43 protein-coding genes and 2 pseudogenes are annotated in these 56,704 nt (G+C 66.2%); 25 read left to right on the top strand and 20 right to left on the bottom strand.

The window, feature by feature from the left end; translation table 11 throughout:
* The 5 genes and pseudogenes from AR3_RS30595 to AR3_RS30590 all read right to left on the bottom strand — a co-directional run.
* Positions 1–505 (bottom strand): annotated as a pseudogene (locus AR3_RS30595) (tyrosine-type recombinase/integrase); the annotation flags it as partial.
* Positions 502–855, bottom strand: a complete 354-nt coding sequence (locus AR3_RS29695) for a helix-turn-helix domain-containing protein (protein WP_083951531.1) — start codon at positions 853–855, stop codon at positions 502–504. The gene AR3_RS29695 and the pseudogene AR3_RS30595, both read right to left, overlap by 4 nt.
* Positions 856–978: 123 nt before the next feature.
* A complete protein-coding gene (locus tag AR3_RS14850; RefSeq protein WP_067914586.1) occupies positions 979–1,530 on the bottom strand; it encodes a recombinase family protein in 552 nt (183 codons plus the stop codon).
* Between the two features lie 403 nt (positions 1,531–1,933).
* Entirely contained in the window at positions 1,934–2,842 is a 909-nt protein-coding gene (locus AR3_RS14845) for a TRM11 family SAM-dependent methyltransferase (RefSeq protein WP_083951530.1), read from the bottom strand.
* On the bottom strand, positions 2,839–3,690 hold the full coding sequence (locus AR3_RS30590) for a hypothetical protein (RefSeq protein ID WP_169803839.1): 852 nt from the start codon (positions 3,688–3,690) through the stop codon (positions 2,839–2,841). The genes AR3_RS14845 and AR3_RS30590 overlap by 4 nt, the downstream gene beginning before the upstream one ends.
* A 498-nt stretch (positions 3,691–4,188) precedes the next feature.
* Between AR3_RS30590 and AR3_RS14840 the strand changes: the two genes are divergently transcribed.
* From AR3_RS14840 to AR3_RS29690, 9 genes are all read left to right on the top strand, one after another.
* Complete coding sequence (locus AR3_RS14840; RefSeq protein ID WP_067914584.1) at positions 4,189–4,980, top strand: hypothetical protein; 792 nt, start codon at positions 4,189–4,191, stop codon at positions 4,978–4,980.
* Positions 4,981–5,241: 261 nt separating this feature from the next.
* Positions 5,242–5,556 carry a pilin gene (locus AR3_RS14835; RefSeq protein WP_245637889.1) on the top strand — a complete coding sequence of 105 codons (315 nt, stop codon included), beginning with the start codon at positions 5,242–5,244 and terminating at the stop codon, positions 5,554–5,556.
* A 219-nt stretch (positions 5,557–5,775) separates the two neighbouring features.
* A complete protein-coding gene (locus AR3_RS14830) occupies positions 5,776–7,272 on the top strand; it encodes a TrbL/VirB6 family protein (protein ID WP_067914582.1) in 1,497 nt (498 codons plus the stop codon).
* Positions 7,269–8,231 carry a PrgI family protein gene (locus tag AR3_RS14825; RefSeq protein WP_067914580.1) on the top strand — a complete coding sequence of 321 codons (963 nt, stop codon included), beginning with the start codon at positions 7,269–7,271 and terminating at the stop codon, positions 8,229–8,231. Before AR3_RS14830 ends, AR3_RS14825 begins: the two co-directional genes overlap by 4 nt.
* A 139-nt stretch (positions 8,232–8,370) precedes the next feature.
* On the top strand, positions 8,371–10,110 hold the full coding sequence (locus tag AR3_RS14820; RefSeq protein ID WP_067914578.1) for a VirB4 family type IV secretion system protein: 1,740 nt from the start codon (positions 8,371–8,373) through the stop codon (positions 10,108–10,110).
* 473 nt (positions 10,111–10,583) lie between these two features.
* Positions 10,584–12,551 carry a DUF8128 domain-containing protein gene (locus tag AR3_RS14815; RefSeq protein WP_245637888.1) on the top strand — a complete coding sequence of 656 codons (1,968 nt, stop codon included), beginning with the start codon at positions 10,584–10,586 and terminating at the stop codon, positions 12,549–12,551.
* Positions 12,548–13,453: a replication-relaxation family protein gene (locus AR3_RS14810; RefSeq protein WP_083951528.1), complete on the top strand. Its 906-nt coding sequence runs from the start codon at positions 12,548–12,550 to the stop codon at positions 13,451–13,453. The genes AR3_RS14815 and AR3_RS14810 overlap by 4 nt, the downstream gene beginning before the upstream one ends.
* Positions 13,454–13,457: 4 nt before the next feature.
* A complete protein-coding gene (locus AR3_RS14805) occupies positions 13,458–14,405 on the top strand; it encodes a C40 family peptidase (RefSeq protein WP_067914574.1) in 948 nt (315 codons plus the stop codon).
* 94 nt (positions 14,406–14,499) lie between these two features.
* Positions 14,500–16,476 carry a pentapeptide repeat-containing protein gene (locus AR3_RS29690; protein ID WP_083951532.1) on the top strand — a complete coding sequence of 659 codons (1,977 nt, stop codon included), beginning with the start codon at positions 14,500–14,502 and terminating at the stop codon, positions 16,474–16,476.
* Between the two features lie 161 nt (positions 16,477–16,637).
* Here the strand turns inward: AR3_RS29690 and AR3_RS14800 are convergent, their stop codons facing one another.
* The 5 genes from AR3_RS14800 to AR3_RS14780 form a co-directional block, all read right to left on the bottom strand.
* Positions 16,638–18,356, bottom strand: a complete 1,719-nt coding sequence (locus AR3_RS14800) for a vWA domain-containing protein (RefSeq protein ID WP_067914572.1) — start codon at positions 18,354–18,356, stop codon at positions 16,638–16,640.
* A 33-nt stretch (positions 18,357–18,389) separates the two neighbouring features.
* Positions 18,390–19,421 (bottom strand): AAA family ATPase, encoded by a 1,032-nt coding sequence (locus AR3_RS14795; RefSeq protein WP_227023390.1) that lies wholly within the window; start codon positions 19,419–19,421, stop codon positions 18,390–18,392.
* Between the two features lie 286 nt (positions 19,422–19,707).
* Positions 19,708–20,628 carry a MarR family transcriptional regulator gene (locus AR3_RS14790; RefSeq protein WP_083951526.1) on the bottom strand — a complete coding sequence of 307 codons (921 nt, stop codon included), beginning with the start codon at positions 20,626–20,628 and terminating at the stop codon, positions 19,708–19,710.
* 1,186 nt (positions 20,629–21,814) lie between these two features.
* Complete coding sequence (locus AR3_RS14785; RefSeq protein ID WP_067914568.1) at positions 21,815–22,018, bottom strand: DUF397 domain-containing protein; 204 nt, start codon at positions 22,016–22,018, stop codon at positions 21,815–21,817.
* Entirely contained in the window at positions 22,015–22,821 is an 807-nt protein-coding gene (locus AR3_RS14780) for a helix-turn-helix domain-containing protein (protein WP_067914566.1), read from the bottom strand. Before AR3_RS14780 ends, AR3_RS14785 begins: the two co-directional genes overlap by 4 nt.
* A gap of 151 nt (positions 22,822–22,972) precedes the next feature.
* Between AR3_RS14780 and AR3_RS29685 the strand changes: the two genes are divergently transcribed.
* Together AR3_RS29685 and AR3_RS14770 are read left to right on the top strand one after the other, a co-directional pair.
* Positions 22,973–23,392, top strand: coding sequence for an ATP-binding protein (locus tag AR3_RS29685; protein WP_083951524.1), 420 nt, complete (start codon positions 22,973–22,975; stop codon positions 23,390–23,392).
* A 634-nt stretch (positions 23,393–24,026) separates the two neighbouring features.
* The gene (locus AR3_RS14770) at positions 24,027–24,350 is read left to right on the top strand and encodes a hypothetical protein (protein WP_067914563.1); all 324 of its coding nucleotides are present in this window, start codon (positions 24,027–24,029) and stop codon (positions 24,348–24,350) included.
* Between the two features lie 356 nt (positions 24,351–24,706).
* On the opposite strand, the gene AR3_RS14765 is transcribed toward AR3_RS14770, so the two are convergent.
* Positions 24,707–26,089, bottom strand: coding sequence for an NsdA family TPR-like regulatory protein (locus AR3_RS14765; RefSeq protein WP_106259264.1), 1,383 nt, complete (start codon positions 26,087–26,089; stop codon positions 24,707–24,709).
* A 285-nt stretch (positions 26,090–26,374) separates the two neighbouring features.
* Between AR3_RS14765 and AR3_RS14760 the strand changes: the two genes are divergently transcribed.
* The 7 genes from AR3_RS14760 (at position 26,375) to AR3_RS14730 (ending at position 33,598) form a co-directional block, all read left to right on the top strand.
* Positions 26,375–27,448: an NAD-dependent epimerase/dehydratase family protein gene (locus tag AR3_RS14760; protein WP_067914561.1), complete on the top strand. Its 1,074-nt coding sequence runs from the start codon at positions 26,375–26,377 to the stop codon at positions 27,446–27,448.
* Positions 27,445–28,416 carry a thymidylate synthase gene (locus AR3_RS14755; RefSeq protein WP_067914559.1) on the top strand — a complete coding sequence of 324 codons (972 nt, stop codon included), beginning with the start codon at positions 27,445–27,447 and terminating at the stop codon, positions 28,414–28,416. Before AR3_RS14760 ends, AR3_RS14755 begins: the two co-directional genes overlap by 4 nt.
* The gene (locus AR3_RS14750; RefSeq protein ID WP_083951522.1) at positions 28,413–30,251 is read left to right on the top strand and encodes a carbamoyltransferase family protein; all 1,839 of its coding nucleotides are present in this window, start codon (positions 28,413–28,415) and stop codon (positions 30,249–30,251) included. The genes AR3_RS14755 and AR3_RS14750 overlap by 4 nt, the downstream gene beginning before the upstream one ends.
* Positions 30,251–31,303, top strand: a complete 1,053-nt coding sequence (locus tag AR3_RS14745; RefSeq protein ID WP_067914597.1) for a glycosyltransferase family protein — start codon at positions 30,251–30,253, stop codon at positions 31,301–31,303. The genes AR3_RS14750 and AR3_RS14745 overlap by 1 nt, the downstream gene beginning before the upstream one ends.
* A gap of 96 nt (positions 31,304–31,399) precedes the next feature.
* Positions 31,400–31,924, top strand: coding sequence for a P-loop NTPase family protein (locus tag AR3_RS14740; protein WP_217998552.1), 525 nt, complete (start codon positions 31,400–31,402; stop codon positions 31,922–31,924).
* A gap of 37 nt (positions 31,925–31,961) precedes the next feature.
* Positions 31,962–32,843 (top strand): class I SAM-dependent methyltransferase, encoded by an 882-nt coding sequence (locus AR3_RS14735; RefSeq protein ID WP_227023393.1) that lies wholly within the window; start codon positions 31,962–31,964, stop codon positions 32,841–32,843.
* On the top strand, positions 32,840–33,598 hold the full coding sequence (locus tag AR3_RS14730) for a phosphotransferase (RefSeq protein WP_083951520.1): 759 nt from the start codon (positions 32,840–32,842) through the stop codon (positions 33,596–33,598). The genes AR3_RS14735 and AR3_RS14730 overlap by 4 nt, the downstream gene beginning before the upstream one ends.
* 355 nt (positions 33,599–33,953) lie before the next feature.
* Here AR3_RS14730 and AR3_RS29680 read toward each other — a convergent pair whose 3' ends face one another.
* Complete coding sequence (locus AR3_RS29680) at positions 33,954–34,409, bottom strand: ATP-binding protein (RefSeq protein ID WP_106259266.1); 456 nt, start codon at positions 34,407–34,409, stop codon at positions 33,954–33,956.
* A 613-nt stretch (positions 34,410–35,022) separates the two neighbouring features.
* Between AR3_RS29680 and AR3_RS14725 the strand changes: the two genes are divergently transcribed.
* Complete coding sequence (locus tag AR3_RS14725) at positions 35,023–35,598, top strand: GNAT family N-acetyltransferase (RefSeq protein WP_083951518.1); 576 nt, start codon at positions 35,023–35,025, stop codon at positions 35,596–35,598.
* 22 nt (positions 35,599–35,620) lie between these two features.
* Here AR3_RS14725 and AR3_RS14720 read toward each other — a convergent pair whose 3' ends face one another.
* From AR3_RS14720 to AR3_RS14690, 7 genes are all read right to left on the bottom strand, one after another.
* A complete protein-coding gene (locus tag AR3_RS14720) occupies positions 35,621–36,619 on the bottom strand; it encodes a thiopeptide-type bacteriocin biosynthesis protein (protein WP_067914552.1) in 999 nt (332 codons plus the stop codon).
* Positions 36,601–37,770 (bottom strand): lanthionine synthetase C family protein, encoded by a 1,170-nt coding sequence (locus tag AR3_RS14715; RefSeq protein ID WP_067914550.1) that lies wholly within the window; start codon positions 37,768–37,770, stop codon positions 36,601–36,603. The genes AR3_RS14720 and AR3_RS14715 overlap by 19 nt, the downstream gene beginning before the upstream one ends.
* Positions 37,767–40,811, bottom strand: coding sequence for a lantibiotic dehydratase (locus AR3_RS14710; RefSeq protein ID WP_227023391.1), 3,045 nt, complete (start codon positions 40,809–40,811; stop codon positions 37,767–37,769). Before AR3_RS14710 ends, AR3_RS14715 begins: the two co-directional genes overlap by 4 nt.
* Before the next feature lie 172 nt (positions 40,812–40,983).
* On the bottom strand, positions 40,984–41,181 hold the full coding sequence (locus tag AR3_RS14705; protein WP_067914546.1) for an FxLD family lanthipeptide: 198 nt from the start codon (positions 41,179–41,181) through the stop codon (positions 40,984–40,986).
* 66 nt (positions 41,182–41,247) lie between these two features.
* On the bottom strand, positions 41,248–42,492 hold the full coding sequence (fxlM, locus tag AR3_RS14700; protein WP_067914544.1) for a methyltransferase, FxLD system: 1,245 nt from the start codon (positions 42,490–42,492) through the stop codon (positions 41,248–41,250).
* Positions 42,493–42,856: 364 nt separating this feature from the next.
* A complete protein-coding gene (locus AR3_RS32200) occupies positions 42,857–43,606 on the bottom strand; it encodes a DUF6879 family protein (RefSeq protein WP_227023392.1) in 750 nt (249 codons plus the stop codon).
* Positions 43,607–43,680: 74 nt separating this feature from the next.
* Positions 43,681–44,556: a helix-turn-helix domain-containing protein gene (locus tag AR3_RS14690; RefSeq protein ID WP_227023394.1), complete on the bottom strand. Its 876-nt coding sequence runs from the start codon at positions 44,554–44,556 to the stop codon at positions 43,681–43,683.
* A gap of 779 nt (positions 44,557–45,335) precedes the next feature.
* Between AR3_RS14690 and AR3_RS14685 the strand changes: the two genes are divergently transcribed.
* Positions 45,336–46,688, top strand: coding sequence for an IS256 family transposase (locus AR3_RS14685; protein ID WP_067914590.1), 1,353 nt, complete (start codon positions 45,336–45,338; stop codon positions 46,686–46,688).
* A 43-nt stretch (positions 46,689–46,731) separates the two neighbouring features.
* Here AR3_RS14685 and AR3_RS14680 read toward each other — a convergent pair whose 3' ends face one another.
* Complete coding sequence (locus tag AR3_RS14680; protein WP_146150388.1) at positions 46,732–47,493, bottom strand: hypothetical protein; 762 nt, start codon at positions 47,491–47,493, stop codon at positions 46,732–46,734.
* Between the two features lie 266 nt (positions 47,494–47,759).
* Here AR3_RS14680 and AR3_RS14675 point away from each other — a divergent pair, with 266 nt between their 5' ends.
* From AR3_RS14675 to AR3_RS29660, 5 genes and pseudogenes are all read left to right on the top strand, one after another.
* Positions 47,760–51,269 (top strand): DEAD/DEAH box helicase family protein, encoded by a 3,510-nt coding sequence (locus AR3_RS14675; RefSeq protein WP_217998550.1) that lies wholly within the window; start codon positions 47,760–47,762, stop codon positions 51,267–51,269.
* An 84-nt stretch (positions 51,270–51,353) separates the two neighbouring features.
* Positions 51,354–52,703, top strand: a complete 1,350-nt coding sequence (locus AR3_RS29675) for a restriction endonuclease subunit S (RefSeq protein WP_083951515.1) — start codon at positions 51,354–51,356, stop codon at positions 52,701–52,703.
* The gene (locus tag AR3_RS14660) at positions 52,700–54,205 is read left to right on the top strand and encodes a class I SAM-dependent DNA methyltransferase (protein ID WP_067914535.1); all 1,506 of its coding nucleotides are present in this window, start codon (positions 52,700–52,702) and stop codon (positions 54,203–54,205) included. Before AR3_RS29675 ends, AR3_RS14660 begins: the two co-directional genes overlap by 4 nt.
* A gap of 269 nt (positions 54,206–54,474) precedes the next feature.
* A pseudogene (locus AR3_RS30585) lies at positions 54,475–55,271 on the top strand (IS5 family transposase).
* Between the two features lie 332 nt (positions 55,272–55,603).
* Positions 55,604–56,428, top strand: coding sequence for a DUF4062 domain-containing protein (locus tag AR3_RS29660; protein ID WP_245637890.1), 825 nt, complete (start codon positions 55,604–55,606; stop codon positions 56,426–56,428).
* Positions 56,429–56,704 lie beyond the last annotated feature (276 nt).

Here is a 56,704-nt window from a genome sequence, read left to right as displayed (position 1 = left end):
CCCCCAGGTGGGGCTTCAGGTAGAGGTGGATGTGATTGGCGTAGCTGCGACGCGTGCTCTCACGAAGGGCCTTGCGCCCGGCCAGCCACTGGTCCAGGTACTCCCCTACCGTGATCGTTTGCGAAAGGTCCTGGCCGGCCCGAACCTTGCGCCGCACCTCCTCAGCAGCGGGGAGCTGCTTGGTCGCCCGGACAGTGGCCACGATCAGGTCAGCGATCTGCACAGCGATGGCGGCGTCGTCCGCCGCGATGGCGAGCAGTTCCTTGACCTGATTCATCTCCGCCTCGGCGGCGTCCTGACTGGCGTATCCGCCGCGTCGCAGAGGGCCACGCCGACTGCCATCACTATTGGGTGGCAGCTCCAGCTGGTAGCTCCAGGTGCCATGAGTGGTGCTCCATCGGCCGTCGGCGCGGCGCAGCTTCGGGCACCGATTCCCCAGCCTCTTTCCCGTCTCGTTCCGGCACCCGCAGATCTTGAAGGTGCGCCCTTTGGCGGCCATGCTCATCTGTCCTTTCGCCGCGATGCCGACCGCCGCGAGCGTCTCGCGGTTTCCATGCCGAGGAATGTCTGAAGGTCAGTGGTGCGGACCCGGTAGCTGCGCCCCACCCGCCAGACACGGCATGGGAACTGGCCGGTACGAGCCAGCTGGTAGGCCTTGGTGCGCCCGATTCCCAGCGCGCGACTGGCCGTGAGCAGGTCGATGGTCACGGGCAGGTTGCGGACCTCTTCGGCTGACAAACCACGAGTCTTGGTGTGTCGGCAGCGCCGACGCGGCCGCCTTGTCGAACATTGAGGACGCTCGAGGCGTTGACGGCAAGCACGGCCGTGGTCGGTCTTGGTGGAGGGATCGGTCATGCAGCCTCCCTTCGCCGAGTCTGTGAGTGATCGCATGGAGTCGAGAACAGGCAGCTCGGCCGTACCGAATGGCCACTAGAGCCGTCCGGTACGGCCGGCTAGCTCGGAGAACTGCTCAGCCCATCATTGGTCCGCACTTCGAAGCCGCGGGATGGACGTGCCGGTGACGACCTTGACGAGCAGCAGCTGGGCCAGGTCGTCAGGATCGAGCGCACCCTCGATGCCTGGAGCCCACAGCGTCTTGTGATGCTGGCGCAGGAGTTCGACGACGTCCCACACGCTGGTGCTGCCGAAGGTGGCGGCGCTGAGGTCGCCGATCACCACGGCGTCGAAGGTGTCGGTGGTGAGGGCGTCGATGAGCGCGCGGGCGTGGGGCCGCTGTCCCCAGGGCCGGTGGGTATCCGGTGGGATGTCGGCGGTCCAGTGACGGGTGTAGGTGTCGAAGAACTCGGCGACGATCTGTCCGCCGCACTGCTTGATCACCTCCTGGGCGACGGCGCGTTGCTGGGCACGCTGCACGTGGGTGATACGGCCGGTTTCCGCGCGTTGCGGCGTGCAACCGTAGAAGGCGAACCGCACCGTCCCACGTGTCTTGTCGGTGTGAAGCTCGGTTCCGTTCTGGTCCGGGTGGTCGGTCTTCCGGACCGTGCCGCCATCTGGCCTGATGGATGACATGGCTCTTCCGTTCGATCGTTGCTGTCGCATCTCGTGACCACTCCGTGCATGAACGTCCGAACCTGGCTGCACGGAAGAGAGCGGACGCGCTCTCGTGGCTTGCGGCAAGGTGGGGTGTCCCGCAAAGCGCCGTGCACCGGTCCCTCACCGTGACGACATCGGAGGAGGCCAAGGACACGGCAGGCCTCGCCGTCAGGCGATCATGCGAACGGCGACGGTCACGTGCGCATGCACGCTCACCTCACCCGTGAGCGTCAAGGCTCCATCAGGGCCCCACTTCTCCATGACGCCGCCTCTTCGCCAGTGCGCGCGAGCCTGCCACTACAGGAAGCGGCAGCAGCAATCCGTCCGGATTCAGCGGCGATTCCGTCGGCGGACAACGTCTGCAATGGGATCGGTGCACTCACTCGGAGTTTGTGTGGAGGTCGGTGATGCGTTGGAACAGCAGCAGGTCCTCGTGTGCAGTCGCGCAGGCAGGGATGCCTTTGTCTCGGGCGCGGCGGGTCTCGAGCATCTGGAAGAAGGAAGCCCGATTGACGAGGCGGCCGTCCCGCAGTCCGCACAGCAGGGCCACGAGCCGATCGGTCAACACCAGCCCGGAACGTTCCGCGGTCTCGACGACACGTCCGGGAAGATCGATCAGCTCGCCTCTGACGCGGATGGTGCGAACAGTGACGGCGACCACCCCGAAGGGTTGAAGCAGCTCAGCACAGCCGGCCAGGATGCGTCCGAATCCGGTCAGCAGTTCCTCGAGGCCGCAGTGGGCGAGGTTGCCCGGGTCGCTGGAGTAACGGTAGTTGGTCTTCTTGATCTGTCCACCGCCGTTGTCCCGTCTGGTTCTGACTTGCCCGTGCGTGTGAGACCCATAGGGCGGCGACGTCAGCACCAGCGCGACCTTGCCTCGCAGTTCGGCGAACACAGCGGTGATGTTGCGCGCATCTCCGCACACCACCCGTGCCGTCCCCGTCGCGCCTTGGACTTCGGCGTGTTGAAGATTCCGCGACGTCAGGTGCGCAAAGTCGGATTCGTACTCCATGCCTGCGGCGTCGCGGCCCAGGTGGATCGCCTCCACCAGCGTCGTTCCGATCCCGCACATGGGGTCGAGAACCAGGTCGCCAGGGTCGGTGTAGTCGGTGATGACGTGGGCGGCTATGGCGGGCAGCATGCGGGCCGGGTGCTTCATCGACTCGGGCACGTACCGGCCTTGGCGCTGCTGTCGGGAGGGTCGTTGTGCGGTAGCAAGAACCGAGAGTCTTGGACGGGCCGATCGGCACGGTTCCTTCGCTGACCGCTGGGCGGCGGCGTTCCTCATCGGTCTGCCCCTTTGCCGCCGGCACGGGTTGCGGGTGGTTTGGTGAACAGGCACACATCGGCATGCACGCTGACGGCCGGCGGCAAGGCGCGCGATTTGGTGTCACGAAGCTGTGCCACTTGTGTAGGGCTGGCTTGTACGAGCAGTTCGTCGCCTTGGACAGGGACACGCAGGGCGATGACGTGCTGGGAGTATCGAAATCCGAGTGTTCTGGCCTGCCGGATGATCTGGGGTGCCGGGTCGACCAAGCGTCCCTTCTCGTGCCGGGATGTGGTGATCAGGGCGAGGTGGCCGCCGCGGCGCAGGATGCGCCAGGCCGCCAAGAGGAAGCCGTCGATGCGCAGTTCGCTGCCGGTCAAGGCGTCCGACAGGCAGCCCGGGCACCGACCTGCACTGGTCGGACTGCCCAGAGAGTATGGGGGCGGTGCCGCGATCACCAGGGCCACCTCGCCGGCGTAATCTGCCAGACCGCGATGCATCTGATCGGGTCGGCAGGGACGCATCGCGATCCGTGACAGCTGCTGTGGTGAGCAGTCGGCGCGAAGGCGTCCACCGATGTACCGAGCCAGCGGGAGATGGGGTACGCAGGCGATCGCCCGCCGGTCGAGTTCGGCGGCTGCGCGAAGGGTGGCGTCGCTGGAGGTGAAGGCCTCCGCCACGACAGCATCTTGAGGCGTGCATGTGGAGATCAGCTGGCGGGCGAGCTCGGTCCCCACGGCTCGCGTGTGGCGCAGACACAGCTCAGCCCGCTGGTGATCTTGGCCTGCCGTGGTGGTGCCCGCTTCGTAGGCGGTGTCGGGACACAGCCAGACCGTCAGTGGTAGCAGCTGCCGATTCTTGGCGTTCACGCCCGCTCGCCGGTTGTTCGGGTTCGAGGACCCGAAGCTGGATGGCGTATTCATCATGCGGTGACCCGGAGCGGTCGCTCGATCCCTGTCGCACCTCTGAAAGCCCTGCCGGGCAGACTCATTCCGGGCGTCCCTCGTAAAGAGTCCGCCAACCACCTGGACGAATCACCAGAGCAGGGCGCTTGCCCCCTCAACGCCTAAGACAGGCATTTCTCCTCGATGCGTGAGGGCGGTACCGGCGAATTAACAATGCTTTACGAACGTGCATTGACGCTGCAGTCGTGGCTGGTCAGGTCGGGGTTTGGGACTTGTTCTGTGTTTACTCAAGGCCCCGGTCGCCTCTTCCGCGCCCGAGGTTCTGCAGGTCAGAGGTGAAGTTGAGGGCTGCAGGATCAGAGCGAGCCCACCGAAGCGGTCCCGAAAAGATCCCGAGATAGTCCCGAACGAGGGTGGAGGACTGGCGGCGTCCGATCCACTCTCAGCATTGAGGGGTCTGTCATGCACTCCAACCTCACCTCGAATGAGCAGCAGTACGACTCCGCGTGGTGCAATGCACTTGATCTCGCCGACCAACACTTCGATCTCCTGGTGAGCGGCCCGTCGCCACTGGCCCTCGATGGGACGGTGATCGGGCATGGTCTTCCGGCCCGGGACATCGATCTGCGGGAACTACGGGCGCTACTGCTGCATCCGGCCACGGACCTGTCCGCGCGCGACGCCGCCTGGCGGGAACTGGTCCGCCGCTCCCGATCGGATGGGCCGGCGTGGACGATCGGCTGTGTCGGGGTGGCCATGCCCGGGCTCAAGCAGATCGCCGCACGTCTACTGCGCGGCCTGACCGCGGCGCACGCCGAGGACGTCATCTCCTCGCTCCTGACCGCCTTCGTCTCCGGTCTGGCCAGCGTCGACCTGGAGCGTCACTCGGTGGCTCCGCGGTTGTTGTGGGCGGCCAAACGCGCCGCCGTGAAGACCCGCCGCCAGGCGGCCGACTGCGTTCCTCTCCTCGACGAGACGCTGTCGGCGGTCGCTCCGCGTCCGGTAGGCGGGCATGAGGATCTGGTGCTCGCCGACGCCGTCCGTCAAGGCGTCATCACCCGCGAGGAAGCGGAGCTGATCGGGGTCACGCGGTTGGAGAAGGTTCCACTGAGCGCCTTTGCCCGTGAGCGTGGTGAGGTGCCGCGACGCTTGTACGACCGGCGTGCGCGGGCCGAGAAACGGCTCACCGCGGCCATTCAGGACGGCAAAGTCACGTCCAATTCTGGTGGCCTGGATCGGAATCTCTACTGGTAGCCGGGCTTTCAGAGGGCGACGAGGAAGTCCGCGGGCATCGCGACGGTCCGGCTGAGACGGCCACTCGATCCCCGTTGCACACCGCTCCTCCGAGAACCTCGAAGGAGGACACCCGCAAGCCTGGCCATCGCGGCCTGCGGACTTTCCCTGCCCTGGGCGTTTCCTTGCTCGTCAACTCGTGGGAGTTGCTCAATGCAGACAGATTCGTCCCGGCGGCGCCCGGCGCGCCGAGGGGTGAGCTGGGTTCGTCTCACCGGTGCCGTGGCGCTGTGGTCTGCCGGTATCGGCTCCTGGGTGGCGTTGGTGCCGCAGGTGGCCGGCGCGGCCACGAACTTGGTCGCGGTCGCCGACCTCAACCAGGTGATCACCAATCTGCGGAACGTGCTGGTCGGCCTGTTGGTGGGGTTGGCGACGCTGTTCGCGACCATCGGCGGCGTCCGCTACATCTTGGCCGGAGGCGATCCCGGCGAAGTGGAGGCGACCAAAAAGACGCTCAGGCACGCCGCGCTGGGCTACGGCATCGCGGTTCTGGCCCCCGTGCTGGTGCAGATTCTGAGAAAGATCGTGGGGGCATGAATGGCCGGCCCTCGTCCCCGGTGTCGGGTCCTCCTGGTGATGGTCCTGGCCGGCATGATCGGTGCCGCGCTGCTCGTCACCGGTGTCACTCCAGGCCTCTCGCGGGCTGCCGCAGCCAGCGCGGGAGTGCACATGGCGGCCACACCCGCGTCGCCCGAGCCGTCACCGACCGCACCGGCCGGCAGTCTGAACTCCCCACCAGCGCAGACGCCTGGGACCGTGGAGCCGAAGGTGCAGGCCCCTGGCTCCTCGCACGACAACATCGGCACACCGCGCAAGAAGTGCGGCTTCGCCGACCTTGCGTGCATGGCCGGCGACGCGGTCACCGGATGGTTTCGGGACCTGGTGGAGTCGGCGTCCAAGCCGACCTTCGCGTTCCTGTCGACCACCGTGCTGGGCACGCCCGAAATCGACTCGCCGGAGATGAAGCGAGCCCGGGAGCTGTGGGGCACCTCTCAGTGGATCGCCAACACCTGCTTCCTCTTGATGGTCACCATCACCGGGATCCTGCTCATGGCGGGCCAGTCCCTGCCAGGCGAGTTGTCTCCCAAGGAGCTGCTGCCACGGCTGCTGCTGGCGTTTCTGGCCTCGAACCTCAGCCTGATTCTCATCGGGCACGGAATCTTGCTGGCCAACGGACTTGCCAAGGCGTTCCTGACCGCCGGAGGAAACAAGATCGACCCGGCGCAGGCCGGTACGGTTCTCGGCAACGGTGTCGAGGCGTCCATCAACACCGTCGGCACCTTCTTCGTCCTCGTCGCCTTGGTGGCAGTGGCCTTGGCGCTGATCGTGGCGTTCATCTACGTCGCCCGGCTGGCCATCACCATGGTGCTGATCGCCGCCGCGCCACTGGCCCTGATGTTCCACGCCCTGCCCATGACGGACGGAATCGCACGGCTGTGGTGGCGCGGGATCACCGGGATGCTCGCCATCCAGGTCTGCCAATCACTGGTCCTGGTCTCCGCGCTCCAGGTGCTGTTCGCCGATACCAAGGACGACGGCCCCTTCCACGGCGTTCCGACCACCGAGCAAGACCTGATCGACGTACTTCTGGTGATCTGCCTGCTGTGGGTCATGATCCGCATTCCGTCCTGGGTGGCCCGCACCATCTGGCGCTCGGCTCAGCCGCGCATGCTCGGGCAGCTGGTCAGATCGTTTCTGGTGTACCGGACGGTCAGCGCGGCGATCAGCACCGTCGGACGGGCGGTGCGTGGTGGCCGAGCCACCCACACGGGCAAGCACCGGGGCGGGCCGGGCGGTGGTCCGCGTTCCCGTCCTGGGCCGGGCGGGTGGCAGCCGGGAGGCGGCCCTGGCAGCAGCCCTGGAGGCACCGCTGGCAATCCCAGGCCACGTCATCCTGGCGGGGGCCCGACGCCGGCCAACAGGCACAGCGGTGACCAACCGGAGCGGCGCCACCGCAGCCATTACGGACGGCATCACACAGGTCCACAGCACGGGCATCGAGGCGAGCGTCCACGTCCAGAGCACCGACGCGACCACAGGGCTCCCGGTGCAAGACCGCACCCCGCACAGCCGCAGGCGACGTACGGAACACCGGCCAAGCGAGTCCCGCATGCCCAGCCAAGCGCTCGGGCTGCTGCAGACGGTGGTCGGCGGCAGAGGGCGTTTCCACCAGCACAGCGCGGCACCAGACCCGCACGGCATGTGGTGTTGCGGCTTGACCGGCCGCGGCGCCGGAGAGGAGGCAGGCGATGACCACGCCGGACGACGAGCTGCTGGTCGCCAAGATCCCTGCTGATGTGGAGATGCCCGACAAGCTCATCGCGGGGTTGACGGCCCGACAGGCGCTCATCCTGGGCGGCACAGGACTACTGGCCGCATGGGTGTATCTCCTCGCCCAGGATCACCTTCCCCTACCTGTGATCGCAGCTGTGGTGTTCCCCATGGTCGCCGTCGGTTGCGCGCTCGCGCTCGGACGCCGCGACGGGCTGAGCCTGGACCGGCTCGTTCTCGCTGGCCTCCATCACATGCGTCATCGCAAGGCGCTGGTCGCCGCACCCGAGGGAGTGGCACCGCTCCCAGCGTGGTGCAAGCTGCGCGGACGAATGCCAGGCCCGCTGAAGCTTCCAGTCCGCGCGATCCGTGAGGACGGCGTCATTGAGCTTGCCGACGGCGGGACCGCCATCCTCGTACGCGCCGGAACGGTGTCGTTCACGCTACGCACCCCGGCGGAACAGGCGTCGCTGGTGGCGATGTTCGGGCGGTGGCTGAACTCGCTGGACGCACCCGTACAGATCCTGGTGCAGGCACGGTCGGCCGACCTGGGCGGACTCATCGATCGGCTCGAAGACACCGCTCCTCAGCTGGCGCATCCAGCTCTTGAGCAGGCCGCACTCGAACACGCTGGCTACCTGCGGGAACTGAACACCTCGCGTGACCTGCTGATCCGGCATGTGCTCTTGGTGCTCCGCGAGCAGCCCGAGGCCAGGCCGGTGCGGCGCAGCCGCGCCCGCGACGTCACCGCCAATCTGCTGGCCCGCCGCGCGGAGAACGCCGTGCGGTCGCTGTCGGCCATCGGCATCAACGCCGAGGTACTGCACGCGCGGGCCTGCATCGAGATCCTGTCCAATGCCCTTTCACCGGGAGAAGCCAGGCCACCTGGACTCGCCGGCCCTCACGACACCATCACCGCCGCGGAAGCGGACGACCGCTGATCGTCGCAGAACCTCGCTGCCTTCACACCACTACGCCACGTGGGCCAGGAGTCCCGCCAAGCATGGAAGCGGTGTCTCGATGAAGATTCCTTCGTCCCTGTCCCGGTTCGGCCGTCCCGCTGTCCAGCACCGACCACGGTTGGCCGACTTTCTCGGGCCGTCAGCACTTCGGGTCGGTTCTCGGCGCGTTCAGCTCCCCGAAGGCATGTGCGCGTCCTTCGCGATAACCGGCTACCCGCGAGAGGTCGGTGCGGGATGGCTGGAACCCCTGCTGACCTACCCCGGTCATCTGGACCTTTCCCTGCACATCGAACCGATCCCGCCGATGGTCGCCGTGCAGCGGCTACGCCGTCAGCTCGCCCGGCTGGAGTCCTCGTCGCGTTCCGACGCCCAGGCCGGGCGGCTGACCGACTTCGCCGCCGAAGCCGCCGCCGACGACGCAGCCGAACTGTCCGCCGCGCTGGCGCGCGGCCACGGAAAGCTGTTTCGCGTCGGCCTCTACCTGACCGTCCACGCCCCCGACCAGGACACCCTCGACGGCGAAGTCCAGCAGGTCCGCGCCCTGGCGGCATCGCTGCTGCTGGACGCGCAACCCACCACGTTCCGGGCCCTGCAAGGCTGGGTCACCACCCTGCCGCTGGGCACCGATCCCCTCAGACTGCGGCGGACCTTCGACACCAGCGCGCTGGCAGCCAGCTTCCCCTTCGTCTCCCCAGACCTGGCCGCCCCCGTCGGCGATACCGCCGTGCTCTACGGGCTGAACCTTTCGAGTTCCGGCGTCGTGGTCTGGGATCGCTTCGCCCAGGACAACCACAACTCCGTCACCATCGCCCGCTCCGGCGCCGGCAAGTCCTACTTCACCAAACTCGAACTTCTCCGGCTGCTCTACCAAGGCGTCGAAGTCGCCGTCGTGGACCCGGAGGACGAGTACCGGCGTCTGTGCGAGGCGGTCGGCGGCACCCGCCTGCCACTGGGCGCCGAGGGCGAGTGCTTCAACCCCTTCGACCTTCCCGCAGCGCACGGCCAAGACGCTTTGACCCGCCGGGCGCTGTTCTGCCAGACCCTGGTCTCCACGATGATCGGGGAGCCCCTGGCTTCCGACGCTCGCGCGGCCCTGGACCGTGCAGTGGTGGCCGCCTACGCGGCCAAGGGCATCACCGCCGACCCCCGGACCTGGAAACGCCCCGCTCCGCTGCTTGCCGACCTCGTCGCACAGCTCCACGAAGACAGCGGCTCCGAAGCGGTTGAGCTGGCCGGACGGCTGGAGCCCTACGTCAGCGGTTCCTATCGGAGTCTGTTCGCCGGTCCGACGACGACCAAGCCGGACGGACACCTCATCGTCTTCTCTCTCCGGGACTTGCCCGACGAGGTGAAGTCGGTCGGGGTGCTGCTGGCTCTGGACGCCATCTGGCGGCGCGTCGCCAACCCCAACGACCGCCGCAAGCGCTTGGTCGTGGTGGACGAGGCGTGGCTGCTGATGAAGGAAGCCGAAGGTGCCAAGTTCCTCTACCGACTCGCCAAGTCCGCTCGTAAGCACTGGGCCGGGCTAGCGGTCGTCACCCAGGACGCCGCCGACCTGCTCTCCAGCGAACTGGGACAGGCTGTGGTGTCCAATGCCGCCACTCAAGTCCTGCTCCGGCAATCCCCGCAGGCCATCCAAGCCGTTGCCGACGCCTTCAACCTTTCCGACGGCGAAAAGGCATTCCTGTTGTCCGCCGACCGAGGCGAGGGCCTGCTGTGCGGCGGAACCGCCGGCGACCGAGCCGCCTTCTACAGCGAAGCGTCTCCCGCCGAGCACAATCTCGTCACCACCAACCCCGCCGAACTGGCCGAACTCGAAGCATCCGGCCTCGAGAACGACGAGGCAGACCCACTGTGACCAGGCCAGCCCACGTCCTACCCGACCTGCTGGACAACCCGCAGCAGTTCATTGACCTCATCGCGGACCACGGCCCCACCCTCGCGGCCATCACATTCGCCAGCAGCACCGGGTTCTACGGCGCGCGGTCCTTGGTCTGGCGTTGGCGGAGCAACAGGCTCAGGCAAGGCGCCCGCGTCATTCAGATCTCCCTGCCACCCGTGGTAGAGCCGTCCAGCGCTTCAGGATGGTGGGCTCACCAGGCAGGACTGCTCCGCCCCGCGTGGAAACGCCTGCTGCTCGGTCAACCCCATGTCGGCTTCGAGTACGTCGCCGACGCCGCTGGCGTCCGGATCCAGGTCTGGGTGCCCGGCACGGTGCCGCCGGGCATGGTCGAGAAGACGGTCCGGGCAGCGTGGCCGGGTGCCACCGTCAAGACCGAACCGGCCACACCGCCCATCCCCGTATCCGCGGCCTCGGTCGGCGGCTGCCTCGTGCCAGCCCGACCGGAGCACTTCCCGCTGGCCAGCGATCATGACGCCGACCCGCTGCGGGCACTGCTCTCGGCGGTCTCGGGCCTCGGCCAAGGCGAGTACGCCGCCGTGCAGATCCTGGCCCGCCCGGTCACCGGCCGCCGACTCGCGCGCGCCCACCGAGCCGCAGCCGCCCTGCGCGGAGGACGCTCCCGCGCGCCCCAAGCGTGGCTCTTCGATCTGATCAGCCCGGGCATGTCGGGCTACTCCCGCGCCGACGAGCTGACACGCATGCATCCCGAACGCGCCGACCAGGTCCGCGCGATCCTGACCAAGGCCGCCCAGCCGCGCTTCGAAGCGCAGATACGCTACGCTGTCGCCACCGACTCCCGCCCCGAAGCCGCCGCGCGCGGCTGGCTACGCGGACACGCCCACACCCTCGCCTCCACCTTCGCGCTCTACAGCTCCGCACACCAGCACCTCAAACGCCGCAGACTCCACCGCCCCGCCGCCCACCTCACCTCCCGCCGACTGGGCCGCGGCTTCCTCCTGTCGGCGGACGAGCTGGCGGCACTCGCTCATCTCCCCCTCGACCCCGACGCGCCTGGAGTAACCCGCGCCGGAGCCCGCCCGGTGGCACCCTCACCCGCCATCCCCTCCTCGGGCAACGTCCGGATACTCGGCGATGCCGACACCGGCCACCCGCGTCCCGTAGCCCTCTCCGTCGAGGCGGCGCGCCAGCACGTCCACGTCCTCGGCGAAACCGGCGTCGGCAAGTCCACCCTGCTCGCCTCGATGATCCTCTCCGACGCCGAAGCAGGCAGAGGCGCCCTGGTGATCGACCCAAAAGGCGACCTGATCGTCGACGTCCTCGACCGTCTCCCGTCCAAGGCCGTCAACCGCACGGTCCTGTTCGACCCCTCCGACGCGGCACCGCCTCCATCAGTGAACGTCCTCGCCGGCCCCGACCCCGCGTTCGCCGTCGACTCGATCATCACGATCTTCCGCCGCTGCTTCTCCTCCGCCTGGGGACCCCGGCTGGACGATCTGATGCGCTCGGCCTGCCTCACCCTCACCCGCGTCAACGGCCCCAAAGCGACCCTGGCGCAAGTCCCCCGCCTGCTCACCGACACCCCGTACCGCGCCCGGATCACCGCCCAGCTCAACGACGAACTGCTGTCCGGCTTCTGGGCCGACTACGACCAACTCTCCCCAGCCAGCCGCGCAGCCGTCGTCGGGCCCGTCCTCAACAAGCTCCGCGCCGTCCTGCTCCGCCCCTTCGTCCGAGACGCCCTCTCCTCCAGCGAATCCACCGTCGACATCGGCCGGCACCTCGACTCCGGCGGCATCATCCTGGCCCGCCTCCCCAAAGGCGTCCTCGGCGAAGACGCCGCACGCCTCCTCGGCTCCCTGCTCCTGGCCCACACCTGGCAGGCCGTCACCCGCCGCGCCAACGTCCCCGAAGACCAGCGCCCGGACGCGGCAGCCTACGTCGACGAGTGCCACAACTTCCTCAACCTGCCCGGCTCCATCGCCGACGTGCTCGCCGAGGCCCGCGGCTACCGCCTCTCCCTCGTCCTGGCCCACCAGCACCTCACCCAACTCCCCAAAGACCTGCGTGAGGCGCTGTCTGCCGACGCCCGCAACAAGCTCTACTTCGCCGCCTCCCCCGAAGACGCCTCCGACCTGGCGCGACACGTCACACCCCTGCTGTCCGCCCATGACCTGGCCCACCTCGGCGCCTACCAAGTCGCCGCACGCCTGGTCACCGGCGCCGAACAAACCCGCGCCTTCACCTTCCGCACCCGCCCCCTCCCACCCGCAACCCCCGGACGCCAAGACGCCGTACGAACAGCCGCCCGCCGCTGGTCAACCCCGACCACACGCCCCACGACCCCCACGACACCCCGCACCAAGCGCCTTCTCGCCGACCCCCGTCACCGGACGAGCCACAGCACCGCACCCAACCGACCGAGGAGGCGCGAATGACCCGACCCGCCACCAGATCACGCAAGCCCAGCACCACCCCACCGCCCCGGGTGACGGCCGAACTGCTCGCCGACCTCGCCCGCCGCCTCACCGACCGCGACCGGGACATCCTCGAACTGGTCTGGGAGCACCGCGTCCTGACCACCCACCAGCTCACCGCCATCTTCTTCTCCAGCGCCACCAAAGCACGCCACCGGCTCCTGGAGCTGTACCGAATGGCGGCACTGGAACGCATGCAACCCTGGACCCCGATCGGAACACTGCCCTGGCACTGGGTCCTCGGCCCCGCCGGCGCCCACGTCCTCGCCGCACAACGCGGCATCGACCTTGCCGAGCTGGGCTACCGCCGCACCACCGCACTCAGTGTCTGCCACTCCCGCCAGCTCGGCCACCTGGTCGGCGTGAACGACTTCTTCGCCGCCCTCCACCGCCACGCCCGGACACGCACCGACGGCACCCAGCTCGCCGCATGGTGGTCCCAACGCCGCTGCGCCGCACTGTGGGGCGACCTCGTACGCCCCGACGCCTTCGGCCACTGGATCGAACCCAACGCCCGCGGAGAACAAGCGGGACTCGACTTCTTCCTCGAACACGACACCGGCAGCGAACCCCTAACCCAAGTCGCCGCCAAGCTCGACGGCTACACCGCCCTCGCCGAATCCAGCGGCATCTCAACCATCGTGCTCTTCTGGCTCCCCAGCACCGCCCGCGAAGCCAACCTCCGCACACACCTCACCGAACAACCCCGCCCAGTCCCCGTCGCAACCGCCGTCCAGACCCCGCTCACTCACCCACAAGGCCCAGTCGGCCCACTGTGGCTGCCGCTCACCTCACCCGGCCCCCGCCTCCGACTCGCCGAACTCGCCGACGCCGAAGAACTCGCCCACCCCGGCGAGAGGTGACCCGTTGAACATCCTCCTCGGTGCGCTTGCGGTCACCTTGCTCCTGATCGTCGCCCTGCTCGCGGGCCTCACCGGCGCCATGACCTCCCGCCAGGACACATTCCCCGCGTCCTGCGCCCCGCCCGGCCGAGCGGTGGCCGACATCCCCGGCAACTACCTAGCGCTCTACCGTCAGGCAGCCGCCAAGTACGGCGTGCCATGGGAGGTGTTGGCCGCGATCGGCAAGGCCGAATCCGACCACGGCCGATCCCGCCTCCCCGGCATCCGCTCCGGCGAAAACCACGCCGGAGCAGGAGGCCCCATGCAGTTCCTATCGACCACCTGGCGAACCTTCGGCGTCGACGGCGACCACGACGGGCGCAAAGACCGCTACAACCCCGCCGACGCCATCCCCGCAGCCGCCCGCTACCTCAAACACAACGGAGCCCCCAAGAAACTGCGAACAGCGATCTTCCGCTACAACCACTCCCACGACTACGTGACCAAAGTCCTCGCACAAGCCCGCGCCTACGCCAAAGCCCCCGGCGCCACCGCACCCCCGGCAGCCTGCACCGCGCCCGCCCTACCGGCGAACGCCGTCGCGGCAAAGGTCGTCGCCTACGCCCATGCCCAACTCGGCAAGCCCTACGTATGGGGAGCCGAAGGCCCCGACGCCTTCGACTGCTCCGGCCTCACCTTCGCCGCCTACCGCGCCGCCGGCATCACCCTCCCCCGCGTCTCCGGCGACCAATGGAAGCACACACCCCACATCCCCAAAGGCCAAGAACAGCCCGGCGACCTCGTCTTCTTCAACTCCGGCCCCGGCACCTCCCCCGACAACCCCGGCCACGTCGGCATCGTCATCGCCCCAGGCAAGATGATCGCCGCCCCACACCGAGGCACCGTCGTCCAGATCCAGTCCTACAACCGCCGCACCTTGATCGGCTTCTCCCGTCCCACCACGCACCGGTGACCTATGCCGTTCCGAAACCGCGGCCGCCTTCTCGCAGGCCGCCCCCCATCCGGACAGGAACGCAGGAGGTTACCCGTCGCTATATGGTGTCGGCATGGTCAAGCGGCACGGGCAGGAGCAGATGGCAAGCCCATACTCAACGGGCGGAGGCGGTTCCGTCCTGGAACATCGCTACGGTGCTGTTCTACTCAGTCACCTTCTCATAGGTGATCCCATACCCGAGTTGGGCGCAGATGCAGATCCTATATCCATACGCTTTCAAGACAAAATTTCTAGCCCCGTAGATGACTTGGTTGCGGTCGGCCGCACCCCCGACGGTGCCGAAAGATGGCTGTCAATCGGTGTACGTCGAGCACCGAAGTTCACGAGAAGCGAAGCACCTACTGCTGACCTACTAGTGTCTTACCTACGAGTGGTCAGCGCTAACTGGGAAGAGGTCTCCGCTGGTCGTTGGCGCCTTGGCTTGGCTGTAGCCAGTCCCAATCAAGCTGTCCAACAGATCCGTGAACTTGCTGTCATCGCGCGAGATCAGCCCGATAATGCAGCCTTCCGCACTGCAGTCACAACACCCGGACGAATCAGTCAGGATGTTCGAGACAGACTTACCCATTTTGATGCACTGACCAAAAAGGCCGCCGACAAGACGAAAGAGCTTCCGGCCTCAATCGAGACAGCTGAGCTGAGTTGGCGTATACTGCACGCTCTTTGGGTGAGGGAACTTCGACTAGAAGGAGTGGATGAAACTGATGCGAGCTTTACTGTCGCACGCCTACGGAACATCGTCCCCGATGGCAGCGTGACTGCAGCCAACGACCTATTCAGGGCCCTGGAAAATCTTTCCCGCCGTTATGCCACTTCAGGCGCCAAAGTAACAGAGACAATGCTGCGACAGCATCTCTCTGGCATGAGGATCCAGACGACCATCATTGACTGGCCCTTTTCCTCCACTCCGCCCACAACTCAGGAGAAGCCGAAGGAGCGGCCATCTAACAACTCTGCAGCACACGGCGCCACCGAGGAGGGAACCGAAGATGCAGCAACAGACTTTACTGCAACTCTCGATGGATTTCCTAACGCCGCCAGCAGCTCACACATTCTCGCACAGTTCCAGAGCGCAGCATATGCACTCACCGAGCGAAACGATCGGACTTGGAGACCAGCACTCGACACAGTAGAGCTCATCGGGGAACTGTATCCAAAGATGCGCCAACGAGTGATCAACCTATTTTGCACCCTTCTACGCTGCCCCACCGACTCGCACGATGCCACGTTTCGCAAGGAAGTCCAGGCTGTGCTGTGCCGCCAACTCAGTGGACCTCTTACCCTATTGGGCGCTGATCGCCAAGGCGATCAGTGGACAAATCTGAATCTAGATCTGCACGGGGCCCGTTTGACAGACTTCCAACTTGAAGGCGCCCAAATAGGAAAGCTGGACTTCCCCGGCGCCCACCTCGATGGCGAAACAAGCTTTTCAGAGACCATCTTCGTAGACCATGCCAATTTTTCCAACACAACCTTTGCAGGACAAACGTATTTCGCAAGATGCCAATTCAATGACGGAGCAGACTTCAGCGGATCCTCATTCCTGGAATGCAGTTTTGGCAGGTCAAAGTTCAAAGGAATAGCCAACTTCGGCAATTCGCACCACACGCAAGAGGCATCATTTAGGATGATACTATTGAATGATACAGGAATCTTTGATAATGCCAATTTCTGTGATGGTGCGACGTTCGAAGGAAGCGACTTTAGAGGTGATGTGCGTTTCGTTGACACAAACTTCGGCCCTTTGGGACACTTCGAGTCCGTTGCCTTCCACCAAGGGGTACGATTCAATCGCGCCCGTGCAACACAATTCGATTTTCATGAAGCAGTAAATCTTGGTGGGGCGATACACTCGACCAACTGGCCGAGCGGATGGATGTCTTTCGACATGACGTGTGCTGCAATCGTCGAAGACGAGCATGAGCGAAAAGCGCTCGTTGAGCCGTGCACAACTTGTCGACATCGAAGCGAATGTCGCCTAGCAGAGAATGCAAAGCAGCGACTCGAGGAAGATTTCTTCGGTCAGTAGCCATCAGCACGCAATGGGGGTGGACGGGGGAGCGCACGTCAGGCTGGGTCGGCCGGGTAAAGCTATATCTCCCCACATTCGGGCAGCTGCCCTGCGGGTGGCGTGGTGCGGATACGGAGGGCGAGGCATGCAGGTTGGGCGGCCCCGTCCCGGAACGCGGATTAGGCGTTGCGGAGGGCTTGGGCGGCGGCTTGGCCGATGGTGTCGGCGGCCGTGGCGGGGTCAGCCAGGGTGACCAATTGGGTGCCCTTCATGGGGTGTGCGCGCTTGTCGAGGGCGAGCCACAGGACGGCGCACCCGGCGGCGGTGAGGCGGTTGATGCGTTGCTGGCCTGCGGTGCGTTGGTGGGTGGTGTAGATGCCGTCAGAGACGACGACCAGGAGGCGGGCGGCACCGGGGCGGCTGAGGTCAAGTGCGGCGTCGAGTGCTTCTACGGCCTCGATGAAGTCTTCGGTGGAGTCGGTCGCGGTGAACTCGGCAACGCGGGTCGGGGTCCGGCCGGGGCGGGTGATCGGCCGTACCTTCGCCCCGTAGATGACAGTGGCCGAGCGCGCGTCGGGGACGTGGGCGGCGGCGCGGGCGAGGATCCAGGCGGCCGACGCGACGGGGGTCGCGACGGCGTTCATGGAGCCGGAGACGTCGCAGGCGATGCCGACGCGCAGGGGCGGTGTGGGGACGTGGCGTCGGACGGTCCTGATGAATGGTTCGGCGGTCGGGGTGACGCCGGCGGCTCGCTGGGCGTCGGCGGCCAACGCCTCGCGCATCCGCAGGCGGCCGGGTGGGGTGGCGGAGGTGTGGGTGGTGGTGGTTCGTTCGCGGTGTGCGGCTGCTCGTAGCCGACGGGCCAGGCGGCGGGCGGCGGCCTGCTCGTCGGGGCGTGGCGGGCGGGTGCGTTTGATGGCGGTCGGTCCGCGGCGGCCGGTGTCGGTGTGGGTTGCGCCGAAGACGCGGCGGGCGGCGCGTTCGGCGGCGTCGCGCGCGTCCCGTTCCCGCTGGCGCGGGTTGGGTTCGGGCGAGGCACTGCGGGAGGTCTCGGCGATCGTAACGGTGGTCACGGTAGACGTGATCGCTTCGGCCAGCGCAGAGGGTTCTTCGGACTCGCCCGTGGCGCCTGGTGTGGGAGTGGGTGCGGGTTGGTCGGGGTCGGTGCCGACGATGGCGCACCAACGGCGGCCGAGGTCGAGCATTGTCTCGTGGTCGTCGTCGGCGGTGATGTGCGCGATGTGCCACAGGGCCGCGAGGGCGCTGAGGCGGCTGGCTCCGAGGATCTTGGTGATGGTGGCGGCCAGCGCGGCGGTTTCGTCGTGGTCGAGGATTCCGGCGTCGGTGCGGGCGAGCAGGAGTCCGGCGGCGCGGGCGGCGTTCCACGGGGTCATTGCCGTGGCGGACGGTGCCGGGCCGCCGGAGGCGGTGGTGAAGTCGGCCAGGACGAGGTGACTGGCGGCCGCGCGCAGCCAGCGCCGGTCGGCGGGGCGGCGTCGTATCTGAGCGGCTTCAATGCGCGATTCTTCGAGGGTCATCGCAGCGTCTACATGGGCGGCGGGCGTTCCGTTGGGAGTGGCCCAGCAGCTGTGGCGGGCGTGCGCGGCTTCGTGGACGAGGACACCCCACAACGCGGGGTAGCGGTTGCGATCGGCCGGGCGGGATGGGTCGCAGGTGGCGGGGTCGTGGCCAAGGTGTGTGCCGTCCAGCTCGACGGTGGCCAGGGCGGGAATGAAGCATCCCGGGGCGCCGCGTCCGAGTCCTGGGGCGCAGGTGACTGTAAGGTCTTCGCGGTCGGCCAGGTCAGTGACCGCCTCAGTGAGGGCGGCGGACAGTTTCAACCATGAGCCGCGCGGGTCGGCGGTCGGGGTTGGTGCGGCGATCAGGTGTGCCGTCATGTTGTCGTCCCCTCCGGTAGTGGCGCGTGTGGGTCAGAGTTGGTGGCCGAGGGCCAGCGGGGCGATGGTGCGGCCGTAGATGGAACTGATGACCTCGGCGACAACGTCGCGGTCTTCTTCGGGAGCGATACCGAGAAGGTTGGCGATGGCCGCATCGGTGCCGAGGACACTGGCGACCTTCTGAAAGGCGATCAGCTCGCGCAGCTGGGGCGCCCAACCGATCTCGCCCGAGTTCTGCCGGTGGGCCAGATTGCGCGCTACCCTGACGGCCTTGGAATCGATCTTGAGCCTGCGGGCCAGGTCGTAGTCGGTGGAGACCTTGATCTGCACGGCGAACCGGCTGGCCAGCGCTTCGGTGAGCACTGCACCGTGTACGCCGGGGTTGTGCCCGGCGATCACATAGAAGCCATCGGCGGCGCTGATCGTTTCGCCCTTGTGCGTCTTGACGGTGATCTGGCGTCGGCCGTCCATGGCGGGATAGACGACGGCCAGGACCTTCGGCGAGATGAGGGTGGCGTCGTCAATGAACAGGCATCGGCCTACGGTCATCGCGGTGACCAGCGGTCCGTACACGAACTCATAGCCGCCGCCCGGTGTCTGGGTGTACTCGCCGATGAAATCTGCGACGGCGGTGTCCCCATCCCCCGCCACCGTGATCAGGTCGGGGAAGGCCGCCTCCACCAGGGACGTCTTGCCAGTGCCGGGCGGACCGTACAACAGCGCGGGGATGGACGCGTCACGCAGGCGGCGCAGGGCCGTCACGTCGGGCAGGTCGGCCAGCTGCCGCGGGTGGTAGGTCTGGCCATTCGGGCGTGGTACCGGGGCCGGGTTGTGCGTGGTGCCGGTTGCCAGGCTTTCCTTCGATGGCGAGCTTGCTGATGTGTGCGGCGTCGCCGTGGTGGACGGGGTGGCCTGCGGTGAGGACGACGCATGCGGAGTGGCTTTTGTGGGACTGGGGCTAACCGTGGCGCTGGTGGTGGTCGCCGTGGCGCGGAACCGACGCGGCTTGGTGTTGACCTGCTCTGCATGGCCCCGTGCGGCCAAGGTTTCCAGGGCATTGCCCACGGCTCCGGCCGATCGGCCGAGGGCTCGGGCGATCTCGCCCGGGGTAAACGCCGTGCCAGGGTGGGTTGCCAGATGAACGGCGACTCTGCGGCGGAGTTCACCTTGGCCAAGTCGGCCAGTACGGGTGCGGCTGGTCGCTGCGGCAGGCGCCGCGGTGCCGCTGGAAGTAGGCGACGGCGTGGCGGCGGGAACAGTCGTAGTCATCGTGGCTCTCCGAAGCACGTGGTAGCGGCGGCCTTGGGTGGGGGCGGGGCGGGCACCGGTGTCCCGGTCGCCCGCCCGGTGCTCACGCCGTGGTCCTCTCCGGCAGTGCGGCCGCGTCCTGGCTGGGGCGGGCGGCGGTGTAGCGGCGAGGACGTTCGCACGTCATCTCGGCCTCGCCGGTGCTCACAAGGCGGTCGAGGGCATTGGCAACGGCACCAGCCGAGTGACCGATGACTTTGCTCACCTCGTGTGGCGTGAACTCGGCTCCCGGGTGTGCGGCCAGGTGCGCGGCCACCTTGGCGCGCATCTCACCGGGCAGGCAACGGACCCGGCCGGACGAACTGCGCGGCCGTCCGTTGACCGCAGCACGGACCAGACGCCGCGCCTTCGCGGAACCGCTGTAGACCGTTTCGGTGGCTGTAAGCGCCTCGCTTCGGTTACCGGAATTGAGAGCTTTCAAAGCCGCGTTGATTGCGGCGGCCAAGGTCGACAGGGCCTCGCGCGCCTCGGCCGCCGCAGCTGCGTCCAGTTCTGTTTCGGGGGTGGACTGAGCGATGTCCTGCGTCTCCGCCGTCTCGCCAGAACCAGGGTCGTGGCCGGCGTTAGGCTCGTCCAAATCGCCGCTGGGCCTTTGAGCCGGCTTCTCTGCGGTGCTCGGTTTGTCGTCAGTGTCAGCGTGTTCAGAGGTCATGGCGACGGTGACGGGGTGCCAGATATCCGGGGTTCGCTTGCCGCCTTTGCGGGTGCCACGAAGTCGGGTTGCGTGACCCATCTTTTCCAGGGTCGTCAGCGTCCGTGCCGTGGTTGCCTTGCTGATACCTGTCGCCTCGGCGATGGCGGCGACCGTGCTTCCGGGAGCGTCGTTCAGCGCCTCCCAAACTACGGCTCCGGCGCCCGAAGGACGCGGGTGGGATGTAGATGCGGCAGCGACGTCCTGCTTTCCCGTGTCATCGTTGTGGCACGTTTCCGCGATGGCGGTCGGGCGAATGTCGACAGCAGTCATGTCGTTTTCCCTCCAGGTTTCGACAGCCGGGTTTCCGACACCGTTCTTGTGTTTGCAGCTCGACTGTGACTCGCCCCGACACCAACTGGCAAGGACATCCGCCTAGTTTTTGCGTCACCTGAACGTCTGGACTTGCTTCCCTCCTTGCACTAACAAATGCCACTACATAAAGTCTGCACCAAAACCGGCGCAGCTACTAGAGCGTTCGCGCCTCTACTCAAGACAGCCTCTTCAGCCTTGGCCCGACAACCTGTCAGACACCGCACACTTGAGAGCCTCGTCCACAACTCGCGCGGCTGGCCGTCACCTCTTGTCGCAGCTTACATGCGGCCACAGGAAGGCGCGTTCAGCCCGGCACGGCTGGCCGGCCACGCACTATCGCTGCTTACTCAGTATCCCCTTTGGTGATAGTCGGACCTCCCAGTGGCCCCCTTAGGGGTGCCGAGTACCTGCAGGAACGCCACCGCTTTAGGGTGTCGCTCATAAGCGGTCTACCGAGCGGTCTACCACATGGCCGCCCGAGTGGCACCGCGGCACGTTAGGAACGCCTACCGCGAGTTTCACGTCGTCCTCTCCTGGGACACAAACCATTCGCTCATGTGGGGTCCGACACAACTCGGGCCTCCACTACTTGCTTCTGGTAGTAGGAGGTCTTGCACCCTGGCTCCCAATAGAGATCGGGTCGGTGGTGGCCGCGGTCTGAGCCAGCCCGCCAACGCAACCAAGAAGTGATCTCCTCTATCCTGGCCGGTTCGAAGCTCCTGATGCTTCGTTGCTCGGATTCAAACCGCGCGCATTCCTGCTCGGCGCCAGCGCTTTACTTGGCAACCTCGACGGAATCGACCCGGATGTAGAGCGGCCCGGTACTGGTGAGCCGGCGCTTGCAGTCCGCCAGCTTTCTAGTGGCATTTGTCTTAACCGTTTGCTCCAACGTCAGGTGAACTAGGGCGCACTCCCTGTGGTAAGCGGCAGCGCTAGTACGCCAACAACTGCGACGAAATCATCCAGCGCTAGCGGCAAGCTCTGACTACCGCGTCGCCACCCGTACCCCTTCCACACATCCCCTTGATGCTTTCCAACGCAACCCGAGTATCGAAGGCCGTCTGGCACCCTTCCTATTACGGCTTGCGCTCGACCAAAATGACAGCGACCCCTCTGGGAGGGGTCGCTGATTGGCACACTCGGGTCACATGTCCATCTCGTCTCGCTTCACGCGGGCGACCAAATCGGCGAAGACCTCATTCGACAGCGTCAGGTACCCCCGCTCGGGGGCCTTACTGTCCCGGACAGCGATGGCCTTGGGAAAGCTGGCAACCTCCACGCAGTCACCGCCCTGTGCGGTACTGTGGCTGCTTTTGCGCCAGGCGAGGTCACCTGCAGGAGCGCTCATTGCATGGCCTCCATCTGTCGGATGATCAGTTCTCGGGATTCCTTGGGGGGCAACCCTTCCTGTCCAATGTGGTCATACCGTATGGCATAGGTGCGCACCTCTGCCGCGCCCACTACCAGTCTTCCCCCCGGTACGAAGGCTTGGTCCGCCTGCGGCAGCGGGCCTGGCGCCTCGACGTACGCCACCTCTCCCGAAGGAACCGTCATCAGCTTGAAAGCTCCGTCCAGCCCCAGGTGAGGTCCAGCCATCTTGGGGACGACCCGGATGTTGATGTTGGGACTCTCAGAGACGTCGAGAAGATGCCGGAGCTGGCGTGCCATGACCTGAGGTCCGCCAACCGGCACCTCCAGTACGGCCTCCCAGATCAAGACCCAGAGGATCGGAGGCGGTTCCTTTGCGAGCAGGGCTTGACGCTTCATCCGCACATCCACCTGCTCCTCGACGTTCCGTGCTCCGCTGGTCGCGAGCGACGCTCGTGCATAGTCCTCGATCTGGAGCAGTCCGGGAACCCATGCCAGTTCCCAGATCTTGATGATCGACGCCTGCCTCTCGATTTCCACGTGCTGCCGAAACCAGTCAGGATCGTGACCTTTTGCGGCATACCACACCAAGAGACTGAAGTGCCCTCCGGTGTTCCATGCTTCGTCCAGGATCTCCGCCTGCTCCGGCGACAGATGCTCCTGATTGTTCTCCAGTCTGGAAATGGCCGACCGCCCCACGTTGAGCAGCCTGGCCACACTGTCACCGGACAGTCCCCGCCGCTTGCGGTAAAGCCGCAGGTCACGGGCTATCCACGCCCACATCGATAGGCGTGGATCCGGGGACGGGTTCGTGGGCATGCCGCGGCCCCCCTTTACCAGCGTTTACCAGGTTTACCAAGAACAGGGTGACAACCTACCCCGCCATCGCGACTCTCTGTCATGAGACACACACAACCCGCCACGAGGATCCGTCATGTCACACGAGATGCAGGCAACTCCCACTGATCAACGACCGAACCCGCTGACCGCGCTACTCCTCTACGCGCCCAACGCGGCATCGGTCTCTCGAGGACGCCGTGACGTGGCCGATCGTGTCCGCGCCTGGGGGGCAGCGAACCGTGCCGCAGACGCGGAACAGGTGGCTTGCGAACTACTCGCCAACGCGGTGCGGCATGCGGACCGCAGCACTCACATCACGATGCGCCTGTCAATGTGCAGCGACCAGTTGGAGATCGCCGTGGGCGACTCGTCACCCGATGTTCCGGAGGCGCGACAGCCAAACCTGGACGACGAGGCCGGCCGCGGGCTCTACCTGGTGGAGTCCTACAGCGACGAGTGGGGGTGCGACAGTTACCCCACCGGCAAGGTCGTGTGGGCCAGGTGGCGGCTATGAGTTGCACGCTCAACTCCCTCATTTCCCGGCTGGGGCCCGGGGGCGGGGCAGCGCAAGACGCCATTGCCGCATGCACAACGCAGGCGCCGCCGCTGGGCTCGGCATGGGCGCGATGGACCGCTCGGCGTCGGCTGGACCGGCTGGCTCGGGTACTGCACCGTCGCGACTGGACCTTGCTAAGGCAGTGCGACGAGAACCCGCCTCGTTTGAGAGTGTGCTCGGAACAGGCGCCGCGTTGCGACGAAACCATAACTGTGGCGCGTGGTGGCGGAGCCGAGTGGTGGTACGAGAAGGGCGCTGGCGTCTATCTCGCCTTGTACCCCGATCTTGAACTGGCTGTCGACGCTCTGTGCACCTTGCTCACCGCAACCAGGCATGACCGTTCTTGCCTCCAGCGGTCAGGACACGCAATGCCAGTTGCTCTTCCGGGAGCCGTCGAGCCCGAGACGAGTTGAAAAGGGCTTCGGTGACCCGTGGAGATTCGCGGGACTTCACGTGTCACCGGGCAGGGCCGTTGTGGGAAGACCAGCGGCCCAGCAAGGAAGGTGGAGGCGGCGCCGTCGGGGATCGTCCCCCCAATCCACTGACCGCGCCGCCTCCACCGGCAATCGCAATCTGAGAAGTGAGGTGAACCATGAGCTTTGACAGGGGAAGGCACGCGGCGACCACCGACCGGCCGACGCCGCACAACCGCAGACGCGAGCACTTGGCCGCACTCCACGCGGCCATCCAGGTCCGCCCTGACATGGATGGCCGCCTCGTCCAGCAACGCGGAGTGTCCTGGGTCAACGTCTCGCGGTACGGAAAGCCGCGCCGCGCAGTCAACGTGAGTTGCGACTACCGCAACGGCGGCTGGTGGTTCTGCTGGCTGGCCGACGGGTCACCGATCGCACGTGTCGAGGATGTCGCCGGGTGCATCGACAGGCTCACCCGTGAACTGAACGGGACCGTCACATGAGTTCCCTGCCTGCAGACCTGGACGCAGCGGCCATGTTCGCCCTACGGAGTCGTATGCATCGTCGTCGGAGTGGAGCACATGCTGCCTAACAACGGTGTCCCCAAGCTCTCCCCACCCGACAGGATCTTGTGACCTGCGAGGAGATGAGAACACGGCGGCACCCGGTAGGGCTCATCACCGAGCCGCGCCAGGAGAGCGCACCGGGTGCCGCCGCGCACCAATCGACACTTCGCATGGCAGCTCCCTGAGCAGCTCGTAGTCGTCCCATCCGGTGGGGTCAGGGGCCGATTGTCGCCAGCCGTATAGGACCTCCGATCGCGAGTGTGGGCCGCTTGCCGACATCGGTACCAGATCGGCTACGGACGGCTGTTGATGAGCGCTCGGGATTGCGCGAGGAAGTCCTTGGCCGGGGCGGACCGGCGGAACGGGGTCAACGCGTCGGCGAAGCGGCGTAGATGGCCCAGGCACCGCGCGGAGTTGACCTCAGAGCTGAGGATGGCGACTCCTTCGTTCGCCTGGGCCAACGCGGCGTCGAGGTCAGGCTGTTGCTGTTTGATGTAGGTGGTGGCGAGGAGAAACTTCCGTAGGGCGCGTTCGCGCGAGTATGTGGAGTCTTGGAGTTTAAGCGCGCGGCGGAGGTGGAACCGCGCCTGGCGGTAGTCTCCGATCTTCATGTGGCAGTAGCCGGCCTGCGCGTGAGCTTGAGAAAGGTTCATCCAGTAACTCCACCCGGGATCTCCGGTGGAAGTTGGTTGGTCGGCGAGGGCATCGAAGGCGGCGTCGATCGCGCGGTTCGTGGTGGCGGCGCGGCGGGTAGCGGTAGCGGTCTGGTCGTTGGCGCTGGCTTCGGCTGCGCGGAGCGCAAGGATGGCCCTGACCTTCGGGCTGGCGCCGGGGTAGGCGCTGCGGGCGGTTTCGGCGAGTATCACTGCCTCGCGGCCGCCGTCGAGGTCTTTGGCCTGGCAGGACATGAACCCGAGTATGTTGGCGCCCAGCGCGCGGTCACCAGCAGTGTGAGCGGCGTGGAGTCCGGCGATCCAGTAACGCTGAGCGCGTGCGTGCTGGTTGTCGTCGAAGGCGGCGAATCCGGCCAGGCGCAGCAGCTCGCCGGCTGTGGCGTGCAGGCGGCGGCCGACTGTGGCCGTGTAGCTGTGTTCGTCCAGCAGGGTGGTGACGTACCGCAGGTGTTCGTGGATCAGGCTGAGGAGTTGCCCGCCGCCGATCTGGTCGTCCATGCGGCGCAGTCGGTCGGTGATGTGATCCAGGTCGTCGACGACACTGATCGGGACATTGGAACCAGCGGCGCGTGCGGCGGCCTGTGCGGGGTGAGCGATGAGCCATTCGTGGGCAGGTGCGGTCAGCGCTGTGCCCATCAGCATCATGAAGTGGCGCCGGTCCATGAGGCCAGCGTGGGTGACCGCACGGAGTGCGCGCAAGGTCCCCGCCGCAGTCCATGGAGTCTGTAGACCGGCGGCCGCAGGTACGGTGTCCGGCTCGTCAGGAGGCCAGCCCATCTCTTCGACGGTGATGGTCCTGCCCAGCTCCTGACTGAGTACTTGGACGACCAGCGATCGCCAGGGGGGTTTCGGCGTCTGCCCCTGGATCCACTTGTAAGGGGTCTTCGGATGCACGCGCTGCGGGAGCCTGAGCGTTTCGGCAAGCGCGTTAACTCGTCCGGCTAAACGTTCGCCGTTCATGCCGATCGTAGCCAGCAGCTCCTTCAGCGGCGCGTCAGGCATGGGACCTCCATGAGTGGCGCAACCGGCTCCGCGCGGCGCTTCCTCCGCAGCACATTGGACACGGTACTGGCGACAGTAGACGAGCTGATGCTGGTGAGCTATGGCCACTACCGGTTCGCTATGCGCGCTACCAGGCCACTACTGGCCGCTACAGGGGGCTCAGGTCCGCACCATCGGCACCACTGTCGGGCGGACCTGTCGTCGGGCTTGTCTATGAGGCGTGAGGTCCTGGGATCCGATTGCGGAGATCACCTCTGCGCCCTCGGACCGGAGAGGCGGTACCCCATGGTGGAGCGTTCTGATCTTCTCTCGCAGTTGCCGCCCACGTCGACGACCTTGTCGAGGCCGGTGCTGGTGACCGGCACGGAGGGGTTCATCGGTCGGCACCTGCGCGCGGCGTTGGTGGAGCGGAACGTGCCGGTGATCGGCGTGGACACACGCTGCCCCGAGCCCAATGACGGAGCGTCGTTGATCGTCAATTCGCGCCTGTGCCAGGTTAAGGCCGATTTGACCACAATGGAACTGAGCGAGCTGTCCGGGCTCCTGGCACAGGTCGGCGCGGTGGTGCATTTGGCGGCGGCCACCGATGTGGCCGCTTCGTGGGATACGGGGTTCGCCGACCACGCAGCGTCGGTGCTGGGCACGCAACGGCTACTGCGCGCATGTCAGCTGGTGGGTGTGCCTCGGGTGGTCCTGGCCTCCTCCTCCCACGTGTACGGGCCGGGTGTGACCGGGCCGGTCAGTGAGGACGCGCCGACCGAGCCGACCTCCCCGTACGGCGTGGCCAAGCTCGCGGCGGAGCGACTGGCACTCGCCTACGCCCGACATCCGCGTTCCACGATGAGCGTTGTTGCGCTGAGGTTCTTCACCGCATTCGGGCCAGGCTGCCGTCCGGCAATGGTGATCAACCGGATGTTCACCGCCGCCGTCAGCGGGCAGCCGCTTCCTCTGTACGGGACCGGCACCGTACCCCACACCTGGACGTACGTCTCCGACCTGGTCGAGGCCACCCTGGCGGCGATTGCCGCGCCACTGGACGCGGGCCAAGGCCTGGTCGTGAACGCAGCCGGAAGCGACGCGGCGTCGCTCCGGCAGGTCGCCGAGAGAATCGGAGACCTGGTCGGCGCACCGGTGCCGCTGCGGAAGACTGGTGACCGAGCGGGCGATGCCGCCGCCACACGCGCCGACCTGACCCGGGCCGCGCTGGTGCTCAGGTGGTTCCCGAAGGTCGGGCTGGACGAGGGCCTGCGGCGACAGTGGCAGCACCTTCGCAAAATGTTTGCCCCATCCGCACCGCCCGACTGGTCCGGGGCGGCGCCGAGCAGGGCGGAGCCTTCGCGCGGAGGGGCCACGCAATGATCGCGCTGACCAATGACTCGGCAACCGAACTGTGGCGTGATGCCGTCGCGGTCGTCGTGGAACAAGGGGCCGCCTCTGCGCCGCGCGGCCTGTCCACGCGGGAAGTCGTTGACGTCCATCTGGAATTGACCTCCCCGCGACGGCGGCTGGTGTGCGCCCCGCCGGTCCGGGTGATCAACGCGGCGTTCGCGGTGGCGGAGACAGTGTGGATTCTGGCCGGAGTGGACGACGGATGGATCTACACCTACAACCAGCGGTTGCGACAGTTCGCTGATGACCACGTCTTGCGCGGCGCCTACGGCCCTCGATTGCGAGCCTGGGCCGGGCGCATTGACCAGCTCGATCAGGCCCGCCGTCTGCTGCTGGACGATCCGGAATCACGGCGTGCAGTGGTACAGCTGTGGGACCCGCTCCGCGACCACAAGGGGAACAAAGACGTGCCGTGCACGCTCGGATGGCAGTTCATCCTGCGCGACGGACGGCTGGACCTGCACACCACGATGCGTAGCCAGGACCTGTGGCTGGGCTTCTGCTACGACCTGTTCACCGACACCGTCCTGCATGAGCTGATGGCCAGCTGGGTGGGAGCGGAACTGGGCACCTACCACCACCACGTCATGTCGCTGCATCTCTACGACGAGCATCTGCCTGCCGCCCAAGACCTGCTGACGGGTCTCGCGGTCCGCCCGAGCCCGGTGATGCCGCAGTTGAGCGTGCCATGGCAGGACTTCGACACGCTCTTGCAGGCGGTGATCGAGGACCGCGACCTCGATCACCCCGGCTGGGCCAAGGCGGCGGCCGTGATGCGCAGCTACCGCATCCGCCGTGGCGGTGACCACGACGACGCGTACCGCTTGGCCCATGCCACTGGCGGGCCGCTGGGTGAAGCACTGCTCGCCTGGTACGAGCACTTGGACCGCGCCGCCCAACACCTGCCCGACCCGATCCCGGAAAGTGACCGCCCATGAACGCGATTACGGCCGCCCCCACGGAGCCGGTGGTGCTCGGCTTGTGCTCGGGCACGCACGACTCTGCCGCCGCGCTCATCGCGGGCCGGCGCCTGGTGGGATTGGTAGAGGAAGAACGCCTCAACGGCGATAAGCACACCCGCGCCTACCCACAGCAGGCGATCTCCTGGCTGTTGGATGAGGCGAACCTGTCGCCGAGCCAGGTCACGCACGTCGCCTACAACTTCGACCCGCGCCGTTACCTGACGGCTGCCGCCGCCTCACTGGCCCATCTGCTGTGCCCGACCACAATGCGGCGTTCCCTGCCGCGCGCCCGCTCGTTCGCTCGCGTCCACGTCTTGGCCCGCGAGCGGTACGCCCAGTTCGCACGCTGCTTCCCGAACGCGGCCATAACCGGCGTGGAGCATCACCTGGCGCACGGGTTGTACGCCCTCGCCGCTGGTGCCGACCGTCTCGCCCCTGCACGCGGGGCGGCGGTGCTGGTAGTCGACAGCCTCGGAGAGTCTGCGACCACCACCATCACCCACGCACGCCGTGCCGCCGACGGGCGCCTGCACCTGCGTCGCCTGCTCACCGTCAACGATCCCGCCTCCCTCGGGTATGTCTACGGTGCCGTCACGGCGCACCTGGGCTGGCGACGCGGTGACGAGGAAGGCACGGTGATGGCGCTGGCCGCCACCGGCGACCCGGCCCGCTTTCGAAACCTGTTCCGCCAGGCCATCCCGCTCACTTCCAGCGGCTTTCGTGTGGACGTGCGGTGGTTCCCGCTGCGGGTGCTGTCACGGGCGTGGCCGCGCGTCAGCGAGGCGTTTATCGCCGCGACCTGCCCACCTCGCGCCCCAGACGCCCCAGTGGAACAGGTCCACCGGGATCTGGCCGCCGCGCTTCAGGAGCGTATCGAGCACGTCATGGTGCACCTTGCACGGCTGGCGCGGGCCCTGACCGGCGAGCCGGTGCTGATGGTCGGGGGCGGGGTCGCGATGAACTGTGTAGCCATTGGAAAGATCTGCCAGCAGGCCGAGTTCGAGCAGGTCACCGTCCCGCCCGCCCCCGGGGATTCAGGTACGGCGGCAGGTGCGGCCCTGGCATTGCATCGAACGCTCACCGGGCGTCTCCCGTCCGGCGTCGCAGGAGCCTGTTATCTCGGTCCCAGCTACGACGAGGTACGGCTGTCTCGCCAACCGCGGCCGGGGCTGATCGCGGTTCGGCTCTCCGAGCCCGCCGAACTGATCGCGCAGCGGCTCGCAGATGGGCAGATCGTCGGTCTGTTCCAAGGGCGGCTGGAGGCTGGGCCGCGTGCACTGGGCAACCGCTCGATCCTGGCGTCACCGCTGACGCCCGGCGTTGTGGACCGGCTGAACGCCACGGTGAAGTATCGAGAGCCATTCCGGCCATTCGCGCCCGTCGTACTCGCCGACCACGCCAGCGACTATTTCACCCTCGCCCAGCCGTCGCCGTTCATGTCGATCGCCTCAGGTGTGACCGACCTCGCCCGGCAGACGGTCCCCGCGGTTGTGCACGTCAACGGCACGGCTCGTGTGCAGACAGTCACGCACGAGCAGAACTCGCTCCTGGCCGAGATCCTGGCCGAGTTCGCCGCCATCACCGGCCACCCGGTACTGATCAACACCTCGCTGAACGTAAAGGGCAAACCGATCTGCGGCACCGTCGACCAGGCATTGGACTGCCTGACAGCATCCGGGTTGGACGCGGCCTTGATCGGCGAGTGGTGGGTGACCAAGACCGCACGCTCCAACGTATCCCCGCTCACCGCCACTGCGCAGAGCGCTCCGTCATCGGGCGCCGACTTCAAACCAGACATGGAGGCCGAGTGATGAGAATCGGCTACAGCTTCTGGGGTTTCCTCGGCGCGGGAATCACGGACACCCCCGATGGCGGGCGCAGCCACCGCCGCACCCTTATCGACGGCATCATCACCGACCTCGGCCACGAAGTCGTCTTCCTTCAGGCCAACCGTGACCTGGACGAGGCCGACGAGGACCTGCGCGACCACTACACCTGGGACAGCGGCTTTCCGAACGTGGACGCGCTGATGCTGGAATGGCGTTGGCCGATCGAAGGCCGCAACACCACCACCTGCGGCAGCCCCGGCCACACGTGCGACCTGCACCGCCAAGCCGAGCTCCTGGCCCACTACACCCGCGACCGGCACATCCCTACCCTGATCTGGGACAAGGATCTTCAGCTCGCCACCGATGCCTCGCTGCGGCACGCGCCACACGTGACCGTCTGCGAGGCCGCACTGCACCCCGGGCCCGGCGCAGCCCGTCTGCTGTTCCCGATCAACGACAACGTTCTGAACACCGCCGACCCACACCGACTTGCCGCCCTCCACCGTGACCTGCCGCTCGTCTACATTGGCAACCAGTACGACCGCGACCGGCAGTTCGACCGCTACTTCGCGCCTGCCGCCGCCGAGGTCGATCACCTGGTCGCCGGCAAGTGGACCACCACCGACCGATGGCCCCACGTCCACTTCATCGGCCGCATCCCTTTTCCCGAGGTAGATCGCTTGTATCGGCGCAGCCTGGCCACTGTGTTGCTGGCCCCCGACCGGACCGCCGCGCGTGGCCAGTTCACCCAGCGGATCTTCGAGGCGGTACTGGCCGGATGCCTGCCAATCACCCCGTCCGAACTCCGCTCAGCTGACAAGGTCGTCCCAGAAGAGCTCATCATCACTGACGCGGCCGACGTCCGCCATGTCCTCGACAACCTCGCCGCGCTCGCAGGCGGCACAGGCCACGCTGATCTCATCGGCCGCTGCCTGCGCCACCTGGAGATCTTCCGACTGTCGACGCAGCTAGAGACCCTGAACGACCTGCTGTATCACAGCACGGCCCCACATGGCGGATGGATTGCACGATGACCGCGTCCGACACTGCGGCAAGGACAGCGGAGATCGTGCCGAGCATTTGGCGTGCCCGACCGACACACGGCCTCGCAGCCGGTACCGTCAACCTCCATGGAGCCCAGCCCGACGCAACCGCTGAAAAGAGTCGCGATCATCGGCTGTGGCGGGTCCGGCAAGACCACCATCGGCCGCCGTCTCGCCGCGCGCATCGGCACCGAGATCATCCACCTGGACGCCGTCTACTACGACGACGAGTGGAACAAGCTGCCACAAGACAAGTTCGCGCAAATCCAAGAAGAACTCGTCGCAGCGGACAGCTGGGTGATCGACGGCAACTACGCCGGCACACTCCCCATCCGGCTTCGCCGCGCCACCCACGTGATCTTCCTGGACCTGCCCGCGATCACCTGCCTGTGGGGCATAGCCCAGCGCCGCTGGCGCTATCGCGGAGGCCAGCACAAGAACGACGGCGTCTACGACAACATCAACTGGGGCTTCATTCGCTACATCTGGGGCTACCGCCGCGAGATGGCCCCCCGAGTCCGCGCACTGATCGCCGAACACGCCGGACACGCCCAGGTGCACATCGTCCGCTCACGGCGCGCCGCCAACCGGCTCGTCGAACAACTCACATAGCCCGCTCCTCCTCCGGCGTGCACGGACGGCGGTGACCATGCCGCCTAAGTCCTCGAACGGCAGCAACCCGTTCACCGATCCACACACGGTGCCTGCCCTGTACGCCGACCGCGTCCGCGTCCAGCGGCGCAGCAACGCCCTGCTGACCGCCAAGATCCGCGGAGCCCATGTCGGAAACATGGTCGCCGACCTGCTCACCCGCCAGTCTCCGCATCTGACCGATCACCCGGCTCCGCTCATCGCCGACCTCGGCTGCGGCACCGGGCGCCCCACTCGTGTCATCGCCCAGCGATTCCCACGAGCGCGGCTGCTGGCCGTCGACGCCTCACCGACCATGCTGGACGCCGCTCGGCACCACCTGGCCACTTCTCTGCCTCGTAACCGACACACTCCAGACAAGGCCCAAGTCGGCTACCTGCAGGCCGATTTCCATTCCCTGCCCCTAGCTGCGGCTTCCTGTGACGCCGTCACCGCGGTGTTCAGCCTGTATCACGCGCCGGCTCCCGCGCATGTCCTGGCCGAGATCGCCCGCTGCCTGCGCCCCGGCAGCGTCGCGGTGCTGGTCACCAAGTCTGCCGACAGCTATCACCAGCTCGATCATCTTCTCACTGTCACGGGCCTGGACTCTGGCGCCACCACCCGCCCGAGCCTGTACGCGGCTGCGGACAGTCGTCGCCTCCCCGCCCTGTGCAGCAATGTGCTGACGGTTGAGGCCGTCCTTCATGACCAACACGTCTTCCTTTTCAGAGACGCGGCGCACCTGGCCGACTACTTGGTCACCGTCCCCAAGTACCAGCTCCCCCCGCCGCTGGATACCGACCCAACAAAACTGGCGGAGCAGCTACGGCGCCGCCGAGGCAACGCCCCCCTGACCGCCACGTCCACCATCACCTACGTCATTGCCAGGCAGCCGTCATGACAGCCAAGCCTCGGCGCTGGACCAAGCACTACCCCGACAGCCCAGACGGAACGGCGAGATGCCGCACAGCCGCCGCACACCACGCCTGGCTCGCCAGCCTCGGTGCGCCCGTCCCTAGGCTGCTCGTGGCACACCCTCACAAGCTGGAGTTTGAGCACATCGCCGGAGTCCACGCCCGCCCCCAGGACCTTCCTGCACTCGCTTGTCTCTTGGGTGACCTACACCGCGTCGCCTACGAACACGAGCTGCACCGGGCCCGGCTGGACCGCCCCCACCACACCACCACAGGCGTAACCATTCCCGACTTCGTCTCGCACCGCCGTATCGCCATCATCCGCCTGCTAACCCAGCGAGCCGTGCCCGAACCAGCGCTGTCTCTCTCGGACGCCATGAACGCGCTTGACGAAACGCTGGCCGGACCCGCCGCCTTCTACAAGGACAGCAACCCCCGGAACTTCCTGATCAGCACCAACGGCCCCGTCCTGGTCGACTTCGACACCGTCACTCTGGCGCCGCTGGGATACGACCTGGCCAAACTGATCGTCACCCTTGCCATGACACACGGCCCGATCCCCGACCACCAGATTCGGACAGCGCTGACCACCTACAACACCGCCCTCACCCATGCGATCCGTGAGCTTCAACCTGTCCCATGGAAGACGCTGATGACCTGGGCCGCCATTCACCACGTCCTCACCAGCCCTTACCTAGGACGCGGCGGCTACCGCCACCGATGGACTGCACATCAGCCCTAACAGGTGAGCTGCTGCGAACCACACCGCCCTTGGATGGACGGTGCAATGTCGGGCTTATCCTCCAATCGCAAGGGGATGGGATGAGCAACCAGCCTCTGCCGAGCACCCACGTCCAGAAGCGTCCAGCCGCCAACCGCGTTCCTTGAGGGGCATGAGTCAACTCCTCAAAGCCATCCCTCTACTCAGGAAGGAACCGGCTGGCCAGCATCACCCTGCATAGGGGCCACCCATTCTGGTCGGATAATGACCTACTTCCTTGCACTGCACCCCAACTCGGCTGGACACAGAAATCTCCAGTGCGACCAACGGGCCGGCAACCACGCCAATCCGGCAGCCGGATATGCCTCCGCAGCGGTCATGAGCTTTGTCGTTCAATGTCGAGAAGAACCCAGACGAGATGACCGTCTTCCGGACTACCTCGCACTCCTATCCGTGCCGCGAGATTGCGTATTACATGCAGTCCGCGACCACGTTCGCTCGACTCGTTTGCGATGGCGTCTGGGAAGCGCGGCGTTCCCTTTCCCCCTAGGTCGTAGACGGCGATCTGCACGTTGCTGTGGCGCGTGATCTCGACACCGAACCATCCGCCCGGTTCTCCGGACCGTGAGTGAAGCAACGCGTTGCTGACCAGTTCACATGCGATCAACTCGGCGTCGTCGGCCCGACCCGTGTCCGCAAGCATGTAGGCGGCGAACTTGCGCGCGGGGGCGGCTTGGTCCGCCCTTCCGGCGAAGACACGGCGCCATGACATCGGTTCGCCCTCGACCAGCCAGTGTCTTGCCTGCAACGCAGATTCCCTCAGTGTCACCACGTTTCCCCTCCCCTCACTTTGCCGCTTCGGCTCATCTGTTGGATCCCGTGCGGCGCACCGCCATAAGGGCTCACCTGAAGGGGACGCGTCAAGTTAACGGCGCACGTTTTCAATCGAAGGAAACAGCACTTGTTCTTGCCAAGAGATAAGATAAAGACCATGGTCATCGCTTGTAGAGAAATCCCCCGACCCTCGCGTTAAAGATCAGCGCCTGGTCGAAGCTGTCGAGCGGTAGCTGTGGTCGCAAGGTCAGACACGCGCCGCAGAGCGATGGCCTCCCCACGACCACCAAAACCCGGCAATCCCGACCATGATCCGCGTGTAAGCCAGTCGCGACCAGGTCACCACCAGTAATGCGCTTTCACCTCTCCACCATGGCGGTGAGTTCCTAGGCTCTCTCGAGCCGATCTTCGAACAGCTTGAGGCGGGCGATATCGGCGGCGACGGATTTTTGCTCAAAGTACGAGTGAACAAGTCATCGCAGTTGAGCAAGGCCTCAAAGTTTCGGAAGAGCGAGCCCTACGCCGTCTTCCGCGTTGGAGCTGAGGAGCGCGTGCATGCGGCCTGCATCCCGAGTTGGATGACGCCCTCCGTACTGCGTGACCATGGAGGGATGGCACCGGCCAAACCTCCCCGTGACGACGATCCACACCTCGTCATCCAACCTCGTCCTTACGACCATCCCGACGTCCGGAGCCTTGTCGACGACCTCTACCTGGAACAGGTCGGTCGATATGGCTTCGCCGACGCACCGAACGAAGACCCCACAGACTTCGCCCCGCCATTGGGCGTCTTCCTCGTCGCCTACGCCGACGGCATCCCCTGCGCCTGCGGCGGCATGCGCGCCTATCGGCCCGGCGTCGCAGAGATCAAGAAAATGTACGTGACCCCAACGCACCGCGGACGCGGTCTAGGGCGGCGGATCCTGGACAACCTGGAACAGGCCGCCCATGCCGCCAGCGCCCGCCGGATCATCCTCGAAACCGGCTCGCGCAACACCGAAGCGCTCAGCCTCTACATACGAGCCGGGCACCGCGCCATCCCGGCCTATCGGGAGCGTGACGCCACCATCAACCGCGCCCTCGCCAAAGACCTCATAGACGGACGCGTTGAACGAAGATATCCCGGGAAGAGTGACGTGTCGGGCCGCGCCTTTCAGCTTGGTGTCGATGACATGAGGTGCTCCTAGACGTTCAAAGGAGCTGGGTGAGTTAGCTGCGTGGCAGAAAGGCGGCGGTGGCGGCGCGAGCGAGGACGCCTTGCGTGGTGGCCGATAGGCCGAGCCGGTTCCAGTGGAAGATCACCACGTGGGCGAGTAGCGCACGCAGGCCGCGGTCGAGGTGACCGTCGGCTGCGGCTGCTCCGAGTCGCCGTCCTGCTGCGTGAAGTTCTTCCCGCCAGGCAGTTGCGAACGCGGCCGGACCGCCAGGGCCAAAGAGGGGGTCGGTGGCTTCGGCTTCGGCGTGTATGAGCGTCCGGATCTGGTCAGCCAGGGTGTCGATTGCTTCTGGGGTTGTCGAGCGGGATGGGGCGGGGCGTAGTTGCGCGACTCGGTGGAAGACGTCGCCGCTTTCGAACCAGTCCAGTCCCGCGCCGTGGAGGAGTGACTGGAGGAGCATGATCGACATTTCGCGGCGTCCGAGTGGTGGCGATGCGGCGAGGGCGTAGTCGAGGACGCCGCGGGTGTCGGCGCAGAAGAGGTCGTGGACGGTGGCCATGGCTGTGGGGCCGCCGAACGCGGCGTGCTCCGGTTCGTAGATCGAACGCCGCCATCCTGCGATCAGCCCGAGGTCGGTCAGTTCGGTCATTGTCTCGGTGACGGCGTCGGCGACGGCCGAGGCGGCAGCCAGGCCGGGGACGGGTACGCGCAGTCGTATCCGCCAGTAGGGGTGTTTGCGTAGAAACCACCACCCGCCGATGACTTCGTGATGGTGCAGGTCGTCCAGGCGTGGCCGAAGGTGCGTAGCGGCGAGTTTTTCGGCCTGCTGCCATGCGGGCCACTCCACGAGCACTTGTTGCCACTGTTGCTCGGTGTGGCGTTCTAGCGCGGCGTACCCGGCGGCCAGGTACACCTGGACGGCTTCGGTGAGCTGGTCGGGTTGGAGGCCGTGTTTTCGCGCGGCTGCTTCTGGTGGGGTGCCTGCGAGGACGGCGAGTACGCCGGCGGCGAGTTGGGTGGGGGTGGCTTCGGTCAGGTGATCAGCAGGCATGCGTCCCATCCCGAGTGGGGTGGCGCGGTGCGCCGCGTGGTTTCCAAGGCCAGTGCGGTTCCGGTTTTGCCGGTCAGCAGCCCCTCGTCTGAGCTTTCGTGGTGGGGGGTGGTGTGTGCGGTGAGCGCGGCGGCCAAGACGGGCAGCTGCTGGTGGAGTGCCGGGTTGGTGCTGTCGCCGGCGGCGCGGTAGACGGTTTGGTAGAGCCCGGCGAGGCCGTGACAGATTCCGGGGTCGCTGATCTGCGTCAGGTTCTGGTCGGTCAGGGAGGCCAGTAGCGCTTGTTCGGCGGTGTGTTGTCGTGTGGTGTCGCCGGTGGCGAGGGCGGCGAGCTGGAGTGCACGGGCGATGCCGGGGGTGCCGTAGCACCATGAGGGGCGTCCGGGGCGTTGCTGGGTGGGGCGGCCGGTGCGTAGGGCGGGGAGGGTGATCCATTGGGGCCACCAGGGGCCGTCTGGTGAGTGTTGCCGCCAGTTTTCGATCCAGTCGGTTAGCCGTTCGAGCGCTTCGTGCTGTCCTTCGACGACGTGGCCGGCGCGGGTGGCCAGGGCTAGGAGTGCGAGGATTCCGGCCGCGCCGTGTGCCATGCCGAGGTTGGCGTGTCCACCGGGTGTCGGGAGGGTTGGGTCGGGGTCGTGTGTGACCCACCAGCCGGGCAGTTCCATCCCGTCGTGGCGGATGGGGTGGGTAAGCCGTACCAGGTATCGCAGTACGTCGCCGAAGGTGTCGCTGTCGGGCTGGCGCAGGAGCAGGAGTGCGCCGATGCCGACGAGGCCGTAGAACAGGTCGTACTCGCTGAACCGGGTGTATTGGCCTGCGTTGATTCTGGTGGTGGCGGTGTTAAGGCGGCGGCGGGCAAGGCGTGCCACGTGGCGGTCCAGCGTTGCGAGTGCTTGCTCGTACCGGGGCTGGCCGTCGCTGGTGGCAGTGTGCAGCATGAACGCGACGGCGGGTGCCCCGTAGTACAGGCCTACGTGGTCACCTGCATCGATCGGGCCGGCGGCCACCTTCCGGATCAGTGCGTGTGCCGTGGCCCAGGAGCCATGACCTGTCAGGGCACGCTCGATGTGAAGGAGCGCAGTGCCGGCTGTACCGTCCGCCAGGGATTGGTGGTGCGCCTGATCGGGGGAGATTGCCGCAGTCGACGTCACTGGGCACCTGCAGAGGGTGATGTGGTGGCCAGGTTGCGGAGGGCGGCAGCGCGAGCCAGGCGGATGGTGGTGGCTTCATGCTCGGGGTCGAGGCCGAGCGCCCGGACGTGGTGTCCGTGCAGGAGCGTCGTCAACAGGTCTTCAGGATTGCGCTGTTGGGCGAGTAGGTGATGGTAGGTGGCCAATGCGCGGGCCCTGTTCTGCCATGCGGTGGCGACTGCGTCTCCGCATGGCAGGGCACGGACGGCGGCGAAGTCGTCCGCGGGGTCGGCCAAGCGGAAGGTGATGTCGCGTACGTCTGGGGCCACGGGTCCGAGCCGTTGCTTTGCGCAGCGGACTAGCGTGCGGTAGCCGGTTGCGGTATCGGGGGCGAACGATGCGGCGAGATGCGTCATTGAGGCGGCCGCGACGGCCTGTGCCGCCACTCCGGCGGCTTGGACCATCGTGATTTGGGCGATGGCGGCTGCGGTGTCGGCGGTGAACACTTCCTCGGCGGCTTCCAAGGCCGGGCCGTGCCCGTAGCGGCCGGATTGTTCTGCGGTGGGAGCCAGTACGAGCTGTGCGAGCAGGCCGCGTGCTTGTAGGTGCTGGGCGAAGGCGGCCAGCCGTGCAGCCACCGGCCCGTACTGGGATTGATCGGCGAGCCGGAACAGCACCACGAGGTATTGGTCGGCCTCTAGGCGGATCAGGTCGCGGTGCCTGCTCGCCCACCACCGCCGGATCGGTGCGCCGACCTGGTGAACGAACGCGGGCAGGTGGCGGGCGAGGATGGTGTCGAACCGCGCGGGGTTGCCCACCAGGTGCGCCCGCAGCAGCAGTGCATCACCCGGTTGGTGGACGACACCGGGTGGCGTGGTCGCCGGCAGCCGCCGCGTCGGTGCAGTGGCTGCGACCATCGGGATCACCAGTTCCGTGGCGCGTTCTGCCCAGCCCTGGCCGGCGGTCGAGGCGTCTTCGCGAAGCTCGACTTGTTCGGTCTTGTTCAGCCGGGTGCGTAGCAGCCAGCGGTCCAAGGGCTGGTCCAAGTTCAGCGGTAGACGCAGTTCCCCGTGGCACAGCACGACGCGGGCGGGCACCTTCCATCGGTCGCGCCATCTACGCAAGGCCTCTTCCCAGTCGTCACTGGTTGCGGTCAGGTCCCCCTGGTTGAGGAGCCAGCGTGCGGGAGACAACACCGTGCGCCGGTAGCGGATGCGGGGGACGTACGGCAGGGTGCGGGCTGCTCCCAAATCGAGCGGGCCGAACACGGCGCTGCGCGCATCGGCGACTTCTGCCAGGAACCGCGCCAACGGCGGCGTCTGCACCGTGGTGTCCAAAGCGTGGGGGATGTAGGCGAGCACGCGCCGACCAGTGGAGCGCTGCACCAGGTACATCTGATCGGCGTCTGCGGTGACCGCCAGGTCGTCCAAGCTGAGCACGCCACGCCCAGCACCACTGGCACACGAGTGATCGTGGGCGGTGTCGGGGTGTTCGGCCAGCGGCAGCACGACCGTCCCAGCGTGTGGGGCAACGCGCACGACGTTGTCGTTGTGCGGGCGGCGGGGCGCAAACGACAGCTGCGCCACCACAGCATCGCCGTCGGCGGGCGCGTAGGTGCGGGCGAGACGAGCGCGGTCGGCCTCGTCAAGCAGGTAGGCGAACCGGCCGATCATGCTGGTGTGGGCGCGCGGCGCAGCCACCACGTGGAGGGTGAAGTCGCCGCGGTTGATCGCCTCTGCGGAGTCGGCATGGAGCGCAACGCCGAGCTCGATACGCGGCGGCACCACTGCCTCGTTCTGGTCGCCGATCATCAGCGCCTGCACATCGGCGTCGGACAGCCTGATCTCCTCAAGCCCGTCCACGAGTGCCTGCTGGATCATCGCCATCAATGTGGCGTCGCGTTGAGTCAGCGCACGCCATGCGGGGCGTGCACGGGGCGCACCCAGGTGGCCGTGGGGATACCCCAGTCCCGAGTCGGCGAGCAGCTCCCGGATCGGGACGAGCGCACCGGTGCCGTAGCGGGCGCGGAATCGGGCGTGGTAATCCAGCCACGCCGTCGTGCCGAACGGTTGTGCCGATAGTCGCAGCAGGACATCGGCCGCGCGTTCGGCCTCCTTTAGCACCGGTTCAGGCATGGTGATGTAGGCGTTGAGCCGTAGGTCAGCCGCCAGCACATGCCCCGTGCCGGTCGCCAGGCTGCGCATCGTGTCGGTGACTTCGGCGCGCAGGGTCGCCGATCGCACCGGGTCGGCGGTGGTGTTGTGTTCGACCAGCCGGGCGTTGACGGCCTCCAGTTGGTCGAGCAGGTCGGCGATCTCGGCGAGCTCCTCGTCTGCGGTCTCGTGGACACCTGCACGGCGGAGCTCCTGGATGAGGTGGTTGAGCGGGTCTTCAATGGTCGAGGCGGGACGCAGGCTGGTGATGAGGAATCCGCCGTCGATCAGGCCATGCAGCAGCCGGTGTATCTGGTCAACGCCGGCGCTGGGGAACCGTTGGGACATGCGATCGGCCAGCACAGCAAGCCGCTGGGGCCTGACGGCCTGGTCGAGGGCGTAGGCGATGGGTGCGGTGAGACGCACCGATGCTTCCCTCAGCGGCCCCGGCGATCGCGCCCCGAGGTCGGCTCTGCGGAGGACGATGAAGTGGCCGTCGCGGACGGTTCCGGTGTTGTCCGTGACGACCGACAGCCGCATCCGCAGGGCACGGTTCTGCTCTATGTGGTTGATCAGCTCGGTGAGCCATTCGGCGTCGGCACGGACGACGACGCGGTGACCAGTGCCGACTTTCGCCGCCGCCGGCCCGAGAGCAGCGGTGGTGACTCCGGCGAACATCCCGAAGGGAGTGGCGCGCCGCTCCCACCGCAGCATGTATGACGCCAGCGATGCCACCGTGCGGCGAAGCCGCCGCCCTGCGGGACAGCCGTCTGCCAGGAGGCGCTCAACACCGGCGGCCAGGTCTGGGCTGGACAGTCCTACGGCCTCGCGCACCTCGCAGCGCGCCCAGATGTGCGCCAACCACGCGGCTCCCTCCCGCTCCACGGCGGTGGGGTCGGTCAGGTCCAAGTCGCCGGGGGGCGTCATGCCCGGGGGGCATGTGGTCGCACGGACCAGCACGAATCCGGCGTGGCGAAAACGACGAGGAACCGCCACAGCCCTCTTCCCTTCTTCACACCAGGCCCTGCCCGGGGGCGACAGCCCTTTTGGTGGCGCCGCCCCCGGGTAGGCGTTCAAGCAGTTAGAACGGGTCGTTGGAGCTGGTGCTGCATGCGCTGGTGCTGCAGGTACTGCCGCAGCCGTCGCTGGTGGAGCACATCATGGCCACCAGCGGCGTGGTGGACTCCACCACGCGCATGTCCAGCACGAACTCCTCCTCGGCGACCTCGGCCTGGTCGTCGACGGGTTCGATGGCGTCCAGGGTCAGGGATAGAGCCATCAGCTCACTCCTCACACACTTCGGGGGTGAACGGTGCGGTGCTCTCTGGCTCGCCGGACAGGCTGGTCAGCTCGACGGGAGCCAGGAGATCGAGACGGCGCCATGGTGCTTTTCCAGCACCGCCGAGTAATCCGGAAGCGGGGGAACAGGGGTCCCGGTCGGCCAGAATGCGAACGACGGCGCGCGGTGACGTCCGTTGCGATCCCACGCCTGGACCTGTTCCACAACAGCTGTGGCCGCGGCTTGGCCGTGGACGCCGTAGGCGGTGGCGCCGAACTCCACGCCCTCGCCGTCCATCGCCGGACGCACTGCCAGGTAGGCGACGGAGTCCCCACGCACACCGCCGACCGGGAACCACGTCTTGCCCAGCTCCGCCGCCAGTTCGGTGTCCGGGTCAGCGGTAATCCGGCAGAAGCCGGGCAAGAACGCTGCAAACCACAGATGCAGGTCGGCGAACGAGACCCTCTTCCCGATGGTGACGCCGGACCATACCGACACCGGCTCGCTCGCCAGCACCCCATCCAGCAGATGCAACGTGTCGGGAACCTCAGCGTCGAACTGCAGCCGTAGATGCTTGCCGTGCCAGTCCGGCAGCAGGAACGTCCGCTCGACGTGCGCCCCCTGCCCCTGCATCGGCACGAACCCGGCCACCTCAACGTCACTGCTCACCAGATGATCTCCGTCGCGGCGGAAAGCGATGGTCCTGGTGATGCCGTTCATGCGCAGCGGCACCACCAGCACACCGTCGGCGATCAGCTGGTCCAGCCAGGCCGGGGGAATGTCCCACGCCCCCACGGTGACCAGTGTCCGATCGAACGGACCGAAACCGGGCACAGGATGTTCGGCGTCCGCCTGCATGACGCTGACCCGATCGCCGTACCCTGCCCGATCCAACAGGACGACGGCACGCTCGACGATCTCACTGTCGATGTCGATGCTGACCACATGCCCACCCGGGCCGACGACCTCGGCCAGCAGCGCGGCGTTGTAGCCGCCCGAGCCGATCTCCAGCACGGTCATGCCGGGACGGATGTCGGCCATCTCGATCATGCGGGCCTGAATGTAGGCGGCGCTGACCGACGACAGGTGTCCGCCGTGCTCATCGGTCTTGGTCACCACCGCGCGGTCCACGCTGTAGACCACGTCGAGAGGAGTGTCAGCCGGCACGAACGCCTCGCGCGCAACCGTGCGGAACGCCTTCTCCACCGCAGGCGAGACGATCTGCCCCTTCGACAGCAGCGTGTCGACCAGTTCGTCACGCAAGCGCGCCGCCTGCTCAGAGTCGCCGGTCCTGTCCACTGCCTGAATCACGTGCTCTCCCCCGTTGTTCGACGTTGTTCAGCAGCTCACACGAGACCGACTTGCCCAATTTCGTCGGCCTGTCTGCTCGAGCAGGAGCATGTCCGCTGCACAACCCGGCGCGCCCAATCCTGATCATGCAAGAGCGCGTCCGGCACCGAAGCTCCAGCCGGGACACCCGGCCAGCTGTGCACGAACGTCACAGTGTTGCCGACGGCGTGTACCGGCAGAAAGGCGACCAAGACGGCTCCCTCGGGGCGATGCGCGGTGTCACCGAGAACCCTCGCGCGCCTGGACCGCCACCGGGAAGAGATTTGGCGGAATTTGGCCCCCGCCCCGCCCACCACAGAAAGGTGAGGCGGGCGGAGCGGTGCGGTCAGGGGAGCTGGAACTGGTCGTGCGGGATCGCCCGCTGCCACACCTGCTCGAACGCCGCCAGACAGCGCGCGACCACGGCCGGATCGTTGCTGCTCTTCTCCTCGGGGATCTCGGTCCCGTCCCCCTCGCAGAAGTTGAACATCACCAGCTTGTTGTCGAACAGCCAAAAGTCCGCGCCCGGCAGCATCAGGTCCCAGGCCCGGTCACGCGGCAGCCACCGCACGTCCTCTCCGGCCTCGACGTTCTGGGACGTGAGCATGTGCTCCCACCGGATGTAGTCCGACGGCGGCACAGAAATCACACGGGCGCGGCGGATCGTCACCCCGCGGCCCACCGCGTCCTGCACGATCTGACGCCAATTCGTCATCTCGTACCAGCCCGACCCGCCCGCCAAGAACTCCTGGTAGGCGGGATGAGACGGGTCGTAGGTGTCGCGCATCTCCAAGTGCAGCGCGCTGTGCTTGGCGACCTTGAGCACCTCGGTGCTGTCCGCCGGACCGTGCCCAAGACGCCCCGGCTCGTACGTGCCGGCGGCCGCCTCGCCGATGATCGACGCCATGCGCGCCGGAAGCCGCACCACGGCCTCATCAGCGTGCAGGGTACCGTTTCTGCCGATCTCGGCGAGCACCAACGGATCGGTGACGAGCAGCCCCTGGAAGTAGAAGTCCCCGCTCTCAGGGTCGACGTACACGGCGGGGCAGCGCCCCTCGGGCGAGTCAGGATCCTCACCGACCAGATCGAGCGGCATCACGGTCCTCCGTTCCGACACCGAGCCTGACACGTGTTCGCCGACCCCGTGTCGAACCCTCGCCCGCCCCGGCTTCAAGCGTCAAGCGCTTCACGGACACTGGTGATGATCCGCCGAGCCTTCTCCCCCGTGACCGCCAACGCCATCAGCCTCTTCCACACGGCCAGATAATCGGCGATCTCCGCCGGCTGCGACACCGACAAGAACCCCGACACCAACTCCACGGTGACCAACTCGGCGTCGCTGATGACGAAGGTGTGCTCCGGCCACACCCGATGCCCGTCCACCGTCCGGCCGGCATCCAGCGGAATGATCCCCAGCGACACCGACGGCCACCGCGCCACCGCCAGCAGATGCTCCAACTGCTCGGCGTGCACCTCGGCCGGGACGACCCTGTGATGCAGGACCTGCTCCTCCAACACGAACACGAACCGCGCATCCGGCCGCCGCAACACCCGCTGCCGATCCATCCGCTCAGCCACGGCCTCGGCGACGTCGTCCACCTCGACATGCTGCTCAACGCGGATCGACTCCAACGCCGCCGTCGTGTACGCCCGCGTCTGCAGCAACCCCGGAATCACGTGCGCACAGTAGACCCGCATGAGCTTGACCCGCTCATACCGGTCCCGCACCGACTCCTGGGCCCCCTTGAGCCCACCGCGGTTGAGCTGCCGGTAGGTCACCCACATCCGCTCGACAGCAGCCTGCTCCGCCAAGAGCTCGTTCAGACGCTGCTCCGACGCCCCGCAGATCGCACACCACAGCCGCACATGCTCCACCGACGCCGGACGCACACCCCGCTCGATCTTCGACACGTTCGACGAATCCCGCCACCCCGCCCGCCGCGCGAACTCCACCCCAGAGATCCCCGCAGCCACGCGAAGCTCACGCAACCGATCCGCCAACCGCTGCCGCGCAGCCTGCGCACTGGAAGAAGACGACGAAGGCATCCCCACCATCCAACCCCAGCCACACACCACAGCCGCAACCACCTTGGAGAAGGCACTGCCAGCGCTGTTGAACAAGCCAAGAGCAGGGACTGCGTACCTGCCGTGTATACCTAGCGGCTCGGTAATTCGAAAACCTTCAGCACATGCTGCGTGGCAACCACGATCTACCCTGGGCACCGGGAGCCTCACTCAACCGTGCGGCCAGACGCCCCCGCTCCACGGGCCTGAGCCTCGAACGGACCAGCAGCAACTCCGGAGCATCACTCGGGGAAGTAGGCCCCACTGCGCAGGTTGGAAGATCCGGCTCGCACTCCCCAATCTGCTAGGCCAACCAGCCCGCAGGGTTCAGGATATTGTCTACGGTCGTCGCGTTCTTGTCTCCTTCTGATCTCGGTCGATTCGACCGATCACGCGATGGCCGTCTCACGTCACGACGACACTTTCTTCACCTGCGGCATCTCGTACACCACCGCCGTGGACACCACCTCAGCCCCCGGCTCCACACCAACGTCAGACCTCAAATATCTAGGTCTATCGGCAACGACCAGCGAGACTGAGCGACATACTGAGTCAACTTCACTGTCCCTGTTCTTCCGAGTGATGTTCCTCCCAGGAGGTATCTCTCCAGGTGTGGAAAGTGATCTTGCTGGGCAGCAGGTGATCAGTGGGTGACCACACCCAGTTCTTCGGGGGGAGAAACACACATCATGTCCGTGATCGACCGTGTCGACAGCCCGACCTCGGCCACTGTGAGTGATCTTGCGTCTACCGTGGCGGAGATGAGCGAGTCCGAGCGTGAGAGCACGCGCCGTCCGATCCGGGAGCTGGTCGATGACCGGCTGCTGGACGAACTGCTGGCCCGTTCCCGCGACGAGGCCGGCGGGCTGCGCCTGACCGGTGAGGGATCCATGCTCGGCGACCTGGTCAAAGCCGTGCTCGAGCGGGCTTTGGAGGCCGAGCTGACCGCCCACCTGGGCTATGACAAGCACGCTGCCGCCGGATACGGGACGGGCAACTCCCGCAACGGCAAGATCTCCAAGACGGTGCAGACCGGGGTCGGCCCCGTACGGCTTGCAGTGCCCCGCGACCGCGCCGGGACGTTCGAGCCGGTGCTGGTGCCCAAACGCGCCGGGCGTGTCTCCGGCGGCCTGGACGACATGGTCATCAGCCTGTACGCGCACGGCATGACCGTCCGCGACATCGTCCACCACCTCGACCAGGTCTACGGCACCCGGCTGTCGGCGGAGACGGTGTCGCGGATCACCGAGCAGGTGATGGAGGAGGTCAAGGCCTGGCAGCGCCGCCCGCTCGACCCCATCTACCCGGTGGTGTTCCTGGACGCCCTCATGGTCAAGGTCCGCGACAACCACGTCGTGCACAACAAACCCGCCTACCTGGCGGTCGGGATCGACACCGACGGCGACAAGCACGTGCTGGGCATCTGGGTGCCCAAGGCCGCCGACGGCCCCACCGGCGAGGGCGCCGCGTTCTGGCGCGGCGTGGTCGCCGACCTGCGCAACCGCGGCGTGACCGACATCCTCATCGCCTGCTGCGACGGGCTGGCCGGGTTCGAGGACGCCATCACCACCGCGTTCCCGCGCACCACCGTCCAGTCGTGCGTGGTGCACCTGATCAGAAACAGCCTGCGCCCCGTCCCGCGCAAGCACCGCGCCGCCGTCGCCGCCGAACTGCGCAAGATCTACACCGCGCCCGACGCCGACGCCGCCCTGGACGCCCTGGCCGCCTTCGCCGGCACCGACCTGGGCCGCCGATATCCGCAGGCCGTGCGGGCGTGGGAGGCGGCCTGGGAACGGTTCATCCCGTTCCCGGCCTTCACTCCCGCGGTCCGCAAGCTGCTCTACACCACCAACAGCATCGAATCCCTCAACTACCAGCTCCGGAAAGTCACCAAGGCCCGCGGGCACTTCCCCACCGACGACGCGGTGGTCAAGCTGCTGTGGCCGGCCATCGTCAACATCGAGGACAAACGCGCCCGCCAACGCGCCGCCCGCACCCGCCAGGACGGAGCCCGCACCGGCTACCCCGGACGGCTCATCGAGGGCACCAAGACCTACGGCTGGGCCGAAGCGCTCAACGAACTCGCCGCCGCCTACCCAGGCCGCATCCAGTAAAGACAACCGGACCCACGACAAGATCACCTTTACACACTTCGAGTTACAGGCTCTCCTCCCATACGGGCGAGTACGGCGGCCCGGCACAGAACAACAAATGGCAGCTCAGCCACTCCAGGACCTCATCTGGGAGGGTGAATGGAGAGGTGAGGAGGGTGGCAGTGAGCTGGTCGATCGGTGGTGTCTGCTGTGGCATCTCAGCAAGTGCGCGTGCTCCGTGGCCGTCTTCGTACCATGCCGGGTGGTTCGGGTCGGCTAGGAGGGCGCCGATGCGCTCAACGATGATGGGCCAGCGAGGCATGCCCTTATGTGCGCGGCCGAACATAAGGGCTTTATTCACCAAGTAGACCTCTAGAGGGTTCTGAACGCACGTATGGTCGATGAGGCTCGCCAGAGCGTTCGTCCGCTCCTTGACATGCTTGGAGTACTGGCCGAGAAAGCCGTAGCCCAGATCCCGGAGAGTTTTCCCGCCGGTGCCTGCCCATGGTCGCGTACGGTCGAGCAGATGCTCCTCGAAGTCGAAGAGGGCATAGACGACGTTCTCTGCGGTCAGCACCTCGATCGCCTTCTCGTGCAGGGCAGTCGACTCGGCAAACATTGCCGCATCGCTGGGACCGCGTCGGCTGGCATGCATACTCTCAACGGGGCCGTTACGCCAGACTTCGATGACCAGCCCGACCGCCATGGCATTCGTGACAGCCTTTGCCCCGGTGATCTTTTCTTCCGCACAGCGCCGCGTGTGATGTTCACCGAGGAATCTTAAAATTTCGCAGTTGCGAGGGGCGCCGTCACACTTGCTACCCATCTCACTTACCGCTGCGCCTACTTCTGCCGCGACAACTTCTTTCGAATTATTAAGCGTCTTATTCTAGCCGGAACGCAATTCGTGCGTTCCGCCCTACTTCTCGAGGTTATGCAAGGGTCGAGATTGAGCATGTCACAACACCTTCCTGTTGGTTGCATATCCACGGGAAGTGGCCGGAACTGGCCAAAGGACATCTTGCAGGTGGATAGTTAGGCCGATTATCCTGCAACGTTCGGCTCAGCGTCGAGGGCGGATGAGGAGTCGTGGTGGGGCCGATCGATGAGCTGGCTAGGCGGTCGCGCAATTTCGGGTTCCTGAAGGAGCACGAGCCGCTGCTGGTCGCGGACGGGGCGGCTGCTGAGGCTTATGTCTATAGCGATCCGGACGCATCGATGGGCAAGGCCCGGCGGTTCACCGAGACGTTGGCGAAGTTGCTGGTCAGTCGAACACAGACGCCTGTGCAGGGGACAACGCAGAGTGCTCGGATTCAGGCGCTCAGCCAAGCGGGTGTGTTGGTGCCGGCTGTGCGTCAGGCTTTTGATGACGTCCGTATTTCGGGGAATCGGGCCGTCCATACGCACTGGGGTGATGCACGGGAGGCCTTGAAGTGCGTGCGGACGTGCTTTGAGCTGGGGGTGTGGTTTCACCGTGCCGTGACCGGCGAGACCGGCCCGCTCGGGTTCGTTCCGCCACCCGATCCGACGACGCAGGCCCCTGGGTCTGCAGCGGAACGGGATGAGCTGGCTGAGCTGCGGCGTGAGCTGGAGGAGTACCGGCAGCGGCTGGCCGAGGTCAAGGTGCTGCGGGACGGTCAGATCTCCAAGCTGGAGGCTGAGGCCCGGGCCCGGCGGCAGGCCGAGGAGGAACTGGCCCGTGTGCTGGCCGACCGGGAGCAGCTGCGTGCCCTGGTCGAGCAGAGTGAACAGCGGGCGGCCGAGGCCTGGGCACGCCTAGACGCGAAGATGGCCCGGGCACCGAAGGTCGGCGCGGCGCAGCGGGACGCCTTCATCGCCCGTGCTCAGCAGGCTGCGGGGACGCCACTGACCGAGGCCGAGGTCCGCGAACGGGTGGACGAGATGCTGCGGCTGGCCGGCTGGGCCGTACAGGACGCAGACGAGGTCAACCTATTCGCCGCCCAGGGGGTTGCCGTCCGGGAGGTGCCGACCGCCAAAGGCGTGGCCGACTATCTGCTGTGGGTCGATCAGTCGCTGGTAGGGGTGATCGAGGCCAAGCGGGAAGGCACGATCCTGACCCCGGTGGAGACCCAGTCGGCCCGCTACGCCGACTCGCTGACCGCCTCCCAGCAGGTCGCCGCCTGGCGGATGCCGCTGCCCTTCCGGTACGAGACCACGGCGGTGGAGACGCACTTCACCTACACGCTCGACCCGGCCCCGCGTGCTCGGCGGGTGTTCTCGTTCCATCGGCCGGAGACGCTGGCCCGTTGGATGCGGGAGGCGGACGCCGAGCCCGCTGTCCCCACGTTCCGTGCCCGGCTCCGGGAGCTGCCGCCGCTCGATCCCCGGAGTCTGCGCGCCGCGCAGGTTCGCGCGATCACCGGGTTGGAGGCATCGCTGGCGCGTGACGAGCCGCGGAGCCTGATCCAGATGGCGACCGGGGCGGGCAAGACCTACATGGCGGTCACCCAGATCTATCGCTTGCTGAAGCACGCCAAGGCTCGGCGGGTGCTGTTCTTGGTGGACCGCAACAACCTCGGCAAGCAGGCGTACAGCGAGTTCGACAACTTCGTCACGCCCGACGACGGCCGTAAGTTCACCGAGCTGTACAACGTCGAACGGCTCGGCGCCGCCCCGATGAAGGACTCGACCAAGGTCGTAATCTCCACCGTGCAGCGCCTGTACTCACGGCTGCGGGGCCAGCCGGTGGATCCGGACGTCGAGAACGAGGACCTCGACTCCTACCAGACCGACACCGGCGGCGTGGTCGAGGTGGACTACAGCACCGACCTGCCGCCGGAGACGTTCGACCTGATCATCGTGGACGAGTGCCACCGCTCCATCTACGGCGTGTGGCGGCAGGTGCTGGAGTACTTCGACGCTTACCTGGTGGGCCTCACCGCCACTCCGGTCAAGCAGACCTTCGGGTTCTTCCACCAGAACCTGGTCAGCGAGTACACCTACCGGGAGTCGGTGGCTGATGGCGTCAACGTCGACTTCGACGTCTACCGCATCCGCACTGAGCACACCGAGCAGGGCGCCACCATCGAGCAGGGCACGGTCGTGCCGGTCATGAGCCGTCCCACCCGCCGCAGGCGGTACGAGGAGCTGGACGATGACCTGACCTGGACCGGGTCTCAGCTCGGCCGCAAGGTGATCAGTACCGGACAGCTCCGGCTGGTGCTGGAAACCTTCCGCGACCGGCTGTTCACCGAGATCTTCCCCGGCCGTACGTACGTGCCCAAGACGCTGATCTTCGCCGTGGACGACAACCACGCCGAGGAAATCGTGCAGATGACCCGCACGGTGTTCGGCAAGGGCAACGACTTCTGCAAGAAGATCACCTATCGGACCAACGACCCCGACGCCCTGATCGCCGAGTTCCGCAACTCCCCGGATCTGCGGATCGCCGTCACCGTCAACATGATCGCCACCGGCACCGACATCCGCCCACTGGAGTGCGTGTTCTTCCTGAACGAGGTCAAGAGCTGGTCGTTGTTCGAGCAGATGAAGGGCCGCGGCGTCCGCACCGTCGACCCTGCCGAGCTCAAGCAGGTCACCCCGGACACCGATGCCAAGACCCACTTCGTCATCGTCGACGCAGTCGGCGTCACCGACTCGCCTCGCGTGGACGCCACCCCGCTCGCCCAGTACGGCGAGAAGAAGATCAGTTTCAAGAAACTACTGGACAAGGCCGGAACCCTCACCCTGACCCCGGACGAGGCATCCACCCTGGCCGGACGGCTCGCGCGCCTCAACGCACAGATCACCCCCGACGAACGCGCCGAGCTGGAACAGCTGGCCGGCCACCCTCTGCACGAGGTGATCTCCTCAGTGTCGAGCTGCGCCGACCCCGACGCCCTGCAAGCCGCCCAGGAGAGCGGCGGTGACGCCGCCGTCCGCGCCTTGGTGGTCCAGGCGGTCCGGCCACTCGCCGAGAATCCTGCCCTGCGTCAGCGCTTGCTGGAGATCCGCCGCGCCCACGACATCATCTGGGACGAGGTCAACCGCGACACCCTCATCGCGGCCGCACCCCAGGACCCCAAACTGCGCGCCCAGGAGATCATCACGTCCTGGCGGGCCTACCTGGCCGAACACCGCGACGAGATCACCGCGATCGAAGCCGCCTACCGCAGCGGCATGCCCGGCCGCGTCGCCTACGCCAAACTCAAGGAACTCGCCGCACGCATCGCCCGCCCTCCGCACGAGTGGACCCCCGAAGAGCTCTGGCAGGCCTACCAGCGCCTCAACCTGGTCGCTAGCAAGCCCGGCGCAAAGCACGGCCCTATCGACCTGATCGGCCTGATCCGGTACGAGCTAGGCTTGGATGATGAGCCCAAACCGCACCGGGATGTCGTCGAGGAGCGCTACGCTGCCTGGCTTGTGAAGCAGCAGCAGGCCGGAGTCACCTTCACCGCCGACCAACGGTGGTGGCTTGACCGCATCCGCGACGTGATCATCACCCACGCCGCCATCGATCCCACCGAACTGGACAAGCCCCCCTTCACCGGCCGCGGCGGCATCGACGGCTTCCTGCATGCATTCGGCGACGACAAGGCTGAAACCCTCCTCACAAACTTGAACGAGAACCTTATCGCATGACCTGCTACCCGAACCACATCAGACCGTCGTAATGGAAGCTACGCTGCGGATTTGCATCCTTGATCAGAAGCGGAACCTGACCGTATGACAGACCTTCCTCCTGGCTGGGCTAAAACTACTCTAGGAGAGATCGCCGAAACGTCGCTTGGCAAGATGCTCGACCGCAGCAAGGCCACCGGGAAATACGCTGTCCCATATCTGCGAAACGTGAATGTTCAATGGGGGCGTATCGATCTCAATAATATCCTTACGATGGACATCCCCCCGGAGGAGAGGGAGCTTTTTCGACTCCAGCCGGGCGATCTGTTGGTGTGCGAGGGTGGAGAAATCGGCCGCTGCGCCATCTGGCCAGGTAGCGCCAAGTACATGGCCTACCAAAAGGCCTTGCATCGCGTCCGACCACATAGTGGGGTTGAGGCCAATTACCTGCGTTATCTGCTGGAGCACATGAGCCTTTCCGGGCTGCTCACCCAGTACGCGACAGGGAGCACCATCAAACATCTGCCCCAGCAAAAGCTCCGTCGATTGCCCGTTAATCTTCCGCCGACCGCCGAACAGCGCCGCATCGTCGCCGCCCTCGAACACCACCTCTCCCGCCTAACTGCAGCGGACGCAGGAGTGTCTCGCGTCGCACAACGGCTGAAGTTGCTGACCAAACGGATTTTGGTGGAGGCGGTGCCAGTACCGGGGCCGGACCACTGGAAGCTGGTGTCCGTTGCCGACGCAGGGAGCGTCGAGCTCGGACGAGCACGACATCCGGACTGGCACACCGGCCCTCACATGCGCCCGTATCTGCGAGTGGCCAACGTCTTCGAGGACCGTATTGATACATCCGACCTCATGGAGATGGACTTCCCTCCGGAAGTTTTCGAACGATACCGCCTCATGGACAAGGACATCCTCCTCAACGAGGGTCAGAGCCCTGAATTTCTCGGCCGTCCTGCAATGTATCGAGGCGTCCCTGAGAACGTGGCATTCACCAACAGTCTACTCCGGTTCCGCGCCGGACCCGGCGTCCTGCCGGAATGGGCGCTGCTGGTTTTCCGCCGCCATATGCACGCCGGACGTTTCATCCGCGAGCTCCGTATCACCACGAACATCGCACACCTTTCGGCTACCCGGCTGAAGAAAGTCGAGTTCCCAATCCCCCCGATGGAGGAGCAGGAACGCATCGTCGCAGAAGTGCATGAAAAGCTCGCCGCCATCCAGCGCCTTGCCGACGCGGTCGACGCCGGTACAAATCGAGCACAGGCTCTGCGACGCGCACTGCTGGCGGAGGCGTTCGCGGGGCGGTTGGTGGAGCAGGACCCGGCGGATGAGCCCGCCTCAGTGCTACTGGAACGAATTCGAGCCGAGCGGGCAGCGCGGCAGCCCGGGCGGCGGGGGCGGCGAGGAAAGAACGGCACGGTACCCCAGAAAGAGACGTTGGTGTGAATACTCCGGAGACGCGGCGGCTGGTCGCGAAGCTATGGAATTACTGCGATGTGCTGCGGGACGACGGGGTCTCCACGATCGACTACGTGGAGCAGCTCACGTACCTGCTGTTTTTGAAGATGGGGCACGAGCGGGCCACCCGCAAGGCTTTCCCAGACCTGGCGCTCAAGCCGGTGGCGGACGCCTGGCAGTCGCTCTTGGACGCCGACGGGCAGGCGCTGGAAGACACCTATAACCACATCCTGCGGGACTTCGGGCAGCGCAAGGACACGCTGGGGGTCATCTTCCGCAAGGCGCAGAACCGCATCCAGGACCCGGCCAAGCTCAAGAGGCTGATCGTCGATCTGATCGACAAGGAGCAGTGGTCCAGCCAGGGCGTCGATGTGAAGGGCGACGCCTATGAGGAACTACTGGCCAAGGGGGCTGAGGACGTCAAGTCCGGGGCCGGACAGTATTTCACGCCCCGTGCGCTGATTTCCGCCATAGTCGACTGCATTCAGCCGGGCCCGGAGGATACGATTTGTGACCCAGCCTGCGGTACAGGTGGGTTTCTGCTGGCGGCACACGACTATATTCAGCGACATCACAACAGAAACCTTACGCCCGAGCAGCGCGACAGGCTCGCCGGTGGTGGCATCAGCGGAGTCGAGCTGGTGGACGGTACGGCCCGGCTGGCGGCAATGAACATGCTGTTGCATGGCATCGGCAAGCCCACCGGGCGTTCCCTGATCGAGGTGCGGGACGCGCTGGCTGAGCCGTCCCACATCTATCCAAGCATAGTCCTCGCCAATCCGCCGTTCGGCCGCAAGTCGTCCATCACCGTCGTCGCCGAGGATGGGCAAGCCAGCCGGGAGGACATTGAGTACGCCCGGCAGGATTTCTGGGTTACCACCAAGAACAAGCAGCTCAACTTCGTCCAGCACATCGCATCCATGCTCGGCATTCCTGGCCGGGCCGCCGTGGTCGTGCCCGACAACGTGCTGTTCGAGGGCGGAGCCGGCGAGACGATCCGGCGGCGGCTACTCAAGCAGTTCGACGTGCACACGCTACTGCGGCTGCCGACCGGGATCTTCTACGCGGGCGGTGTCAAGGCCAACGTGCTCTTTTTCGACAAGAAGCCGGCCCGGCCGGAGTCACCCTGGACCTCGAAGCTGTGGGTGTACGACTTCCGAACCGGCCAGCACTTCACCCTCAAGCAGAACCGGCTCACTCGTGAGCACCTGGATGACTTCGTGAAGTGCTACCGCCCCGGTGAGCCACGCGAGAATCGGATCGAGACTGAACGATTCAAGGCGTTCACCTATGAGGAACTACTCGCTCGCGACAAGGTCAATCTCGATATCACCTGGCTCAGGGACCAGAGCCTGGAGGATGCCGACAGCCTGTTGCCTCCGGACGTGATCGCCCGGGAGATCGTGGAGGACCTACAGGCAGCATTGGCCGAGTTCACTGCCATCGCCGAAGCCCTTGAGCAGGCTAAAGACCGTCCTTCCGAAGGATGACCGCCACAAACTAAAGTTGACCACGTAATTGTTTGGCGGTCGAGACAGTGCGCTCTCGCCCGCCAAACGATTTTTCCGGGCCTGGATTTAGGGCCGCAGCCCCCGTACTGCCAGAGATTAAGCGACAGCTCTCGAACCCCGATCGCCGGTTACCTGGCTGTTCGCCGATCTGGCGCTGGTCACCCGGCACTCGGGCACTCCGTCCGTGGTGAATACCTGCCTAAGAGCTTGTCTCATTTGGCTTGAACGGTACTCTGTCGCTCGTGGTAATGGTCGAGCGGCTGGTTCCAGACGAGTTGTGGGAGCTGTTCCAGCGGGTGGTGCCACCTGCCCCGACTCGGCCCCAGGGCGGCGGCCGGCGCCGGTACGGCGACCGTGAGGTGCTGGCCGCGATCACTTCGTGGCGACCACCGGCTGCACCTGGCGGCAGCTGCCGCCGGTCTTCGGCCCGTCCGGGCCCACGGCGCACCGCCGTTTTCACCGAGTGGACCAAGGCGCGGGTGTGGCCGAGGCTGCACCGGCTGATCCTGGACGAGCTGGGCTCGCGTGGAGAGCTGGACTGGTCGCGGTGCGCGATCGACTCGGCCGGCATGCGGGCGCTCAAAGGGGGGGAGCCGGCAGGCCCGAATCCTGTCGAGCGCGGCAAGAACAGGTCGAAGATCCACGTGATCGCCGAAAGGGCCGGTCTGCCGATCAGTGTCGCGATCTCCCCGGCCGACCTGCACGACAGCCAGGCCCCGCAGCCCTTCGTCCCCGGCATCCCGCCGATCCGCTCGCGCCGCGGGCCCCGCCGGCGCCGCCCGGCCAAGCTCCACGGCGACAAGGCTACGACTACGACCACCTGCGCCGATGGCTGCGCTCGCGCGGCATCACCCCCCGCCTGGCCCGCAAAGGCGTCGATTCCTCCCAGCGGCTGGGCCGCCACCGCTGGACCATCGAACGCACCATCGCCTGGCTCCTTGGATGCCGCCGTCTGCACCGCCGCTACGAACGCAAGGCCGAGCACTTCCTGGCCTTCACCGCCATTGCCCGCGCTCTCATCTGCCACCGCCGACTCACCAAATGAGACGAGTTCTTAGTGTGTAGATCACTGTGGTGTTCGGGCCTAACCGCGTGAGCGTGGCCTCCCGGTCCTCGAGCTGCAAGGCTGTGATCCCATACTGCACTGCGCCCGGTGCCGTCGCCCGGCGCAACTCGGTTGAATGACTGTGCCGCGACCGTCATGCACGACGATGAGCTGTCAACCCCAGTGACGAAAACTGCAGTCGCCAAACAGGTCACACAAGACGCGGAGCTGCCAGTCTGCTACGAGATCCGTGACGGGTAACCTAGCAGCGCACATCGGCGCAAGCGCGTAGGCTATTACCCATGCCCTATAGCGCTACTGTCCTTCGAGTGATGATTGCCTCGCCGTCCGATGTCCCCGAGGCCCGTGACGCGGTGAAGAAGGCAATCCATGGATGGAACAACGCTAACGCTCAGACGAAGGGTGTCATCCTTCAACCGTGGCGATGGGAAACCTCTGCAGTGCCGCTCCTGGGGGCCCACCCACAGAAACTCATCAACGCCCAAGGCGTCGACGACTCTGACATAGTATTCGCTCTGTTCGGTGGGCGCCTTGGCTCGCCCACGCCAGACGCCGTCTCTGGAACTGCGGAAGAGATCGACCGCGCACTGGCCATGGGTAAACCCGTACACCTCTACTTCTCCACAGCACCGTTGCCACATGACATCGACACGGCACAACTCGAAGCCCTTAGAGCCTTCAAAAACGAGGTGCAAAATCGCGGTCTACTCGGAGAGTTCAGCAACACAGATCAGCTCAACCACGAGGTATGGAAGGCGATCGAACACGACATCGCGACACTATTTCCGGAGGGGAGCACACCATCCCGAAAAGAGCCGACTGGCGTTGAGTTTGTTGTGCAACCGCAGCAGGAGCGCGAGGTGTCGGGTTTCAACTCAAAAGGGAAGCCTCGCTACAGGACCCGACGTTGGCTTGAGGTAACCAACATCGGTAGCCGCGACGCCGAAGATGTCACATTCGAAAGCGTTAACGACGGCGACCTGATCCTGACTGACCCTAGTGCTCCCACGATAATTCATCGAGGTCAAACCCGACGTGTGCACGTCATCCGCACTTCCAGCACCGGAGATCCGGTTGTCCGCATCCATTGGACTGAGGATGGCAAGCAGAAAATGCGAGACTTTCACGTCGGATGATCTGGCTTCACCTTCACCTGTAACCGACAGGTTCGCTTCAGCGACCACGGCGGCGCGACTTTCATCGCCATAAGCGGCTAGCGTTCGCGGTGGATGTGGTCGCTCGGTGGTCGCTCGACGGTTTCCGTAGAGGACGGTACGAAGCGTCACGGGGCGACACACAAACGGGGGCGGACGTATAGGCAGCGACACAATTCGACACCAGGCAGCATAGGGCGGCCAGACCTGGGCGGACTCTTAATCCGCGGGTTCGGGGTTCGACTCCCTGACGGCGCA

This window comes from Actinomadura rubrobrunea NBRC 15275 (genome assembly GCF_001552235.1).
Lineage (GTDB): Bacteria > Actinomycetota > Actinomycetes > Streptosporangiales > Streptosporangiaceae > Spirillospora > Spirillospora viridilutea.
This window is presented reverse-complemented; position numbering and strand designations above follow the sequence as displayed.

What these genes read in the sequence shown, in the direction of transcription:
- AR3_RS29660 (WP_245637890.1), top strand. Translation starts at nt 55,604, where the DNA reads ATGATTGCCTCGCCGTCCGATGTCCCCGAGGCCCGTGACGCGGTGAAG.
- AR3_RS14730 (WP_083951520.1), top strand. Translation starts at nt 32,840, where the DNA reads ATGACAGCCAAGCCTCGGCGCTGGACCAAGCACTACCCCGACAGCCCA.
- AR3_RS14735 (WP_227023393.1), top strand. Translation starts at nt 31,962, where the DNA reads ATGCCGCCTAAGTCCTCGAACGGCAGCAACCCGTTCACCGATCCACAC.
- AR3_RS14840 (WP_067914584.1), top strand. Translation starts at nt 4,189, where the DNA reads ATGCACTCCAACCTCACCTCGAATGAGCAGCAGTACGACTCCGCGTGG.
- AR3_RS14760 (WP_067914561.1), top strand. Translation starts at nt 26,375, where the DNA reads ATGGTGGAGCGTTCTGATCTTCTCTCGCAGTTGCCGCCCACGTCGACG.
- AR3_RS14825 (WP_067914580.1), top strand. Translation starts at nt 7,269, where the DNA reads ATGACCACGCCGGACGACGAGCTGCTGGTCGCCAAGATCCCTGCTGAT.
- AR3_RS14750 (WP_083951522.1), top strand. Translation starts at nt 28,413, where the DNA reads ATGAACGCGATTACGGCCGCCCCCACGGAGCCGGTGGTGCTCGGCTTG.
- AR3_RS14780 (WP_067914566.1), bottom strand. Translation starts at nt 22,821, where the DNA reads ATGTGGGCGTGGATAGCCCGTGACCTGCGGCTTTACCGCAAGCGGCGG.
- AR3_RS29695 (WP_083951531.1), bottom strand. Translation starts at nt 855, where the DNA reads ATGACCGATCCCTCCACCAAGACCGACCACGGCCGTGCTTGCCGTCAA.
- AR3_RS29690 (WP_083951532.1), top strand. Translation starts at nt 14,500, where the DNA reads ATGGTCAAGCGGCACGGGCAGGAGCAGATGGCAAGCCCATACTCAACG.
- AR3_RS14755 (WP_067914559.1), top strand. Translation starts at nt 27,445, where the DNA reads ATGATCGCGCTGACCAATGACTCGGCAACCGAACTGTGGCGTGATGCC.
- AR3_RS14740 (WP_217998552.1), top strand. Translation starts at nt 31,400, where the DNA reads ATGGAGCCCAGCCCGACGCAACCGCTGAAAAGAGTCGCGATCATCGGC.
- AR3_RS32200 (WP_227023392.1), bottom strand. Translation starts at nt 43,606, where the DNA reads ATGCCGCTCGATCTGGTCGGTGAGGATCCTGACTCGCCCGAGGGGCGC.
- AR3_RS29685 (WP_083951524.1), top strand. Translation starts at nt 22,973, where the DNA reads ATGTCACACGAGATGCAGGCAACTCCCACTGATCAACGACCGAACCCG.
- AR3_RS14790 (WP_083951526.1), bottom strand. Translation starts at nt 20,628, where the DNA reads ATGACTGCTGTCGACATTCGCCCGACCGCCATCGCGGAAACGTGCCAC.
- AR3_RS14765 (WP_106259264.1), bottom strand. Translation starts at nt 26,089, where the DNA reads ATGCCTGACGCGCCGCTGAAGGAGCTGCTGGCTACGATCGGCATGAAC.
- AR3_RS29675 (WP_083951515.1), top strand. Translation starts at nt 51,354, where the DNA reads ATGACAGACCTTCCTCCTGGCTGGGCTAAAACTACTCTAGGAGAGATC.
- AR3_RS14770 (WP_067914563.1), top strand. Translation starts at nt 24,027, where the DNA reads ATGAGCTTTGACAGGGGAAGGCACGCGGCGACCACCGACCGGCCGACG.
- AR3_RS14785 (WP_067914568.1), bottom strand. Translation starts at nt 22,018, where the DNA reads ATGAGCGCTCCTGCAGGTGACCTCGCCTGGCGCAAAAGCAGCCACAGT.
- AR3_RS14725 (WP_083951518.1), top strand. Translation starts at nt 35,023, where the DNA reads ATGGCACCGGCCAAACCTCCCCGTGACGACGATCCACACCTCGTCATC.
- AR3_RS14720 (WP_067914552.1), bottom strand. Translation starts at nt 36,619, where the DNA reads ATGCCTGCTGATCACCTGACCGAAGCCACCCCCACCCAACTCGCCGCC.
- AR3_RS14850 (WP_067914586.1), bottom strand. Translation starts at nt 1,530, where the DNA reads ATGTCATCCATCAGGCCAGATGGCGGCACGGTCCGGAAGACCGACCAC.
- AR3_RS14690 (WP_227023394.1), bottom strand. Translation starts at nt 44,556, where the DNA reads ATGCCTTCGTCGTCTTCTTCCAGTGCGCAGGCTGCGCGGCAGCGGTTG.
- AR3_RS14810 (WP_083951528.1), top strand. Translation starts at nt 12,548, where the DNA reads ATGACCCGACCCGCCACCAGATCACGCAAGCCCAGCACCACCCCACCG.
- AR3_RS14845 (WP_083951530.1), bottom strand. Translation starts at nt 2,842, where the DNA reads ATGAGGAACGCCGCCGCCCAGCGGTCAGCGAAGGAACCGTGCCGATCG.
- AR3_RS14685 (WP_067914590.1), top strand. Translation starts at nt 45,336, where the DNA reads ATGAGCGAGTCCGAGCGTGAGAGCACGCGCCGTCCGATCCGGGAGCTG.
- AR3_RS14680 (WP_146150388.1), bottom strand. Translation starts at nt 47,493, where the DNA reads ATGGGTAGCAAGTGTGACGGCGCCCCTCGCAACTGCGAAATTTTAAGA.
- AR3_RS14800 (WP_067914572.1), bottom strand. Translation starts at nt 18,356, where the DNA reads ATGACGGCACACCTGATCGCCGCACCAACCCCGACCGCCGACCCGCGC.
- AR3_RS14745 (WP_067914597.1), top strand. Translation starts at nt 30,251, where the DNA reads ATGAGAATCGGCTACAGCTTCTGGGGTTTCCTCGGCGCGGGAATCACG.
- AR3_RS14705 (WP_067914546.1), bottom strand. Translation starts at nt 41,181, where the DNA reads ATGGCTCTATCCCTGACCCTGGACGCCATCGAACCCGTCGACGACCAG.